Origin of the sequence: Stenotrophomonas sp. LC732 (assembly GCF_052446685.1) — a bacterium.
GTDB lineage: Bacteria > Pseudomonadota > Gammaproteobacteria > Xanthomonadales > Xanthomonadaceae > Stenotrophomonas > Stenotrophomonas muris.
Map to the genome: position 1 here is coordinate 1,725,542 of NZ_CP199214.1, position 57,151 is coordinate 1,782,692.

Below are 57,151 nucleotides of genomic sequence, written 5' to 3' on the forward strand. Positions count from 1 at the left end.
TGCTGATCAACGAGCGTATCCGTGAAGAACTGCGCGCCGGCGTGCCGGGCAAGACCGCGATCGTGACCGGTTACGAGCGTGCCTCGGGCACCATCCTCGACGCCAACCTGACCGGCCTGATCGTCGGCGTGGCGCTGTTCGCATTCGGTACCGGTCCGCTGAAGGGCTTCGCGCTGACCATGATCATCGGTATTTTCGCCTCCATGTTCACTGCGATCACCGTGTCGCGTGCGCTGGCGACGCTGATCTACGGCCGTCGCAAGAAGCTCCAGAACGTGGCCATCTGACGGGACGACACGCACAATGAAACTGTTTCCGCTGCACATCCTCCCGAACGACACCAAGATCGACTTCATGCGCTGGCGCCATGTCGCCATGGCAGTCACCATCGTGGTGTTCCTGGCCTCGGTCGCCATCATCGGCATCAAGGGCTTCAACTACGCACTGGACTTCACCGGCGGCACCCTGATCGAAACGCGTTTCGAGAAGGCCGTGGACGTCGAGCAGGTCCGCGCCAAGCTGGAGCAGAACGGCTTCGACGGTGCCCAGGTGCAGAGCGTCGGTGGCAATACCGACCTGCTGATCCGCCTGGCGCCGCACGGCGAGCATGCGCCGGGCACCGGTGATGCCGCTGCCGAGGACAAGGCCACCGCCGCGGCCGTGGTGAAGGTGCTGTCCAGCGCCGACAACCAGGCCACGGTGATGAGTACCGCATTCGTCGGCCCGCAGATCGGCAAGGACCTGGCGAAGAACGGCCTGTACGCCACCATCTTCATGCTGGCCGGCTTCCTGATCTACATCGCGGTGCGCTTCGAATGGAAGTTCGCGGTCACCGCCAGCATCGTGGCGATGTTCGACCTGATCGTGACGGTCGCCTACGTGTCCCTGCTGGGCCGTGAGTTCGACCTGACCGTGCTGGCCGGCCTGCTGTCGGTGATGGGCTTTGCGATCAACGACATCATCGTGGTGTTCGACCGCGTCCGCGAGAACTTCCGCAGCCTGCGCGTGGACTCGATGGAGGTGCTGAACCGTTCGATCAACCAGACGCTGTCGCGTACAGTGATCACCGCGGTGATGTTCTTCCTGTCGGCGCTTGCCCTGTACCTGTACGGTGGTGCGTCGATGGAAGGCCTGGCCGAGACGCACATGATCGGTGCGGTGATCGTGGTGCTGTCCTCGATCCTGGTCGCGGTGCCGATGCTGACGATCGGCTTCCTGCGCGTCAGCAAGCAGGACCTGCTGCCGAAGGCGAAGGACGTCGAGGCCCTGGCCCGTCGCCCGTAAGCATCTGCTGCATGCGGCACACAGAGAACCCCGCGCAAGCGGGGTTTTTTGTGTGCAGGGCTTGCAGCCCTGCACCCGCGGTAGTGCCGGCCGCTGGCCGGCAACAGCAACAGCAACAGAGTGCATTCCGTGGTTGGGCGGGACGGTGTCGGAGTGCGGGGACGCCGCAAGTACGTCCGTGTAGGCTCGGTCGCCGCATCCATGCGGCTGACACCCCGTACTCCGACACCGCCCCGTCTCTGACAGATTCCTGCGGCTGTTGGTAGGTGTCGACCTTGGTCGACACATCTGTCAGATATCGATAATCAGACTGGAATCAGATCTACCGTGTCGACCAAGGTCGACACCCACCAGAGAAGAATGCTGTCCCGACAGGTCGCGGAAATCTGTCGAAGGCGGGGTGGGTCCGGTTGCGGGGGCGTGAGCCGCATGGATGCGGCGACCGAGCTTACATGGACGTACTTGCAGCGCCCCCCGCAACCGGATCCACCCCGCCAACCCACAGGAACCCAGCTTTTGACGCTGCTGTTGAGGTTGCCGGCCAGCGGCCGGCACTACCGCGTGTGCAGGGTGCAACCCTGCAAAACAAACCTCACCCTACGCCAGCGTCGGTTGTGCAATCGTCCCCCGCGCACTACGATCCTGCGGTTCGCGCGCGCAGGCGCGCGCCCGTATTCCTGCTGAGCGCCCCGTGCGCCGCATCTGCCAACCCGAGGTATCCATGGTCATCAAACCGCGCGTCCGCGGCTTCATCTGCGTCACCACCCACCCGACCGGCTGCGAGGCCGCGGTCAAGCAGCAGATCGACTACATCCGCGCGCGCCCACCGATCCAGAACGGTCCCAAGCGGGTGCTGGTGATCGGTGCCTCGACCGGCTACGGCCTGGCCGCGCGCATCACCGCTGCCTTTGGCAGTGGCGCCGCCACCCTCGGCATCTTCTTCGAACGGCCGGGCAGCGAGACCAAGCCGGGCACGGCGGGCTGGTACAACTCGGCTGCGTTCCACAAGTACGCCGACGAAGCCGGCCTGTATGCCAAGAGCATCAACGGCGATGCCTTCTCCGATGAAGTGAAGGCGAAGACCATCGAAATGATCAAGGCCGATCTCGGCCAGGTCGACCAGGTTGTCTACAGCCTGGCGGCGCCGCGCCGCAAGCATCCGAAGACCGGCGAGATCATCAGCTCCTCGCTGAAGCCGATCGGCGAGCCGATCACCCTGCGTGGCCTGGATACCGACAAGGAAGTGCTGACCGAGACCCACCTGCAGCCGGCTACCCCGGAAGAGATCGCCGGTACCGTCGCGGTGATGGGCGGTGAAGACTGGCAGATGTGGATCGACGCGCTCGCCGATGCCGGCGTGCTGGCCAACGGCTGCACCACCACCGCCTTCACCTACGTGGGCGAAGAGATCACCCAGGCGATCTACTGGAATGGCTCGATCGGTGCGGCCAAGAAGGACCTGGACACCAAGGTGCTGGGCCTGCGCGAGAAGCTGGCCAAGATCGGTGGCGATGCACGCGTATCGGTGCTGAAGGCGGTGGTGACCCAGGCCAGCTCGGCCATTCCGACCATGCCGCTGTACCTGTCGCTGCTGTTCAAGGTGATGAAGGAAAAGGGCACCCACGAAGGCTGCATCGAACAGCTGGACGTGCTGTACGACATCCTCTACGGCGGCAAGGCCGACGGCGTGGCGATCGATCGCCTGCGCCACGACCTGGTCGATGGCGATGGGCGCACCGTTGCGCTGATCGATGAGGAAGGCCGCCTGCGCGCCGATTACAAGGAAATGGCCGCAGATGTGCAGGGCAGGGTGGTCGCGCTGTGGCCGCAGGTGACCAACGAGAACCTGTACGAGATCAGCGATCTGGCCGGCTACAAGGCCGACTTCCTGCGCCTGTTCGGCTTCGGCGTGGAGGGCGTGGACTACGAGGCCGACGTCAATCCGGACGTGAAGATCGAAAATCTGGTCGACATGACCTGATCAACGAAAAGGCCGGCGAACGCCGGCCTTCTCGTTTGTGTAGAGCCGAGCCATGCTCGGCTGCTCTTCGCTTGAGTCCCGCAGCTGAGCGTGGCTCGGCTCTACAGAGAGGCGTCACCCGAACTCGAAGCCCATCTCCGGCAGCGCCGGGCCGACGAAGTCGCCCTGCACGTAATCCACGCCGGCACTGAACAGCAGCGTCATCGAGTTGGCATCGCTGACGAACTCGGCAATGGTGCGGATACCGGCTTCCTGTGCACGCGCGGTGATCTGGCTGATGCGGTCGATGTTCTCGCGCGTGGCGGCCAGGTCGCTGGTGAAGCCCCGGTCCAGCTTGAGGAACTGCGGCTGGAAGTGGGCCAGCAGCTGGAATGAATCCAGCCCCGAACCGAACTGCTCCAGGCCGATGCGGCAGCCCAGCGGCGCCACTTCGGCTAGGAACTGCTGCGCACTGCGCAGGTGGGTGAAAACCTTCGCTTCCGGCGCATGCAGCCACAGCCGTTCGCCGGGCACGCCCTGTGCCTGCAGTTCGCGGCGCAGCGTGGCGATCATCTGCGGGTCGTCGAACGATTCCGGCGTCACCTTCACCAGCACCTGGGTGGCGTTGCCCTCGCGTGCCCGCTGGCCGAGCACCGCGATGGCCTGCGAGACCACCCAGCGGTTGATGTCGGCCAGCAGGCCGTGTTCCTCGGCGATGCCCAGGAACGCGGTCGGGCTCAGCAGCTCGCCATTGTTCTCCAGGCGCAGGTAGGCCTCGTACAGCTCCAGTGGCTCGCCCTGCAGGTTCAGCACCGGCTGGTAGTGAAGCTGGAAGCCGTCGCCGGCCAGCGCCTCGCGGATGCGCGCAACCCAGCGCTGTACGCGTTCTTCCTCGACACGGTCGGCGGCAGCCGGGTCGAAGATGCGGCAGGTGTTGCCCAGTTCGGCGGCGGCCTGGGTGCAGTCGCTGGCGCGCGCCAGCACCTGGCCGATGCTGGCGATCTTCTCGCCCACCTGCACGCCACCGATGCTGACCGTCACCGTGGCCGAGCGTGCGCCGATGCTGAAGACATGTGCGGCATAGGCTTCGCGGATGCGCTCGGCCAGCGCCACGGTCTGCGCGTAGGGCCCGGCCTGCAGCACGGCGAAATTGTGTTCGCCGAAGCGGGCCAGTTGCGCGTCCTCGCCGACCACCTCGGCCAGCAGGGCGGCGAGAGCGCCGATCAGGATGTCGGCCGACGCCAGGCCGATATCCGGCAGCAGGCGCGCGTAGTGGTCAGGCTCGATCAACAGCAGGCCGAACTGACCCTCGCTGCGCCCGGCCTGGGCCACCGCGCTTTCCAGCTGCAGCATGAAGGTCGGGCGATTGAGCAGGCCGGTGACCTGGTCGCGCTGGCGCAGGTCCTCGACCTCGCGTGCCAGCTCGGGGTCGAACTCCATGCGGCGGCGGAGCACCACCTGCAGGCAGGACTCGCCCTCGTAGGTGGCCGCGGCAAATTCCATCGTCGCCGGGAAGGAACTGCCGTCCTCGTGGCGCGCGTCGAGCTGGTACTGCGGCGGCGGCGCCTCGCCACGGCTGAGGCCTTTGAGCAGCTGTTTGAAGCCCTCCACGTGCTGGGCGGCGACCATGTCCAGCAGCGAAATGCCTTCGATGTCCTCGAAATGCTCGTAGCCGAACATCTCCAGATAGGCGTCGTTGGCGCGGATGTGCATGCCTTCATGCACATAGGCGATGGGGTCGCGCGAGGAGGCGATCAGCGCGTCGCAGCGGCGCTCGGTCTCGCGCATCTGCGCCTCGATCCGGCGCAGGCCGCGACGCGCCTGCAGGTCGACCCACTGGTCGCGGACCACGGCGAGCAGATGCTCGGGGCGCTGGCGCAGGGCGAGGGCGCGGATGCCATGGCTGCTGGCCTGCACCAGTTCGTCCTCGTCGATGCGCTCGGCCAGCAGCACCAGCGGGATGTCCTTGCCGCTGGCGGCGATGTGCTGGGCCGCCAGCTGCAGCGGGATGCCCTGCGAAGGCGAGGCCAGCACCAGGTCGATGGCCTGGCTGGCCAGCACCTGGGCCAGCTCGGCCGCATCCTGCGGGCGCCACGGGCGTACCGCGATGCCGCTGTTGCGCAGGGTGCTGACGATGGCTTCGGCATTCTCGCCGCTGTCATCGACGATCAGCAGGCGGATGGTGATGTCGTTCGCGTTCTGCATGCACTGCTCCCCAATCTGCGAATCTAGATACACGATGCGCGGCGAACCGTCCATGCGCGCACCCCTGGCGCGCGTCGAACGGCGAAGTGGTTCACACCACGCCGCCCGCTGCGTGGCCGCTGGCCCAGGCCCATTGGAAGTTGTAGCCGCCCAGCCAGCCGGTCACGTCCAGCACCTCGCCAACGAAGTGCAGGCCGGGCACGCGCTTGGATTCCATCGTCGAGGATGACACTTCGGCGGTGTCCACGCCGCCCAGGGTGACCTCGGCGGTGCGGTAGCCTTCGGTGCCGCTGGCCACCAGCGGGAATGCGCCCAGCAGCTGCGCGGCCTGGCGCAGCACCGGCTCGTCCAGCTGGCGCACGGGCCGGTCGGGCAGCCAGTGCTCGCACAGGCGTTGCGCCAGCCGCTTCGGCAGTACCTCGCCCAGCACCGTGCGCAGCTCGGCGGCCGGGCGGTCGCGCTTCATCTGGCGCAACCACTCGCCGGCATCCTGGCCCGGCAACAGGTCCAGCTCCAGCGCATCGCCGGGCTGCCAGAACGACGAAATCTGCAGGATGGCCGGGCCGCTTACGCCACGGTGGGTCAGCAGCATGAAGTTCTGGAAACTCTTTCCGTTGCAGCGCGCCTCGATCGGCAGTGCGACGCCGCTGAGGTCGGCCAGCCGCTCCTGGTGCTTGCCGCTGAGGGTCAGCGGCACCAGCCCGGCGCGGGTCGGCAGTACCTGGTGGCCGAACTGGCGGGCCACCTCATAGCCAAAGCCGCTGGCCCCCATGCTGGGAATCGACAGGCCACCGGTGGCAACCACCAGCGAGGCGCAATGGAACAGGCCCTGGGTGGTGTGCACGCGGAAACCATCGCTGCCGTGCTCGATGCGCTGCACGCTGCAGTCGGTACGGATCTGTACGCCGGCCGCCTGGCACTCGTCCACCAGCATCTTCACGATCTGCTTGGACGAGATATCGCAGAACAGCTGCCCCAGTTCCTTTTCGTGATAGGCGATGCCGTGCTTGTGCACCAGCTCGATGAAATGCCAGGGCGTGTAGCGGGCCAGCGCCGACTTGCAGAAGTGCGGGTTGGCCGACAGGAAGTTGGCCGGGGTGGTGCCGGTGTTGGTGAAGTTGCAGCGGCCACCGCCGGACATCAGGATCTTCTTGCCGACCTTGTTGGCATGGTCGATCACCTGCACCTGGCGGCCGCGCTGGCCGGCAGTGATCGCGGTCATCAGCCCGGCTGCGCCGGCACCGATGACCACCACATCGCAACGGATGGTGCTCATGCCTTGGCGCGCTTGCGCCAGTCCGGGATCACGTCGAGCTGGATCTGGTCGTTGAGCAGCTGCACTTCGCCGTCCTGGATCAGCACGCTCCAACGCATGGCGCGCTGGATCTGCTGGCCCCAGCGCTCGACGAATTCGCCGTCCAGATCAACCACCGAAAGATTGTCGAAGCGCGCCAGGCCCTTGCCCTGCTTGCTCCACCAGATCTCCGAGGCGTTGCCGCCGTAGTTGACCACCTGCACCTGGCGGCTGCGATTGCTGGCCTTGCGGATGCGCGATTCGTCCGGATGGCCCAGGTCGATCCACTGCAGGATGTCGCCGGTGTAGTCGTGTTCCCACAGATCGGGCTCGTCATCGGTACTCAGGCCGCGGCCGAACTCCAGGCGATCGCCGGCGTTCAGCGCGAAGGCGAGCAGGCGCACCATCAGGCGCTCGTCGGTCTCGGACGGATGCTGGGCCAGGGTCAGGTTGTGGGTCGCGTAGTAGCCGCGATCCATGTCGCTGATCTGCAGTTCGGCCTTGCGGATGGTGGCGGTAAGAGCCATGGGGGATCCGTGGACTAAAGAGGACAATGATAGAGGTTTGCTCCGGGGGTGTCCGTGGCCGGACTGTCTGCGCACCGTCAACGGTGGCACTCTTGCGCTCTTTCCCGTGGCCGGAGTGGACGCCATGAGCTTGATGAGCTTGCCCAGCCGGTTGCAGCTGCCGCCCGGCCCCTGGGCCACCCTGCTGGATGGCCTGTGTGCACGTTTTCCGCGCATCGCGCGCGCAATGGCAGGATCGCTTCGCGCGCGGCCGCGTGCTGGACGCACAGGGCAGGGCGCTCACTGCGGACATGCCCTGGCAGGTCGGGCTGGACATCCAGTACTTCCGCGAGGTGGCCGACGAACCGGTGATCCCCTTCACCGAAACCATCGTCCATCTGGATGCGCACCTGCTGGTGGCCGACAAGCCGCATTTCCTGCCGGTGACACCGGCGGGCGGGCATGTACGCGAGACGCTGCTGGCGCGGCTGGTCGCCCGCACCGGCAATGCCGATCTGGTGCCGCTGCACCGGCTGGATCGGCTGACGGCCGGGTTGGTGCTGTTCTCGACCCAGCGTGCGTCGCGCGATGCTTACCAGCGCCTGTTCCGTGAGCGGCGCATCGAAAAGACCTATGAGGCCTTGGCACCGGCGCTGCCGGGGCGGGAGTTTCCGCTGCAGCGGTACAGCCGCCTGGTGCCGGGCGAGCCGTTCTTCCGCATGGCCGAAGTGCCCGGCGAGGCCAATGCGCGCAGCCGGATCGAGCTGATCGAGGCCGAAGGGCCGATCTGGCGCTACCGGCTGCTGCCGGAAACCGGCCGCAAGCATCAGCTGCGCGTGCACATGGCCATGCTGGGGGCGCCGATCATGGGTGACGACCTGTACCCGCAGCTTCGGCAACGGGCACCGGACGTAGCCGAGGCGCCGCTGCAGCTGCTGGCGCGGGCCCTGGCTTTCGATGACCCGTTGAGTGGTGCACGACGGATGTTCAGCAGCGGCCGCAGCCTGAGCCTTCCGGCTTAGGGCGGCCAGGCGCTCAGCGGGCCGGGCGTCGCGCCAGCCAGCGGTCCAGCTCGGCGGCGAACAGCTGCCGGTCGCGGGGGCCCAGGGGCGGCGGTCCGCCGGTCTGGACCCCGGCGCCGCGCAGTTCCTCCATGAAATTGCGCATCGACAGTCGCTCGGCCATGTTGTTCGGTGTGTACAACTGGCCGCGCGGGTTCAGCGCGACGGCCTGCTTCTCCAGCACCAGCGCGGCCAGCGGGATGTCCTGGGTGACCACCAGGTCCCCCGCGGCGACCCGCTCGACGATGGCGCTGTCGGCCACGTCCAGCCCCTGCGGCACCTGGATCGAGCGCAGCCAGCGCGAGGGCGGGGTGCGGATCCACTGGTTGGCGACCAAGGTCAGTTCGATCCCGACCCGTTCAGCCGCACGGAACAGGATGTCGCGGATGACGGTGGGACAGGCGTCCGCATCCACCCAGATGCGGGGAGAGGCGTGTTCAGCGGGGGGTTCAGCTTCAGTCATTTACCCAGTGTAGGGTAGGAAAAACCTGAATGGGGACTCGGAGTTAGCCGCGAGAGGCTGCCAACCCTTGTCACGCCTAGCGGGTGACGTATTCCCATGAACGTCGGGGCTATCGCTTTTTGCAGAAAACACGCGTATCGTGCGACCCACTGTGTTTGCTAGGGTCACCGTGAATCGTGGCCTGGTGCAGTTGATCTCACGATCCGCTCATCGATCCGCTTTACCAACGCCTGCAACTCAGTCTCGGCCCCGATACCCGGTGGCTGCGATTTTTTTCAACATGTGTTTCAGGAGTTAGTAAAAATGTCTGAACGTCAGACCGGTACCGTCAAGTGGTTCAACGACGCCAAGGGCTTCGGCTTCATCACCCCGGAAAGCGGCCCGGACCTGTTCGTGCACTTCCGCGCGATCCAGGGCACCGGCTTCAAGACCCTGCAGGAAGGCCAGAAGGTTACCTTCATCGCCGTCCAGGGTCAGAAGGGTATGCAGGCTGACCAGGTGCAGGCGGTCTAATCCGTCTGCTACCGTTGGGTAGCCAGAACGCCGGAAGCGAAAGCTTCCGGCGTTTTTTATTGCCCGCCGTTTTTTTTGTAGAGTCGAGCCATGCTGGACTGCGCCCAAAGACAGTCGAGCATGGCTCGACTATACAAAGGACATGCAGCCGGCGCGGTACGATGCGCGTCTCCCCAAGGGATCACCCCCATGCGCATCGTCCACCACCTGGAAAACTCCCGTTCGCTGCGCGTGCTGTGGATGCTGGAGGAGCTGGGATTGGACTACGAACTGCGCCGCTATCCGCGCGATCCGAAGACGCTGCTGGCGCCGCCGGAACTGCGCAACGTGCATCCGCTCGGCAAGTCGCCGGTACTGCAGGATGGTGAGCTGGTACTGGCCGAGTCCGGCGCGATCCTCGACTACCTCGCTGACCGTTACGACACGCAACGCCAGCTGTCGCCGTCACCGATGCCGGCAGACGGGGCCGAACGCATCGCTTACCGCTACTGGCTGCACTACGCCGAAGGCTCGGCGATGCCACCGTTGCTGCTGACCCTGGTGATGGGCCGCATACGCAACGCGCCGATGCCGTTCTTCGCGCGCCCGATCGCACGCAGCATTGCCGACAAGGCCGAGCGCGGCTTCATCGGCCCGCAGCGGCGCCTGCACCTGGACTGGATGGAGCGCCGCCTGGCCGAAAGCCCGTGGTTTGCCGGCGAGCGTTTCAGTGCGGCCGACATCCAGATGAGCTTCCCGATCCAGGCCGCTGCCGCGCGCGGTGGTGGCCTGGACGACAAACCGGCACTGCGTGGCTTCCTCAAGCGTATCGGTGAACGCCCGGCCTACCAGCGTGCCGAGGCCCACGGCGGCCACCTGCAGGCGCTCGGCGGCAATTGAGGAGGGCGGCCGTCGCCCTCATCTCCAGCACCATGGATACCGACACTCCCCGTTTCGACAACCGCCTGCTGCACACCCTGCCGGGCGACCCCGAATCCGGCCCGCGCAGGCGCGAAGTGCTGGGCGCCGCCTGGTCGCCCGTGATGCCGACCCCGGTGACGGCGCCCACGCTGTTGGCCTGGGCGCCGGACGTCGCCGAAATGCTTGGCTTCGATACCGCTGAAGTCGAAAGCGAAGGTTTCGCGCAGGTATTCGGCGGCAATGCGCTGTACGCCGGCATGCAACCGTGGGCAGCCAACTACGGTGGCCATCAGTTTGGCCACTGGGCCGGCCAGCTCGGCGACGGGCGTGCGATTTCGCTGGGTGAGCTGGTTGCGCCGGATGGCCAGCACTGGGAGCTGCAGTTGAAGGGGGCCGGGCCAACGCCGTACTCGCGGGGGGCCGATGGACGGGCAGTGCTGCGCTCATCGATCCGCGAATTCCTGTGCAGCGAGGCGATGCATCACCTTGGCGTGCCGACTACGCGCGCGTTGTCACTGGTCGGCACCGGTGAGGACGTGGTGCGCGACATGTTCTATGACGGCCATCCGCGTGCCGAGCCAGGCGCCATCGTATGCCGGGTCTCGCCGTCGTTCCTGCGCTTCGGTTCGTTCGAACTGCCGGCCTCGCGCGGTGAAACCGCCCTGCTGCAGCAGCTGGTGGATGCCTGCATCGCCCGCGACTTCCCCGAACTGCAGGGGCAGGGCGAGGCGCTGTACGGCGACTGGTTCGCGCAGATCGCGGTGCGCACCGCCGAGATGATCGCGCACTGGATGCGTGTCGGCTTCGTGCACGGCGTGATGAACACCGACAACCTGTCCGTGCTCGGTGTGACGCTGGATTACGGCCCCTATGGCTGGGTCGAGGACTTCGATCCGGACTGGACGCCGAACACCACCGACGCCCAGGGGCGCCGCTACCGCTTCGGCACCCAGCCGCAGGTGGCGTACTGGAACCTGAGCCGATTGGCGCAGGCGCTGTCGCCGCTGTTCGCCGATGTCGCACCGCTGCAGGCAGGCCTGGCGGCTTACCAGTCCACGTTCGTGGCCTGCACGCGTCGCGATGCTGCAGCGAAGCTGGGGCTGGCTGCTGCCGACGATGATGACCTGCAGCTCTACCAGCGCTGGCAACAGCTGATGCAGGAGGGCGCAATGGACATGACCCTGGCCTGGCGCGCACTGACGCGCATCGACCCGGCGGCAGCAGATGCGACGGTTCTGGACGCGGTGTACTACGACGAGGCGCGGCGACAGGCAGTGCAGGCACCGCTGCAGCACTGGCTGCAGGACTACGCAGCGCGCCTGCGCCGCGATCCGCTGGCGGCCAGCGAACGCCAGGCGAAGATGGCAGCGGCCAACCCGCTGTACGTGCTGCGCAACTGGCTGGCCCAGGAAGCGATCGACCGCGCAGAGCAGGGGGATCTCGGCGGCGTCCATGCACTGCAGGACGTGCTGCGCGACCCGTACACCGAGCGTGCCGGCCTGGAACACTTCGCTGGCAAGCGCCCGGCGTGGGCCGACAATCGCGCCGGTTGCTCGATGCTGTCCTGCAGTTCCTGAGGGTGGGTTTCGGCAGGGCTGCGCCCTGCACCTGCGGAGGCCAGATCAACAGCCAGAGCAAAAGCGGATTCCGTGGTTTGGCGGGGCGGTGTCGGAGTGCGGGGACGCTGCAAGTACGTCCCTGTAAGCTTGGCAGCCGCATCCATGCGGCTGACACCCGCACTCCGACACCGCCCCACCTCCGACAGATTCCCGCGGCTGTGGGTAGGTGTCGACCTTGGTTGACACATCTGTCAGATATCGAATGAAATTCCGGGGTCAGATCCGTTTTCCTTCGTAAAACGGATCTGACCCCATGAGCAATTCCGACAGGTCGCAGGAAACTGTCGAAGGCGGGGTGGGTCCGGTGGCGGGGGCGTGAACGCCATGGATGGCGCGACCGAGCCTACGCGGACGTATCTACGGCGTCCCCCGCAACCGGGCCCGCCTCGCCATCCCCCGGGATGCAGGCTGTTGCCGTTGCTGTTGAGGTTGCCGGCCAGCGGCCGGCACTACCGCAGATGCCGGGCGCAGCCCGGCCGGACACCACCAGCAGGCAGGCGGCGCCCGGAACAGGTACCCTATGCCGCCATCAGATAGCCAATGTGACATGACCGACGCCATCGTCGCTCCGCAGTGGGCCTCCCGCCTGCGCGACATCGCCGACTTCCCCAAGCCCGGCATCCTGTTCAAGGACATCATGCCGCTGCTCGCCCATGGCGAGGATTTCCGCGGCGCGATCACCGCGATGGCCGACCGTTGGCGCGACCAGAAGCTGGACGCAGTGGTCGGCATCGAATCGCGTGGGTTCATCCTCGGTGCCGCGATGGCGCTGGAGCTGGGCGTCGGCTTCGTGCCGGTGCGCAAGCCGGGCAAGCTGCCGGGCCAGGTCCTGCGCGAGGAATACACGCTGGAATACCGCAGCGACTGCATCGAAGTGCATGCCGATGCGCTGCCGGCCGGCGCCCGCGTGGTGATCATCGACGACGTGCTGGCCACCGGCGGCACGCTGGTCGCTGCGCTGTCGCTGGTGCGCCGCCTGGGCGTTGAAGTGGTCGGCGCCGGTGTACTGGTCGAGCTGGACGGCCTCGGTGGCCGTGCGCGCTGGGAAACGGACCTGCCGCTGCACACCGAACTGGTGTTCTGATCGAAGGGTGGGTGCCAACCAGGGTTGGCACCTGCCAGAGCGAATGGCCGGGAGCCGGTAGTTGCCAACCTTGGTTGGCAGCACTTTTCGCGACGGGTGCCATGGACGGGCCAACCAAGGTTGGCCGCTACCAGGCCAGATCGTTACCAACCGTGGTTGGCAACGCTGCTTCAATCACATCATCCGCACGCGGAAACGACGGCCCTTGATCTTGCCGGCTTCCAGCTTGGCCACGGCCTTGTTGGCCTGCTCACGCGCGATCGCCACATAGGAGCGGGTCGGGAAGATCGCGATCTTGCCGATGAACTTGCTCGACAGGCCGGCATCACCGGTCAGCGCACCGAGGATGTCGCCCGGGCGCAGCTTGTCGGTCTTGCCACCGTCGATGCGCAGCGTGCGCATCGCGGCCTGCGGCAGTTCGGCCGGGCGCGAGGTTGCCAGCGGCGTCTTCTGCCAGTCCAGCGGCTGCCCCATCTGCGCTTCGATGGCGTCGGCGCGGGTCTTCTCGCGGCCGGCCACCAGGCTGATCGCCAGGCCGCTGGCACCGGCGCGCCCGGTACGGCCCACGCGGTGCTGGTAGCTCTCCACGTCGGTCGGCAGTTCGTAGTTGATCACCGCCGCCAGCTCTTCCACGTCCAGGCCGCGCGCGGCGACGTCGCTGGCGACCAGCACGTTGCAGCTGCGGTTGGCCAGCAGCAACAGCACTTCCTCGCGGTCGCGCTGCTCCATGTCGCCGTGCAGGGCCAGTGCGGAGAAGCCGAACTGCTGCAGCGAGTTGGCCACTTCGTCCACGTCCTTGCGGGTGTTGCAGAACACGACCGCCGATTCCGGCGTGTACTTCAGCAGCAGGCCGGCCAGCGCCTTCTGGCGGTGCGCCGGTTCCACCTCGCAGAACAGGTGGCGGATGGCGGGGGCCTGGTCGGCGCCTTCCACGGTCACTTCCACCGCGTCGCGCAGCAGGTCACGCGCCATGGCGCGGATGCTGTCGGGGAAGGTGGCGGAGAACAGCAGGCTCTGGCGGTCCCTATGGGTGCGGCCGGCGATCTCGCGGATCGGCTCCTCGAAGCCCATGTCGAGCATGCGGTCGGCCTCGTCCAGCACCAGCGTGCGCACCGCGCCCAGGTTCAGCGCGCGCTTGCGTGCCAGCTCCTGCACGCGGCCGGGCGTGCCGACCACCACATGCGGATCGTGGCCTTCAAGCGAGGCCAGCTGCGGGCCCAGCGGCACGCCGCCCACCAGCAGCAACAGCTTCAGGTTGGGGATGCCGGTGGCCAGCTTGCGGATCTGCTTGCCGACCTGGTCGGCCAGTTCGCGGGTCGGGCACAGCACCAGCGCCTGCACGCGGATCAGGCTGGGGTCGATGGCCTGCAGCAGGCCCAGGCCGAAGGCGGCGGTCTTGCCGCTGCCGGTGGGTGCCTGTGCGATCACATCACGGCCATCGAGGATGGCCGGCAGGCTCTGCGCCTGCACGGGGGTGAGGGTGGTGTAGCCGAGGGCATCCAGGCCGGGCTGCAGGGCCGGGCTCAGCGGCAGGGTCGAGAAGTCAGTCATGGCGCATTGTACCTGCCTGCGCGGCCGGTCCCGCCTGATCGGATGGGGTCGAATCCCTTTCCGCAGGAAAGGGCTCCGACCCCATCGGAGTCGTCATCCACGCAGGGCGTGAATACACCGGGGGGCATCCACGCATGGCGTGGATCTACGGGTGGATGCCGACCTGGGTCGGCACGCTCCTGCTCAGCCAAGCACCGCCAGTACACCCTGATGGATCGCCAGGCCACCGAACAGCAGCCAGGCGAACAGGATCAGCGCCAGCAGCAGCGGCTTCAGCCCGGCCTGGCGCAGCGCCGAGACGTGGGTGGTCAGGCCCAGCGCGGCCATCGCCATCGCCAGCAGCACGGTATCCAGCTGCACCAGCCCCGCCTGCAGGCCCGCCGGCAGCAGATGCAGCGAGTTGAACCCGGCCACCGCCACGAAACCAAAAGCGAACCACGGCACCACGATGCGCGCCTTGCTGCCGTCGGCGCTGGCCTTGCCGCCACGCGCCAGCCACAGCGACAGCGCGACCAGGAACGGCGCCAGCAGCATCACCCGCACCATCTTGGTGATCACCGCCGTGTCGGCCGCTGCTTCGTTGACCGCGCGGCCTGCCGCCACCACCTGTGCCACTTCATGCACCGTCGCACCGGTGAACAGGCCGTACTGCCGCGCGTCCATTGCCAGCCAGCCGTGCGACTGCACCAGTGCATACAGCGCCGGGTAAAGGAACATCGCCAGCGTGCCGAACACCACCACCGTAGAGACCGCGACGGTGACCTGCGCAGCGCGGCCGCGCACCACCGGCTCGGCGGCCATCACCGCCGCCGCGCCGCAGATCGCGCTGCCGGCGCCGATCAGCATCGCCGCTTCGCGCTCCATCTTGAACACGCGCATGCCCAGCCAGCAGGCCAGCCCGAAGGTGCTGGCGACCACCAGCACGTCCATCAGCACGCCGGCCACGCCGACGTGGCCGATGTCCTGGAAGGTCAGGCGCAGGCCGTACAGCACGATGCCGGCGCGCAGCAGCCAGTGCTTGGAGAAGCCGACACCGGCCGCGCTGCTCGGCGCCAGCCGCGGGTAAAGGGTGTTGCCGACCACGATGCCGGCGACGATGGCCACGGTCAGCGCGCTCAGGCCATGCGCCTGGAGCCAGGGAAGCTCGGCCAGGTACAGCGACGCCGCCGCGATCAGGCCCACCAGCAGCAGGCCGGGCAGGCGCGGCTGCCAGCGTTGGCGCAGGGCGGGCAGGGACCAGGAGGAGAGAGCAGTGGCGTTCATGGCGCGACAGGACTGGGGTGATGGGCCAAGCGTGCGCCTGTGTCACTGACCTGTAAAACGAATAATATGGGTGAAACCTACCTATAAAGCGGGTACATTCCATGCGCCTGACCTTGCGCCAGCTGCAGGTGTTCGTCGCCATCGCCGACCATGGCACCACCACTGCCGCCGGCCAGGCCGTCGCGCTCTCGCAGTCGGCCAGCAGCGCCGCCCTGCAGGAACTGGAGGCGCACTTCGGCACCCCGCTGTTCGACCGCATCGGCCGCCGCCTGGCGCTCAACGGGCACGGCCGCGCGCTGCTGGAGCCGGCGCGCACCTTGCTGGTCAACGCCGCCGATCTGGAGCGGCAGCTGGCCGCCGGCGGAGACCCGTCGCAGGGCGCACCGCTACGGCTGGTGCTGGCCGCCAGTACCACCATCGGCAACTATCTGCTGCCGCCACGCATCGCCGAACTGCTGCGGCAGGCGCCGCAGGCCGAGGTCGATCTGCGCATCGACAACAGTGCCGGCGTGGTCGCCGCGGTACAGCGCCTGGACGTCGACGCCGGCCTGATCGAAGGCCCGTGCCATGAGCGTGGCCTGCAGGTGACCGCCTGGCAGCAGGACCCACTGGTGATCGTGGCTGCCGCCGATGCCCGCGCACGCTGGTCGCTGGATGAACTGCGCCGAGCACGCTGGCTGCTGCGTGAGCCTGGCTCCGGCACCCGCGAAGCCGTGGAACAGGCCCTGCTGCCGCACCTGCGTGGCTTCGCGCAGACCCTGCAGCTGGGCAATACCGAAGCGATCAAGCAGGCCGCCATCGCCGGCCTCGGCCTGGCCTGCCTGTCGCGCCACGCGCTGGAAGAGCCGCTGGCCCTGGGCCGCCTGCGCGTGCTCGAGACTCCGCTGCCGGCCCTGCAGCGCACCCTGTGGCTGGTGCGCCACCCCGGCAAGCAATGGCTGCCGGGGTTGCAGGCGTTGCTGGGGGAGGTGGGGTAGCCATCAGATTTCCAGTCGATTCCATCCATCGACCCTTCTTGTAGCGCTCATCCACGCATGGCGTGGATCTACCGTGTCGACCAAGGTCGACACCCACCAGAGCAGAATGTAGTTCCGACAGATTGCAGGAATCTATCGAAGGCGGGATGGGTCCGGTTGCGGGGGTGTCCGCGGCATGGATGCCGCGGCCAAGCCCCCAGGGACGGGGTTACGGCGTCCCCCGCGACCGGACCCATCCCGCCATCCCACAGGAAACCAGCTTTTGACGTTGCCGTTGAGGTTGCCGGCCAGCGGCCGGCACTACCGCGGGTGCCGGGTGCAACCCGGCCGACGCCCCCAACCCGTACAATATCCGGATGCCTCTGATTACTCTGCAGAACGTCGACTTCAGCGTCGGCGGCCCGTTGTTGCTGGAAAAGGCCGAACTGTCGATCGAGCCGGGCGAACGCATCGCCCTGATCGGCCGCAACGGCGCCGGCAAATCCACCCTGCTCAAGCTGCTGTCCGGCGACCACAAGCCCGATGACGGCGAAGTCCGCGTGCAGCAGGGCGTGCGCGTCACCCGCCTGGAGCAGGAAGTGCCACACGGCGCCGCCGGCTCGGTGTTCGACGTCGTTGCCGATGGCCTCGGTGAACTGGGCCAGTGGCTGGCCGAGTTCCACCATCTCAGCCATGCCGAGGTCTTCGATGGTGAAGCCCTCGGCAATGTGCAGGCCAAGATCGATGCCGCCAACGGCTGGGGCCTGGACCAGCGTGTCAGCGAAACGCTGACCAAGCTCGACCTCGACGGCGATGCCGAATTCGGCCGCCTGTCCGGCGGCATGAAGCGCCGCGTGCTGCTGGCCCGTGCACTGGTCTCCAGCCCGGACGTGCTGCTGCTGGACGAACCGACCAACCACCTGGACATCGAAGCCATCGACTGGCTCGAAGCGTTCCTGAAGGGCTGGAGCGGCAGCGTGGTGTTCGTCACCCATGACCGCCGCTTCCTGCGTGCGCTGGCCACCCGCATCGTCGAGATCGACCGCGGCCAGGTGACCAGCTGGCCGGGCGACTGGGCCAACTACGAGCGCCGCCGCGAGGAACGCCTCAACGCGCAGGCGCAGGAAAATGCCCGCTTCGACAAGCTGCTGGCGCAGGAAGAAGTCTGGATCCGCCAAGGCATCAAGGCGCGCCGTACCCGCGACGAAGGCCGCGTGCGCCGCCTCAAGGCGATGCGCACCGAACGCTCGCAGCGCCGCGACCTCAGCGGTAACGTCAAGATGGAAGCCGCGCAGGGCGTCAGCTCCGGCAAGAAGGTCATCGACGTCAAGGACATTTCGTTCGCCTTCGGTGAGCGCACCATGGTCCGCGATTTCACCACCACCATCCTGCGTGGCGACCGCATCGGCCTGATCGGCCCCAACGGCAGCGGCAAGACCACGCTGCTGAAGCTGCTGCTGGGTGAACTGCAGCCGGCCAAGGGTGAGGTCAATGCGGGCACCAACCTGCAGATCGCCTATTTCGACCAGTACCGCGCGGTGCTGCGCGAAGACTGGAGCGCGATCGAGAACGTGGCCGAAGGCCGCGATTTCCTCGAGTTCAACGGCAAGCGCAAGCACGTGCATGCCTACCTGCAGGACTTCATGTTCACCCCCGAGCGCGCGCGTGCGCCGATCACCCGCCTGTCCGGTGGCGAGCGCAACCGCCTGCTGCTGGCCAAGCTGTTCGCGCAGCCGTCCAACCTGCTGGTGATGGACGAACCGACCAACGACCTCGACGTGGAAACCCTGGAGCTGCTGGAAGAGCTGCTGGGCGAGTACACCGGTACGCTGCTGCTGGTCAGCCACGACCGTGACTTCATCGACAACGTGGTGACCTCCACGCTGGTGATGGAAGGCGACGGCGTGATCGGCGAGTACGTCGGTGGCTACAGCGACTGGCAGCGCTATGCGGCCAGCGTGGCTGCGCCTGCCGCGGCCCCGGCTGCCAAGCCGGCGACTGCTGCACCGGCCGCTGCTGCGGCCGCGACTCCCGCAGCCCCCAAGCGCAAGCTGGCGTACAAGGAAGCGCGCGAGCTGGAGCAGCTGCCAAAGACCATCGAGAAGCTGGAAGGCGATGTCGAAGGGCTGACCTCGGCGATGAACGACCCATCGTTCTACACCCGCAGCAGTGCTGAAGTGACGGCGCACACCCAGCAGCTGGCCAAGGTGCAGGCCGAACTGGATGCCGCTTACGCGCGCTGGGAAGAGCTGGAAGGCTGAGCGTTGACCGGCGCCAGCGATCGCGCCGATTGATGTAGAGCCGAGCCCACGCTCGGCTCAGCAGATCCACGCCATGCGTGGATATCCGGAATCTGTGCGGACCAACGGTCCGCACCTACCAACCGACGGTCCGCACCGACCGGGGGGCCGGCCGTCATTTGACCCCGTGCAGATCCCGCAGCTGGCTCGGCCGGCTGCCGAAGTACGCCGCCAGATCGGCGATGTCCTGATCACTCAGGTCCTTCGCCTGCGGCGTCATCAGCGCATGCTGGCGGTCACCGGCGCGGTAGGCCTGCAGCGCGTGCGCCAGGTAGTCACCGTACTGCCCACCCAGCTTCGGATAGGTCGGATCGATCGGCGCATTGCCGTCGGCCCCATGGCAGTCGATGCAGCTCTGGTTGGTGGCCTTGCCCTTCACCTTGGCGCGGGCTTCACCGGCGGCCTCGCGGCCAGCGGGCAGGCCGGCGGAGGACGATGAACCGTGCTCGCCGCTGGCATGGCCCGGGTCGGCGGCCGATTTTTCGCTGTTTTCCACCTGCGACTGTGAGCAGGCGGCCAGCAGCAGGGCAACGGACAGGGCGATGGCGTGACGCATCGGATGCGCGGCTTTCGACATGGGCGGGCCTTACTTGACGGTGGACAGGTAAACAGAGAGATCGGCGATCTCCTGTTCGCTGAAACTCATCGACTGCGCCTGCATCGTCGGATGCCGGCGCTTGCCCTGGCGGTACTCGGTCAGGGCCTGGGCCAGATACTGCTGGGTCTGGCCGCCGATCTTCGGCACCCGGTAACTGGGGTAGGCGTTCTTGTAGCCGGTGATCCCGTGGCAGCCTTGGCAGGTGTAGGCCAGGACGCGGCCATTGTCGAAGTTGCCGGTGGGTGCGGCGGGCGCTGGCGCAACGGCGGGAGCCGGGGCCGGGGCGGGTGTGGCAGGAGCAGGAGCGGGCTGTGCGGCGGCCCCAAGGGGCAGGAGGACGGCCAGAGCGAGACAAGCGGCGAGCGGCTGCGGGCGCATGGTGTCGTTTCCGGGGATTCGGGTCTGGTCGTTCCGGCGTGGGGTACGGAACGACCCGAGTATAGCCTCAGGTTTCATCTAGCTGAAATGGGGTCGGGCCGACCGGCGGCGTGAAGGCACCATGACCTTTGGGATATGGTGTTGCCGTGAAGTGGTGCATTACTTTGCTACCACACCTGTCCACGCATCCTTCAGGGACCCGACGATGTCGCACCCAACCTTCCTGTCCGGCCGTCGCAGCGGAATCTGCGCTGCCGCACTGCTGATCTCCACCTCCCTGCTGCTGGGCGGTTGCGCCGCAGGGCCCAATTCCGAAGCCAAGGCTGCCGAAACCAAGGAGGAGAAGAAGGTCGACGCAGTCCCGGTCGAAGTGGCGGTGGCCAGCCATCGTGCCGTCGCGGCCAGCTACACCGGCACGGCCGCGCTGGAACCACGCGCCGAGTCGCAGGTGGTCGCCAAGACCTCCGGCGTGGCGCTGGCGGTGCTGGTCGAGGAAGGGCAGCGGGTCACCGCCGGCCAACCGCTGGTGCGGCTGGACCCGGATCGTGCACGGCTGGCCGTTGCACAGAGCGAAGCGCAGATGCGCAAGCTGGAAAACAATTACCAGCGCGCACAGAAGCTGGTCGGCCAGCAGATGGTCAGCGCCGCCGATGTCGACCAGCTGCGCTACGACCTGGAAAACGTCCGCGCGCAGTACCGGCTGGCCACGCTGGAGCTGTCCTACACCACGGTGGTGGCGCCGATCTCCGGCGTGATCGCATCGCGCTCGATCAAGACCGGCAACTTCGTGCAGATCAACACGCCGATCTTCCGCATCGTCGACAACTCGCGGCTGGAAGCCACCCTCAACGTGCCCGAGCGTGAACTGGCCACCCTGCGCGCCGGCCAGCCGGTGACGCTGGCGGCCGACGCGCTGCCGGGGCAGAGCTTCACCGGCACCGTTGATCGCATCGCGCCGGTGGTGGATTCGGGCAGCGGCACGTTTCGCGTGGTCAGCGCCTTCGACGGCGCCGCACACGCGCTGCAGCCCGGCATGTTCGGTCGCATCCGCATCGACTACGACCAGCGTGCCGATGCGCTGGTCGTACCGCGCCTGGCGTTGCTCGACGACGGTGAGCCGGCGGTGTTCCGCGTGCGCGAAGGCAAGGTCGCACGCGTTCCGGTCAAGCTGGGTTACGCCGAGGGCCCGTGGGTGGAGATCCGTGATGGCCTGGCGGCCGGTGATCAGGTGGTCACCGCCGGCAAGGTCGCCCTGCGCGACGGCACCTCGGTGCAGGTGATTGCCGATCCGAAGGCGAAGACGGTCGCTGCGGCCGCCAAGCCCGCAGACAAGGCCGGGAGCAAGCAATGACCGCCCCGGGCCACGACCACGGTGCCTCGCCGGCGAGCGACGGCGCCGCCGCCGGCATGCGCGGCGGCCTGGTGGAGTTTGCCACCCGCCGCCGCGTGACCATCGCCATGTGCACGGTCACGCTGCTGCTGTTCGGCCTGATCGCGCTGGGCAATCTCAAGGTCAACCTGCTGCCCGACCTGAGCTACCCGACGCTGACCGTGCGCACCGAATACACCGGTGCAGCGCCGACTGAAATCGAAACCCTGATCACCCAGCCGGTCGAAGAAGCGGTCGGCGTGGTCAAGAACCTGCGCAAGCTGAAGTCGGTCTCGCGCACCGGCCAGAGCGACGTGGTGCTGGAATTCGCCTGGGGCACCAACATGGACCAGGCCAGCCTGGAGGTGCGCGACAAGATGGAAGCGCTGAACCTGCCGCTGGAGGCCAAGGCCCCGGTGCTGCTGCGCTTCAATCCGTCCACCGAGCCGATCATGCGCCTGGTGCTGTCGAACAAGACGGCGCCGACCAGCGATGCCGATGCGGTCCGCGAGCTGACCGGCCTGCGCCGCTATGCCGATGAAGACCTCAAGAAGAAGCTGGAGCCGGTCACCGGCGTGGCGGCAGTGAAGGTGGGCGGCGGCCTGGAGGACGAGATCCAGGTCGACATCGACCAGCAGAAGCTTGCCCAGCTGAACCTGCCGATCGACACCGTCATCAAGCGCCTGAAGGACGAGAACATCAACATTTCCGGCGGCCGCCTGGAGGAGGGCTCGCAGCGCTTCCTGGTGCGTACCGTCAACCAGTTCGCCGACCTGGAGGAGATCCGCAACCTGCTGGTGACCACCCAGGCCGCCAATGGCAGCGCGGCGGACTCGGCGCTGCAGCAGATGTTCAACATCGCCGCGTCGACCGGTTCGGCGGCCGCCATCGCGGCGGCGTCGGCGGCACAGAGCGCATCGTCCGGCGGTGGCTCCAGCGTGGTTGCCAACGGCGTGCCGGTGCGCCTGAAGGACGTGGCCACCGTGCGCCAGGGCTACAAGGAGCGCGAAGCGATCATCCGCCTGGGCGGCAAGGAATCGGTCGAGCTGGCCATCTACAAGGAAGGCGACGCCAACACCGTGTCCACCGCTGAAGCGCTGCGCAAGCGCCTGGAGCAGATCAAGGGCACGTTCCCGTCCGATGTCGAGCTGACCACCATCGAGGACCAGTCGCGCTTCATCGAGCACGCCATCGCCGACGTCAAGAAGGATGCCGTGATCGGCGGCCTGCTGGCGATCCTGATCATCTTCCTGTTCCTGCGCGATGGCTGGAGTACGTTCGTGATCAGCCTGTCGTTGCCGGTCTCGATCATCGCCACGTTCTTCTTCATGGGCCAGCTCGGCCTGAGCTTGAACGTGATGTCGCTGGGTGGCCTGGCATTGGCCACCGGCCTGGTGGTGGATGACTCGATCGTGGTGCTGGAGAGCATCGCCAAGGCCCGTGAGCGTGGCCTGGGCATCCTGCAGGCGGCGATCGCCGGCACCCGTGAAGTGAGCATGGCCGTGGTCGCCTCGACCCTGACCACCATCGCGGTGTTCCTGCCGCTGGTGTTCGTCGATGGCATCGCCGGGCAGCTGTTCCGCGACCAGGCGCTGACCGTGGCGATCGCCATCGCGATCTCGCTGCTGGTGTCGATGACCCTGATCCCGATGCTGAGCTCGCTGAAGGGGCGGCCGCCGCTGGCGTTCCCGGAAGAGGCGCCGAACGTAGCATGGCAGCCGCAGAAGCGTTGGCAGAAGCCGGTTGCACTGGGCCGCCGTGGCGTGCTCGCCAGCGTGCGCTGGAGCTTCTATGCGCTGGCCTGGCTCGTGGTGCGCCTGTGGCGCGGCGTGGTGGCGGTGGTCGGCCCGGTGATGCGCAAGGCCAGCGACCTGGCGATGAAGCCCTATGCAGGCGCCGAGCGAGGCTACCTGCGCCTGCTGCCGAGTGCGCTGGCGCATCCCGGCAAGGTGCTGGGCGTGGCAGCCATCATTTTCGTGGCGACCATGGCGCTGGTGCCGATGCTTGGCGCCGACCTGATCCCGCAGCTGGCGCAGGACCGTTTCGAAATGACGGTGAAGCTGCCGGCCGGCACGCCGCTCAAGCAGACCGATGCGCTGGTGCGCGAGCTGCAGCTGGCGCATGGCAAGGGCGAAGGCGTGGCCTCGCTGTATGGCGTCAGTGGCAGCGGCACCCGGCTGGATGCCAGCCCGACCGAAAGTGGCGAGAACATCGGCAAGCTGACCGTGGTGATGGAAGGTGGCGGCAATGCGCACACTGAAGCGGCGATCGCCGAGCGCCTGCGCGGCACCATGAGCCAGCACCCGGGTGCCCAGGTCGACTTCGCGCGGCCGGCGTTGTTCAGCTTTTCCACGCCGCTGGAAATCGAACTGCGCGGGCAGGACATGGCGACCCTGGAAGTGGCCGGCCAGCGCCTGGCGGCGATGCTGCGCGGCAACGCCCACTACGCCGACGTGAAGTCGACGGTGGAAGAGGGCTTCCCGGAAATCCAGATCCGCTTCGACCAGGAGCGCGCCGGTGCGCTGGGCCTGACCACCCGCCAGATCGCCGACGTGGTGGTGAAGAAGGTGCGTGGCGACGTCGCCACCCGCTACAGCTTCCGTGACCGCAAGATCGACGTGCTGGTGCGCGCCCAGGAAGGTGACCGCGCCAGCGTGGAGAGCATCCGCCGGCTGATCGTCAATCCGGGCAGCACCCGCCCGGTGACCCTGGACGCGGTGGCCGACGTGGTCGCCACCACCGGCCCCAGCGAGATCCATCGTGCCGACCAGACCCGGGTCGCGGTGGTATCGGCCAACCTGCGCGACATCGACCTGGGCGCCGCCATGCGCGAAGTGCAGCAGATGGTGGCCGAGCAGCCGCTGGGCGCGGGTGTCGGCCTGCACATCGGTGGCCAGGGCGAGGAACTGGCGCAGGCGGCGAAGTCGCTGATCTTCGCCTTCGGCCTGGCGATCTTCCTGGTCTACCTGGTGATGGCCTCGCAGTTCGAATCCCTGCTGCACCCGTTCGTGATCCTGTTCACCATCCCGCTGGCGCTGGTCGGCGCGATCCTGGCGCTGATGCTGACCGGAAAGCCCATCTCGGTGGTGGTGTTCATCGGCCTGATCCTGCTGGTCGGCCTGGTCACCAAGAACGCGATCATCCTGATCGACAAGGTCAACCAGCTGCGCGAGGCCGGCGTGGCCAAGCATGAGGCGCTGGTGGAAGGTGCGCGCTCGCGCCTGCGGCCGATCATCATGACCACGCTGTGCACGCTGTTCGGCTTCCTGCCGCTGGCGGTGGCGATGGGCGAGGGCGCCGAAGTGCGTGCACCGATGGCGATCACCGTGATCGGTGGCCTGCTGGTGTCGACGCTGCTGACGCTGCTGGTGATCCCGGTGGTGTACGACCTGATGGATCGTCGCGGCGACGCCTACTACCGTGAGCGCGGCCGCAAGCACGCCGGTGAAGGCCTGCATGGCGACGAGGGCGGCACAGCGGGTGTGGAGGAACCGGCATGAGTGTTGCCGAGTTCTCCATCCGCCGTCCGGTCACCACCATCATGTGCTTCGTGTCGCTGGTGGTGATCGGCCTGATCGCTTCGTTCCGGCTGCCGCTGGAGGCGTTGCCGGACATCTCCGCGCCGTTCCTGTTCGTGCAGATTCCCTACACCGGCTCGACCCCGGAAGAAGTGGAACGGACCATCATCCGTCCAGTCGAGGAATCGCTGGCGACGATGACCGGCATCAAGCGCATGCGCTCGTCGGCCACCTCCGAGGCGGCGCTGATCTACATCGAGTTCAGCGACTGGGACCGCGACATCGCCATTGCCGCGTCGGACGCGCGCGAGCGTATCGACGCGATCCGCAGCGACCTGCCCGACGACCTGCAGCGCTACAACGTGTTCAAGTGGTCCAGCAGCGACCAGCCCGTGCTGAAGGTGCGGCTGGCCAGCACCACCGACCTGACCACCGCCTATGACATGCTCGATCGTGAGTTCAAGCGGCGCATCGAGCGTATTCCCGGTGTGGCCCGCGTCGATATCACCGGTGCGCCGCCGAACGAGGTGGAGATCGCCATCGATCCGAACCGGCTCAACGCGCATGGGTTGAGCATCAACGAGCTGAGCGAGCGCCTGCGCACGCTGAACTTCTCGATCTCGGCCGGGCAGATCGATGACAACGGCCAGCGCGTGCGCGTGCAGCCGGTAGGCGAGATCACCGACCTTCAGGAGATGCGCGACCTGGTGATCAACGCCAAGGGACTGCGCCTGGGTGATATCGCCGATGTCCGCCTGAAGCCGGCGCGGATGAACTACGGGCGCCGCCTGGACGGCAACCCGGCGGTGGGCCTGGACATCTTCAAGGAACGCAGCGCCAACCTGGTGGACGTTTCGCGTGCGGCGCTGGCCGAAGTCGAGGCGATCCGCGCGCAGCCGTCGATGCGCGACGTGCAGATCAAGGTGATCGACAACCAGGGCAAGGCAGTGACGTCCTCGCTGCTGGAGCTGGCCGAGGCCGGCGCGGTCGGCCTGATCCTGTCGGTCACCGTGCTGTTCTTCTTCCTGCGCCATTGGCCGTCGACGCTGATGGTGACGCTGGCCATTCCGATCTGCTTCACCATCACCCTCGGCTTCATGTACTTCGTCGGGGTGACACTCAACATCCTGACCATGATGGGCCTGCTGCTGGCCGTCGGCATGCTGGTCGACAATGCGGTGGTGGTGGTGGAGAGCATCTACCAGGAGCGCGAGCGCATGCCGGGGCAGCCACGGCTGGCCTCGATCATCGGCACCCGCAACGTGGCCATCGCGCTCAGCGCCGGCACGCTGTGCCACTGCATCGTGTTCGTGCCGAACCTGTTCGGCGAGACCAACAACATCAGCATCTTCATGGCGCAGATCGCGATCACCATCTCGGTCTCGCTGCTGGCCTCGTGGCTGGTGGCGGTCAGCCTGATCCCGATGCTGTCCGCGCGCATGGCCACGCCCAAGCTGGTGCACTCGCAGACCGGCCTGATCGCGCGCCTGCAGCGACGCTATGCGCAGCTGCTGGACTGGTCACTGCATCACCGCGGTTGGAGCCTGCTCGGCATCCTGCTGGTGGTGCTGGTCAGCCTGGTGCCGATGAAGCTGACCAAGGTCGACATGTTCGGTGGTGAGGGGGGCAAGGACATCTTCATCGGCTACATGTGGAAGGGCGCCTACACCTACCGCCAGATGTCCGAGGAAGTGGCGCGGGTGGAGAACTGGATCGACCAGAACCGCGAACGCCTGCACGTGAAGCAGGTGTATTCCTGGTACAGCGAGCAGGAAGGCAGCTCCACGGTGGTCACCCTGGACGAAGAGTACGCCAAGGACATCAAGTCGCTGCAGGAGGAACTGCGCAAGGGCCTGCCGAAGTCGGCCCGCACCGATTACTTCGTCGGCAACCAGGGCGGCGATGGCGGTGGCGGCAGCAACCAGGGCGTGCAGGTGCAGCTGGTGGGCGACTCCAGCTCGATGCTGCAGGAGATCGGCCAGGAAGTGGTGCCGTTGCTGGCGCAGCGTGCCGAGCTGCGTGACGTGCGCATCGACAACGGCGAGAAGGGCGGCGAGCTGAAGGTGCGCGTCGACCGCGAGCGTGCCGCAGCGTTCGGCTTCAATGCCGAGCAGGTGGCCAGCTTCGTCGGCCTGGCGCTGCGCGGCGCGCCGATGCGCGAGTTCCGCCGCGGTGACAACGAAGTGCCGGTGTGGGTGCGCTTTGCCGGCGCCGAGCAGAGCAGCCCGGAAGACCTGGCCGGTTTCAGCGTGCGCACCGGCGATGGCCGCAGCGTGCCGCTGCTGAGCCTGGTCACCGTGGACGTTGGTTCGTCGGCCACCCAGATCGGCCGCACCAACCGCCAGACCACGTTGACCATCAAGGCCAACCTGGCGAGAAGGTCACCGCGCCGGACGGGCGCAAGGCGATCGAAGCCGTGCTCAAGCCGATGAACTTCCCGGCCGGCTATGGCTTCACCTTCGACGGCGGCGACTACGGCAACGACGACGAGGCGATGCAGCAGATGGTGTTCAACCTGCTGATCGCACTGGTGATGATCTACGTGGTGATGGCGGCGGTGTTCGAGTCGCTGCTGTTCCCGGCGGCGATCATGAGCGGAGTGCTGTTCTCGATCTTCGGCGTGTTCTGGCTGTTCTGGATCACCGGCACCTCGTTCGGGATCATGTCCTTCATCGGCATCCTGGTGCTGATGGGCGTGGTGGTGAACAACGGCATCGTGATGATCGAGCACATCAACAACCTGCGGCGCAGCGGCATGGGCCGCACCCAGGCGCTGGTGGAAGGCTCACGCGAACGCCTGCGCCCGATCATGATGACCATGGGCACGGCGATCCTGGCGATGATCCCGATCTCGCTGACCGATACGCAGATGTTCGGCAATGGCCCGGAGTATTCGCCGATGGCGCGCGCGATTGCGGGCGGCCTGGCGTTCTCGACGGTGGTCAGCCTGCTGTTCCTGCCGACGATCTATGCGGTGCTCGATGACCTGCGCAATGCCGTGACGCGGTTGATCCGCCGTGCACGCGGGCTGGAGAGGATGGAGCCGGGCGCTGCCCGGCTGTAATGCGCGCCAACGTGTTGTGGTGTGGGGGAGGCCGGTCGTAGTGGGGCGGTCTCCCCCTTTTTTTCTGCTCGCCGCGTCGCCGCGTCGCCCGAGCATGGGCTCGGGCGCTACAGATTCTGTGGCCGGTTGAGAGGCTTACCCCGCCACCTTGCCCCACACCTTGAAGGTGGTCAGCCACAGGCCGAGCATGCTGCCGATGTTGGTCAGCATGAAGGTCAGCACCACGCGGGTAACGCGATTGCGGTACCAGCCCTTCAGGCTCTGCGCATCGTCGCGCAGCTTCAGGAAGTCTTCGTAGGCCGGCTTGCGCAGGCGCGCTTCCACCAGCGCCGAGAATGCGCCGGTCGGGATGCTCAGGCGGAACGGCTTGAACGGGGCCACCGCGATCGCGGTGAGGATGCTCAGCGGGTGACCGCCTGCCAGCAGGCAGCCCAGGCCCGCCAGGCCGCCGGTATACATTGCCCAGGTCGCCAGCAGCTCGGTGCCCACGCCCAGGCCGCCGCGGTAGAAGCCCACACCGATGCCGGTCGCCACGATCGCCAGGATGCCGAGCGTGAACCACGGGATGTTGCGCTTCTTCGGCACCGCCTCCAGCTCGGCGCGCAGCGGCGCCGGTGCCTCGGTATCGGTTTCCAGGTAGCGCGCCAGCCCGGCCAGGTGACCGGCGCCGACCACCGCCAGCACTTCACGCTGCTGCGGGGTGTGCTCCTCGCGCAGGCGCGTGGCCATGTAACGGTCGCGCTCACCGATGATGGTCTCGTACAGCGCCGGGCTCTCGCTGGCGAACTCACCAAAGCTCGATTCCAGCATGTCGCCCTGCTTGAGCTTTTCGATCTCGTTCTCGCCCACTTCCTCGGACGAGAACAGGCCGGCGCCCAGCCCGGCAACCAGCTTCAGCTTGCCGAAGAACCCAAGCCGCTGCGACGCCCGGCGGAAGGTCAGGCCGACCTCGCGGTCGATCAGGTGCACCGGCAGGTCGCGTTCGCGCGCCAGTTCCACCGCGCGTTTCAGTTCCGCGCCCGGCTCGATGTCGAGCTGTTCGGCCAGGCGGCGCTGGTAGGCGGACAGGGCCAGGTTGGCGGCGAACAGGGCGACGCGGCCCTTGCGGATCACCTCGACCAGGTCGAGCTTGGCCAGCGTGTCCGGGTCGCTCAGTGCCTGCAGGCGCTGCGGGTCCAGTTCAACGGCCACGGCGTCGAAGCGACCGCTGTCGATGGCTTTCTCCACCGCCTCGACGCTGGCGCGTGAGACATGGGCGGTGCCCAGCAGGGTGTAGCGCACGCCGTCGCGTTCGACGACGCGTACCGGCTGGCCGGCGAACAGGTCGTCGCCTGTCTCGGGAAGGGTTTCGGTCATGGGTTCATTCATTGGAAGGTGCAGTGTCGGCGCCATCGCCGAGCGCGCGCTGCATCTGCACGGTATCCAGCCAGCGGCCATGCTTGCGGCCGAGGCCACGGAACACGCCCACCAGCTCGAAGCCGAAGCGTTCGTGCAGCTTGATTGAAGCGGTATTGGTCGGTTCGCCGATCACCGCCACCATCTGCCGGTAGCCACGCGCCACGCAGGCGTCGATCAACGCCTGCAGCAGGCCGGTGCCGACGCCCTTGCCCTGGAACGCGGCATCGACGTAGACCGAGTTTTCCACGGTCCACTGGTAGGCAACGCGGGTGCGGTAAGTGTTGGCGTAGGCATAGCCGGCCACCTGGCCGTCAATCTCGGCGACCAGGTAGGGGAAGCCGCGGTCGATGATGTCGCGCATGCGGCGCAGCATCTCGGACGCGTCCGGGATGTCGTACTCGTAGGTGTTGACGAAGTCGGTCACTTCCACCGCGTAGATCGCGGTGATCGCGTCGATGTCGGCCGGGCCGGCATCACGGATGAGGACGGCCATGCGCGGGCTCCGGCTCAGTCGATGTAGCGCTTGAGCAGGTCGCCGTAGGCATCGATGCGGCGATCACGCAGGAACGGCCAGATGCGGCGCACGTGCTCGCTGCGCTGCAGGTCGACGTCACACAGCAGCACGGTGGCCTCGGTGCCGGCCTCGGCCAGGAACTCGCCCTGCGGGCCCAGCACGTGGCTGTTGCCCCAGAACTGGATGCCCGACGCGCCCAGCGGCGAGGCCTCGTGGCCGACGCGGTTGCAGCTCAGCACCGGCAGGCCGTTGGCCACCGCATGGCCGCGATGGCTCAGCACCCAGGCGTCGCGCTGGCGGGTCTTCTCGTCCTGCACGTCGTCCGGATCCCAGCCGATCGCAGTCGGATACAGCAGCAGCTCGGCGCCGGCCAGCGCCATCAGGCGCGCCGCTTCCGGGTACCACTGGTCCCAGCACACCAGCACGCCCAGGCGGCCCACCGAGGTATCGATCGGCTTGAAGCCGATGTCGCCCGGGGTGAAGTAGAACTTCTCGTAGAAGCCCGGGTCGTCCGGGATATGCATCTTGCGGTACTTGCCGAGCAGGGTACCGTCCTTCTCGAACACCACGGCGGTGTTGTGGTACAGCCCGGCAGCGCGGCGCTCGAACAGCGAGCCGACCAGCACCACGCCATGCTGCTTCGCCAGCGCGCCAAGGCGCTCGGTGCTCGGGCCCGGAATCGGCTCGGCCAGGTCGAACTCGTCCACCGATTCGTGCTGGCAGAAGTACGGGCCGTTATGCAGTTCCTGCAGCAGCACCAGCTTGGCACCCTGCGCAGCCGCCTCGGCCACGCGTGCTTCGATCACCGCCAGGTTGGCGGCGGCATCACCGTGGTTGCGCTCCTGGATCAGGGCGACGGTAAGGGGGCTGCGCGAGTTCATGCGGGGCGTTCCTGCGGGGGAAAACCAGCATGTTAGCGCGGATGGGCGGCGACGGCGTGTCGCGCGCTGAATGGCGCAGCGGGTAGTGCCGGCCGCTGGCCGGCAATCCCGTGGATCCATCAGGCATTGCAGGGTTGCCGGCCAGCGGCCGGCACGACCGTTACGCCTTCAACAGCCCGGCCGGCAGCTGCATGGTGATGCAGTGCAGGCTGCCGTTCTGCCAGATCAGCGAGCGGCAGGGCACCTGCACGATCTCTCGGCCCGGGTGCGCCTGTGCCAGCACGTCGCGGGCCAGGTCATCGGCCGGGTCGCCATAGGCCGGCATCAGCACCGCGCCATTGACGATCAGGTAGTTGGCGTACGAGGCAGCCAGGCGACGGCCTTCGTCGATCACCGGCCGGGCCCACGGCAGCGGGAACAGGCGGTACGGCTGGCCATCCTTGGTGCGTAGCGCGGCCAGCTCATTGCCCATCGCCTGCAGTTCGGCGTAATGCGAGTCGCTCTCGTCGTCGCAGGCCTGGTAGACGATGCTGTCAGCGGAGGCGAAGCGGGCGAGGGTATCGATGTGCGCGTCGGTGTCGTCGCCTTCCAGGTAGCCGTGGTCCAGCCACAGCACGCGGTCCTGCTGCAGCCAGTCGGCCAGGTCGGCGCTCAGGCTGGCGCGGTCGCGGTCTGGGTGGCGCTCGTGCAGGCACTTCCAGGTGGTCAGCAGGGTGCCTTCACCGTCGGTCTCGATGCCGCCGCCTTCCAGCGCGAACGGAATGCTGCGGACCGGCGCATCGTTGAATACGCCGGCCTGGTCGAGCACGCCCACCAGCTGGTCATCCAGGGTGGCGTCGAACTTGCCGCCCCAGCCGGTGAAGCGGAAATCCAGCAGCTGGAAGCCGCCGTCGGCACGGCGCAGGGTGATCGGGCCGGAGTCGCGCAGCCAGGTATCGTCGTAGGCCGCCGTGGTGAAGTGGACCTTGTCCATGTCGATGCGGTTGGAGCGCAGTCGCATCTCGGCGTAGGTCTCCACATCGTCGTCGGCCACGCAGATCAGCACCGGCTGGAAGCGGGTGATGGCCGCGACCAGGGCGATGTAGGTCTCTTCCACCTGGCCCAGGCGGTCAGCCCAGTCGGTATCGGCGGTGGGCCAGGCAATCAGGACGCCGCTCTGGGCTTCCCACTCGGCAGGAAAACGAAGGGTCTGGTTCATGGTCTCGCTACACAGGCCCGCCCACGGCGGGTAATGGGATCAACGGATCGGCGGTTTCGGGCCGATTTCGTTCGGGTCCGCCTGGTTGGCCACCACGTCGATCACCTTCTGCTTCTCGAAGTAGACGGTGAACTGCGGGTACACCCAGCGGTTGATGGTCGGCCATTGCCGTTTCTGCCCGCCACGCGGCTGCAGCTGCTCGCTGGGCGCGCCGAACTGCGCCTGCACTTGCTGCATGCTCTGGCCGCGCACGGGCAGGGCACCGGCCGGCTTCTCGCGGGCGCGGTCGACAAGCAGGGTATCGGCCAGTGCCGGTGTGGCGGCGGCCAGGGTGGCCATCACGGCCAGGGCGGACAGGTAACGCTTCATCTCGATCTACTCCCCAGTGGTCAAGAAAGGCGATTACAGCAAAAACGGCAGGAAAAAGCCGCATAAACAAAAAACCGCCCGAAGGCGGTTTCTTGCATCGGGTCGGCCCCGCGTAGGGCCAGCCGCAGCCGGAAGGCTGTGAGGCTTAGCGCTGACGCGCCTTGAAACGCGGGTTCGACTTGCAGATGACGAAGATCTTGCCACGACGACGCACGACCTTGCAGTCACGGTGACGGGCCTTCGCCGACTTCAGGGAGGACAGGACTTTCATGGCATACCTCGGCGTAAACAGTAGTTGTTCGGGTGGAGCGTGGCCGCGATATGCGAAAGACAATCGGCAGTTGACGCTCGTTCAAGCCCGCCATTCTACCGGGCTTTTCCTCGTGGTTTCAAGTGGTTGCACAAAAGATCCCGCTGGGGGCGTCTGGCAGGGGCTAGAATGGCCTCTTCACACGCTCTGGGACCCCCATGAATCCACTCGCTCCCGTCCTGACCATCGACGGCCCATCCGGGGCCGGCAAGGGTACCATCAGCCGCATCATCGCGCGCCGGATGGGCTGGCATTACCTGGATTCGGGCGCGCTGTACCGGGCGGTGGGCGTGGCCGCAAGCTGGGCCGACATCGATACCTCCGACGCCTCGGCGCTGGTGCGTTGCACCTTCGACACCCACGTTCAGTTTGTCGAGCAGGGCGATGCCATGCGGGTCATGGTCAACGGCACCGATGCCACCGACGAGCTGCGCCTGGAGACCACCGGTGCGCTGGCCTCGGCCATTGCCGCCATTCCCGAGGTCCGCGCTGCCCTGAAGGAGCGCCAGCGCGCATTCAGGGAGCTGCCGGGCCTGGTCGCCGACGGCCGCGACATGGGCACGGTGATCTTCCCGGACGCCTCCTACAAGGTCTTCCTGACCGCCAGCGCCGAGGAGCGCGCCGAGCGCCGGCATAAGCAGTTGAAAGACAAGGGGGTTTCTGTTAACTTTGATGACCTCCTGCGCGAGATCATGGCCCGCGACGCCCGTGATGCCCAGCGTACCGTGGCGCCCCTGAAGCCGGCAGACGATGCTGTCCTCATCGACACCACAGGCATCGGCATCGATGATGTCGTTGCCAGAGTGATGGATCTGCTTCCGGTTCCGGCTGCCTGATCCGTTCGCGCGGGAGCGCTGCCAGCAGCATCGGCGGTGGTCGCGCATAGCAGTGCTGTACCAGCTCCGCCGCGCAATGATGCGTGGCGGTTTTCCTACTACACACGACCTGCGTTTCCGGGGTCGACCAACAGGCGGGCGGTCGCCATTCCCCTGAAGGGGACGCCACCGACCCATGTGTCCAACAGAGTAAATCTAATGACCGAATCATTTGCCGAACTGTTTGAAGCCAGCCAGGCCAATCTGGCCAAGCTGAAGCCGGGCGCCATCGTCAGCGGTACCGTTGTTGAAGTCCGCGGCGACGTCGTGGTGATCAACGCTGGCCTGAAGTCCGAAGGCATCGTGCCGATCGAACAGTTCCGTAACGACGCTGGCGAAATCGACGTCGCCGAAGGCGACATCGTCAAGGTCGCCCTCGACTCGATCGAGAACGGCTTCGGCGAAACCGTCCTGTCGCGCGAGAAGGCCAAGCGCGCGATGGTGTGGGACGAGCTGGAAGAAGCGTTGGAAAAGAACGAAACCATCACCGGCCGCATCAGCGGCAAGGTCAAGGGTGGTTTCACCGTGGACATCAAGGATGTCCGCGCCTTCCTGCCGGGTTCCCTGGTCGATGTGCGCCCGGTGCGCGATCCGGCCTACCTGGAAGGCAAGGAACTCGAGTTCAAGCTCATCAAGCTGGACCGCAAGCGTAACAACGTCGTGGTCTCGCGCCGCGCTGTCGTCGAAAGCGAGCACTCGGAAGAGCGCGAGCAGCTGATGGACAAGCTGCAGGAAGGCGCGATCCTGAAGGGTGTCGTCAAGAACCTGACCGATTACGGCGCGTTCGTGGACCTGGGCGGCATCGACGGCCTGCTGCACATCACCGACATGGCGTGGAAGCGCGTGCGTCACCCGTCGGAAGTCGTGAACGTCGGCGACGAGCTGGACGTCCGCGTGCTGAAGTTCGACCGCGAGCGCAACCGCGTTTCGCTGGGCCTGAAGCAGCTGGGCGAGGATCCGTGGGACAACATCGGCCGTCGTTACCCGGCCAACAGCCGCGTCTTCGGCAAGGTCTCCAACGTCACCGATTACGGTGCGTTCGTTGAGATCGAGCCGGGCGTCGAAGGCCTGGTGCACGTCTCGGAGATGGATTGGACCAACAAGAACGTCAACCCGTCCAAGGTTGTCCAGGTTGGTGATGAAGTCGAAGTGATGGTGCTGGACGTCGATGAAGAGCGTCGCCGTATCTCGCTGGGCATGAAGCAGGTTGCCGCCAATCCGTGGGAAACCTTCGCTGCCACCCACAAGAAGGGTGACAAGGTGTCGGGCCAGATCAAGTCGATCACCGACTTCGGCATCTTCATCGGCCTGGACGGCGGCATCGACGGCCTGGTCCACCTGTCCGACATCAGCTGGAACACCACCGGCGAAGACGTCGTTCGCAACTTCAAGAAGGGCGATACCCTGGACGCCGTCGTCCTGGCTGTCGATCCGGAGCGCGAGCGCATCTCCCTGGGCGTGAAGCAGCTGGAGCAGGATCCGTTCGGCCAGTACATGGCTGCCAATCCGAAGGGCTCCAAGGTCGAAGGCGTAGTGAAGGAAGTCGACGCCAAGGGCGCGATCATCGAGCTGGCTGACGGCATCGAAGGTTACGTCTCGGCCCGCGACATCGCCAACGAGCGCGTTGACGACGCCACCCAGCACCTGAAGGTCGGCGACAAGGTCGAAGCCAAGTTCGTGGGCATGGACCGCAAGGGCCGTACCCTGCAGCTGTCGATCAAGGCCAAGGACGACGCGGAAATGCGCGAAGTGCTGGAGGAATACCAGTCCTCTTCGGCTTCCAGCGGCACCACCCAGCTGGGCGCGCTGCTGCGTGCACAGCTGAACGGCAACAAGTCCGAGTAATCGGCCTTACGCTGTTCGTTGTTTCCTGGACGGCCCGGGCATTGCCCGGGCCGTTTCAGGCTGAGATGCCCCTGATGTGAGCCGGTAATGACCAAATCCGAACTGATCGAAATCCTTGCGCGCCGCCAGGCGCACCTGAAGGCCGATGATGTCGATCTGGCGGTGAAGTCGTTGCTGGAAATGATGGGCGGATCGCTGTCCGCCGGGGATCGCATCGAAATCCGTGGATTTGGCAGCTTCTCGCTGCACTATCGTCCGCCGCGCCTGGGTCGCAACCCGAAGACCGGCGAATCGGTTGCCCTGCCGGGCAAGCATGTCCCCCATTTCAAGCCGGGCAAGGAACTGCGCGAGCGGGTCAGCAGCGTGCTGCCGCTGGACGCCGATCCGGCCTGAGCCTGCCGTCGCGCCACCGCGTGCGAATCCAGCCGCGAGTCGGATAAGCTACGGACTCCTGCCACTGGAGCTGTCGCATGAAGGTTTTTCGTCTGCTGGTCCTGCTGGCGGTACTCATTCTTGGGTTGATCATCGGTGCCATGAACATGGACGAGATGACCATCAACCTGCTGTTCACCCAGCTTAAGACCTCGGTCGGCGTGGCCATCATTGCCGCGTTGCTGATCGGCGTCATCGTTGGCGCTGGCCTGGTGCTGGTGAGCGTGGTCATTCCGCTCTACAGCCAGCTGCGCCGCGCCAACAAGTCCGCTGCCGCCACGCCGGCACCGGTTGCTTCCCCTCAATCTTTTGATGGACGCTGATCGAAGATGGATTTCGTCACCGAGTGGTTCTGGTTCTTCCTGTTCGTTCCGCTGGCCGCCCTGGCTGGGTGGGTGATCGGGCGGCGCGGTGGTCAACGCCACGGTGACAGCCAGGTCAGCCGCCTGTCGAGCACCTATTTCCGTGGCCTGAACTACCTGCTCAACGAGCAGCCGGACAAGGCCATCGAGCTGTTCCTGCACATCGCCGAGCTGGACAAGGAAACCTTCGAGACCCAGGTCGCGCTGGGCCACCTGTTCCGCCGCCGCGGCGAAGTCGACCGCGCCATCCGCCTGCACCAGGGCCTGGTCAACCGCCACGACCTCAGTGATGCACAGCGCGTGCAGGCCCTGCTGGCGCTGGGCGAGGACTACATGAAGTCCGGCCTGCTGGACCGTGCCGAGACCGTGTTCACCGAGCTGGCGCAGCTGGATCAGCGCGCACCGCAGGCGCTCAAGCACCTGATCGGCATCTACCAGGCCGAGCGCGACTGGGAAAAGGCGATCGACAACGCGACCCGTTTCGAGGACGTCACCGGCGAGCCGATGGGCAAGCTGATCGGACAGTTCGAATGCGAACTGGCCGAACGTTTCCGTGGCGCCGGCAAGCTGGAAGAGGCGAGGGCAGCGATCGCCCGCGCCTACCAGGCCGACGCGATGTCGGTGCGCGCCGGCATCATCGAGGGCCGGCTGGAAACCGACGCGGGCAATCCAGAGGCCGCCGTGCGCGCCTTCGAGCGCGCCGCGCGCAACGACCCCGAATACCTGCCGGAACTGCTGCCGGCACTGATGCAGAACTATCGCAGGGTCGGCGATCTGGCAGGTGCACGCGCGTTCCTGTCGGAGATGACCGAGCACTACCGCGGCATCGCCCCGGTATTGGCGCTGACCCGGTTGATGGAAGAGCAGGAAGGTGTGGCGCCGGCCCGTGCCTACCTCGGTCGCCAGCTCAAGGATCGCCCGTCGGTACGTGGCGAATCCGCGCTGATCGATCTGACCCTCGCCGAGGGAGCCGATTCCACCGCCACCCTGCATGACCTCAAGCACATCACCGACCAGCTGCTGGTGCGCAACCCGGCCTATCGCTGCACGCGCTGCGGCTTCGGTGCGCGTACCCACCACTGGCAGTGCCCGAGCTGCAAGGAGTGGGGGACGGTCAAGCCGCTGCTGAACTACGCGGTGCTCTGATCCATGCCCTGGCTTGTGATGGGCGCGCTGCTGGGGCTCGCCCTGCTCAGTGCGTTGCTGACCTGGGCTGCGCGGGGCTATGCACTGCGCCAGCAGTTGATGGACCAGCCGGGCGAGCGTCGCAGCCATAGCGTTGCCACCCCGCGCGGTGGCGGCATCGCCATCGTCATCAGCCTGCTGGTGACCGCCGGCGTGGCCATCTGGGCCTGGCCCGAAAGCACGCCGACGGTGCTGGTGGCCAGCCTTGGGCTGGTGCTGGTGGCCGGTATCGGCTGGTGGGACGACCACAAGCCCCTGCCGGCGATGCGTCGCCTGCTGGTGCATTTCATCGCCGCAGCGCTGTTGGCCGGCCTGGTCAAGGTGAATGGTGGCAGCTGGCTGTTGGCGGTGCTGGTGCTGCTGTTCACCGCGTCGCTGATCAACATCTGGAACTTCATGGACGGCATCAATGGCATCGCCGCCAGCCAGGCCGTCGTGGCGATGCTGGGGCTGGCGCCGGTGCTGCCGTGGCCCTATTCACTGGCCGCCGTGGCGCTGGGCCTGGCCTGCCTTGGATTCCTCCCGTTCAACTTCCCTCGCGCCCGGATCTTCATGGGCGATGTCGGAAGCGGTGCGCTGGGGTATGCGGTCGCAGTGGTGCTGGCGATCGCCAGCGTGCGTACCGATATCAACTGGATCCTGCTGCTGGTACCGGTTTCGCCGTTCCTCGTGGACGCGGGCTTCACACTGCTGGCGCGCATCATTTCCGGACAACGCTGGATGGAACCCCATACCCAGCATGTCTACCAGCGCGCGGTGCAGGCAGGAGCCAGTCACCCGCAGGTGACAGGGATGTACTTTGCTTTGGGTCTGTTCAGTATTACAGTGTTCAATGTCTGCTCCAATTTGCAGCCGAGGTGGGAGGCTGTCGTGGCGATCGCGTGGTTCATCGCGCTGAGCGTCCTCTGGCTCCTCCTGCGCAATGGAATGCGCCACCGACAAGGAATTACCTGAATTATGGCTTCACCCTGGCGGGACAGAATCCTCGGCTTGATGCCGCGTTCGGCCATCGTCTGCCACGACCTCTTCATGGTCTGGGCATGCTGGCAGCTGCTCCATGCAGGGCGTTACTCGATCCTGCCCAACGCCCCGGCGCTGCCCCTGTGGAACGTCGATACCACCCTGGTCCTGCTGCTGCAGGGCCTGGTGTTCTGGCGCGTGGGCCTGTACCGCGGCCTGTGGCGGTTTGCCAGCGTCAGCGACCTGCTGAACATCTTCAAGGCCAGCTTCATCGGCATGGTGGCCATCATCCTGGTGCTGATGTGGAAGCGCTTCGACGGCGTACCCATGTCGGTGCTGGTGATCTACCCGTTCGCGCTGTCGGCACTGCTCGGCGCGCCGCGCCTGCTGTACCGCGCCTGGAAGGACTACCAGGCACTGCAGTCCGATTCCAGCGCCCGCCGCGTGCTGATCCTCGGCGCCGGCCAGGCGGCCGAGACCCTCGTGCGCGACCTGCGCCGTTCCGGCAACTTCGAGCCGGTCGGCCTGCTCGACGATGCACCGCACCTGCGGGGTGCCAAGCTGCAGGGCCTGCCGATCCTGGGTACGCTGGATGACGCGCCAACGGTGGTCCGCGAGACCGCTGCCAAGCTGCTGGTCATTGCCATGCCGTCGCTGGACGCCGCAGGCATGCAGCGCGTCGTCGCGATCTGCGAAAGCACCGGCGTGCCGTTCCGTACCGTGCCCAAGCTCAGTGACATCCTGCAGGGCCAGTCGCTGCCGGGCCAGCTGAAGGAAGTGGCGATCGAGGACCTGCTGGGGCGCAAGCCGATCATGCCGGACTGGAACCTGATCCGCGGCTGGTTGGGTGGGCGCACCGTGATGGTTACCGGCGCCGGTGGTTCGATCGGCTCGGAGCTGTGCCGCCAGTGCGCGCGGCATGGTGCCGGTCGCATCATCCTGCTGGAGATCAGCGAGCTGCTGCTGCTGACCATCGAGGGCGAGCTGCGTCGCAGCTTCCCCGATGTCGAGATCGAGGCGGTGCTGGGCGACTGCGGTGACCCGGCGGTGATCCGCCACGCGCTGTCGCTGCACCCGGTCGATACCGCTTTCCATGCGGCCGCCTACAAGCATGTACCGGTGCTGGAACGCCAGCTGCGTGAAGCAGTGCGCAACAACATCCTGGCGACCGAGAACGTCGCGCGCGCCTGCCTGGAAGCCCGCGTGGAGCATTTCGTGTTCATCTCCACCGACAAGGCGGTCGACCCGGTCAATGCGCTGGGCGCAAGCAAGCGCTACGCCGAGATGATCTGCCAGAGCCTGGACCAGAAGTCCACGCATACCCGTTTCGTCACGGTGCGCTTCGGCAACGTGCTGGCGTCGGCCGGCAGCGTGGTGCCGCTGTTCCGCGAGCAGATCCTGCGCGGTGGCCCGGTCACGGTCACCGACCCGGAAGTCAGCCGCTACTTCATGACCATTCCCGAGGCCTGCCAGCTGATCCTGCAGGCGGCCGCATCGGCGTCGCATGGTGCGATCTATACCCTCGACATGGGCGAGCCGGTGCCGATCCGCGTGCTGGCCGAACAGATGATCCGCCTGACCGGCAAGCAGCCGTACAAGGACATCCAGATCATCTATACCGGCCTGCGTCCGGGCGAGAAGCTGCACGAGACGCTGTTCTATTCGGACGAAGATTACCGCTCCACCGCGCACCCGAAGATTCTTGAAGCCGGCGTGCGTACGTTCTCGCGCGACCTGGTGCTGGGCAACGTTCCGCGCCTGCGCGAGGCGATTGCCAGCTACGACACCGCCCGCATCCAGGAAATCCTGTTTGCGACGATGCCGGAATTCTCGCCAATCGAACAGGATGCTTACATTTCATCCGCTAAAGTCGTGCCTTTTCCGGCACGTGAGGCCAACAGGCACCAATGAGCAAGCGAATTCGCAAAGCAGTTTTCCCGGTGGCAGGATTGGGGACGCGTTTTTTGCCAGCAACCAAGACTGTGCCGAAGGAGATGCTGCCGATCATTGATCGGCCGCTGATCCAGTACGCGGTGGATGAGGCGATCGAAGCCGGCTGTGACACGCTGGTGTTCATCACCAACCGCTACAAGCACGCCGTTGCCGACTATTTCGACAAGGCGTACGAGCTGGAGCAGAAGCTTGAGCGCGCTGGCAAGCAGGAGCAGCTGGAACTGATCCGGCACGTGCTCCCCAATGGTGTGCGCGCGATCTTCGTGACCCAGGCCGAGGCGCTGGGCCTCGGGCACGCGGTGCTGTGTGCCAGGTCGGTGATCGGTGACGAGCCGTTTGCCGTACTGCTGCCCGACGACCTGATCTGGAACCGCGGTGCGGGCGCGCTGAAGCAGATGGCCGACCTCAACGAAGCCAGTGGCGCCAGCGTGATCGCGGTTGAAGACGTGCCGCACGATAAGACCGCCAGTTACGGCATCGTCGCCACCGACGCGTTCGATGGCCGCAAGGGCCGTATTTCGCAGATCGTCGAGAAGCCGAAGCCGGAGGACGCGCCGAGCGACCTGGCGGTGGTGGGCCGTTACGTGCTCAGCCCGAAGATCTTCGAGCTGCTGGAACAGACCCAGACCGGTGCCGGCGGCGAGATCCAGCTGACCGATGCGATTGCCGAGCTGCTGAAGACCGAAGAAGTCGATGCCTATCGTTTCGAGGGCACCCGCTTCGACTGCGGCACGCACCTGGGTCTGGTGGAGGCGACGATCCGCTTCGCGCTGGACAACCCGAAGCTGGCTGGCCCGGCGCGGGAGAAGCTGGCGGCGATGCTGGCGGAATAAGGGTTTTATCAAGCGCTCCGTGCGGCGCCTTGATTGATACGTGGGGGAGAGGGCGGATGGCCCTCTCCAAAACACGCCAAAGCCCTTCCATGGTGCTCGATGGCGCCATCCATGGCGCCAACGGTTTTGGAGAGGGCCATCCGCCCCCTCTCGACAGTTTTCGTGTGGCGCGGACGGGAAGGGCGGAATCAAAGGCAGAAGCACAAGCAAAAAAAGGCAGCCATAGGCTGCCTTTTCTGCTTGTTGGGGTCAGATCCCTTTGCGCAGCAAAGGGATCTGACCCCGGCCTTTGACCCTGCCTTTGCTCATCCCTCCGCCGCGGGGAGGCTGGAAGGGCCGGGTTGGCAGGGCTGCCCGGGACCGTTGGCGCCATGGATGGCGCCATCGAGCCCCCATGGAAGGGTTCACGGCGTGTCCCGGGCAGCCCTGCCAACCCGACCCACGCCATGAAGCCCAACGAGGCAACGCCTTGAACCTTACAGCGCCTCGAAAATACCCGCTGCGCCCATGCCGGTGCCGATGCACATCGTCACCATGCCGTACTTCTGCTGGCGACGACGCAGGCCGTGCAGCAGGGTTGCGGTACGGATCGCGCCGGTTGCGCCCAGCGGGTGGCCCAGGGCAATCGCGCCGCCCAGCGGGTTGACCTTGTCCGGGTCCAGGCCGCAGTCACGGATCACCGCCAGCGACTGCGCGGCGAAGGCTTCGTTGAGCTCGATCCAGTCCAGCTGGTCCTGGGTCAGGCCGGCCTGCTTCAGTGCCTTCGGGATCGCGGCGATCGGGCCGATGCCCATCACTTCCGGGCGCACGCCGGCCACCGAGAAGCTGACGAAACGGGCCAGCGGGGTCAGGCCGTAATCCTTGATCGCCTGCTCCGAGGCCAGCAGCACGGCGCCGGCGCCGTCGCTCATCTGCGACGAGTTGCCGGCGGTGACGGTGCCGCCGAACTGGCCGTTGCGGAACACCGGGCGCAGCTTGGCCAGGCCTTCGGCCGAGGAGTCCGGGCGGGGGCCTTCGTCGGTGTCGGCGATCTTGTTGCGGGTGATGATGCGCTGGCCGTCGGCCAGGTCCGGCAGGTGCGAGACGATCTCGTACGGGCTGATCTCGTCCTTGAACTCGCCGTTCTGGATCGCGGCCATGGCCTTCTGGTGCGAGGCCAGGGCAAAGGCGTCCTGGTCTTCGCGCGAGACCTTCCACTCTTCGGCGACCTTCTCGGCGGTGATGCCCATGCCGTAGGCGATGGCAACGTGGTCGTTGTCGAACACGCTCGGCGCCATGGCGATCTTGTTGCCCATCATCGGCACCATCGACATCGACTCGGTGCCGCCGGCCAGCATCAGGTCGGCGTTGCCCAGGCGGATCGCGTCGGCGGCCTGCGCCACGGCCTGCAGGCCGGAGGAGCAGAAGCGGTTCACGGTCTGTGCGGCGATGGTGTTCGGCAGGCCGGCCAGCAGCACGCCGATGCGGGCCACGTTCATGCCCTGCTCGGCTTCCGGCATGGCGCAACCGATGATGGCGTCATCGATGCGGTTGACGTCCACGCCCGGGGCCTGGGCGACGACGCTGCGCAGCACGTGCGCAAGCATGTCGTCGGGGCGGGTGTTGCGGAACATGCCCTTGGGCGCCTTGCCAACCGGGGTACGGGTGGCGGCGACGATGTAGGCATCCTGGATTTGCTTGGTCATTGCAGTGATCTCTTGAATTTTTTAGCCGGAGTGCCGACCAACGGTCGGCACCCACCGGAAGCAGGGATGGGCGATCAGTTACGCAGCGGCTTGCCGGTCTTCAGCATGTGCGCGATGCGGGCCTGGGTCTTTTCCTGCTGGGCCAGTTCGACGAAGTGCTTGCGCTCCAGGGTCAGCAGCCACTCTTCGTCGACCAGGGTGCCGCGGTCGACCTTGCCACCGCACAGCACGGTAGCGATGCGCTCGGCGATCTCGTAGTCGTACGGGCTGATGAAGCGGCCTTCCAGCATGTTGACCAGCATCATCTTGAAGGTGGCGATACCCACGTCACCGGCCACCTGGATGCGGCGTGCCGGCAGCGGCGGGCGGTAACCCGCTTCGGCCAGGGCGCGTGCTTCGGCCTTGGCGATGTGCAGGGCCTCGTAGCTGTTGAACACCACCTTGTCGGTGCTGCGCAGCAGGCCCAGTTCCTTGGCGTTGACCGCCGAGTTGGACACCTTGGCCATCGCCACGGTCTCGAAGGTCTTCTTCAGTTCGGCGAACACGTCGCCGCCCGGGCCCGCGGCCTGCGAGGCGCGCACGGCCAGTTCCTTCAGGCCACCACCGGCCGGCAGCAGGCCGACGCCGGCCTCGACCAGGCCGATGTAGCTTTCCAGGAAGGCCACGGTCTTGGCGCTGTGCATCTGGAACTCGCAGCCGCCACCCAGGGCCAGGCCGCGCACGGCAGCCACCACTGGCACCAGCGAGTACTTGATGCGCTGGCTGGTGCGCTGGAAGTTGGCAACCATTTCTTCGAACTGGTCGACCTTGCCGGCCTGCAGCAGGCCCAGCGCGCCGGCAAGGTCGGCACCGGCGGAGAAGGGTTCCTTCTGCTGCCAGATCACCAGGCCCTGGAAGTCCTTCTCGGCGCGGCTCACGCATTCCTGCAGGCCGTCCAGCACCTGGTCGGACACGGTGTTCATCTTGGTCTTGAAGCTGACCACGGCGATGCCATCACCGTCGTGCCACATGCGCAGGCCATCGTTCTCGAACACGGTCTCGCCCGGCGCGAACGTCTCGCCCAGCAGCGGATCGGGGAAGCGCTGGCGCTGGTACACCGGCAGCGACGAGCGCGGCAGCTTGGCGTTGCGCGACGGGCTGTAGCTGCCTTCGGCGGCATGCACGCCGTCGCGGCCATCGAACACCCAGTCCGGCAGCGGCGCATTGCTCATGCTCTTGCCGGCGACGATGTCATCGGCGATCCACTGTGCCACCTGCTTCCAGCCGGCGGCCTGCCAGGTTTCGAACGGGCCCAGCGACCAGCCGTAGCCCCAGCGGATGGCCAGGTCGACGTCGCGCGCGGTTTCGGCGATGTCGGCCAGGTGGTAGGCGCTGTAGTGGAACAGGTCGCGGAAGGTCGCCCACAGGAACTGCGCCTGCGGGTGCTGGCTTTCGCGCAGCTTGGCGAACTTCTCGGCCGGATTCTTGATCTTCAGGATCTCGACCACTTCCGGGGCGGCGGTGCGATCGGCCGGGCGGTAGTCCTGCTTCTCCAGGTCCAGCACGACGATGTCCTTGCCGACCTTGCGGAAGATGCCGGCACCGGTCTTCTGGCCCAGCGCGCCCTTGGCGATCAGCGCGTCCAGCCACTTCGGCGACTTGAAGAATGCATGCCACGGGTCGTTCGGCAGGGTATCGCCCATGGTCTTGATGACGTGGGCCATGGTATCCAGGCCGACCACGTCGGAGGTGCGGTAGGTGGCCGACTTCGGGCGGCCGACCAGCGGGCCGGTCAGGCCGTCCACTTCATCGAAGCCCAGGCCGAACTGCTGGGTGTGGTGGATGGTCGACAGGATCGAGAACACGCCGATGCGGTTGCCGATGAAGTTCGGGGTGTCCTTGGCGTACACCACGCCCTTGCCCAGGGTGGTGACCAGGAACTCTTCCAGGCCTTCCAGCACGGCGGCGTCGGTGGTGGTGGCCGGGATCAGCTCGGCCAGGTGCATGTAGCGCGGCGGGTTGAAGAAGTGCACGCCGCAGAAGCGGTGGCGCAGCTGCTCGGGCAGCACGTCGGCCAGCTTGTTGATGCCCAGGCCCGAGGTGTTGGAGGCCAGCACCGCGTGGTCGGCCACGAACGGCGCGATCTTCTTGTACAGGTCCTGCTTCCAGTCCATGCGCTCGGCGATGGCCTCGATGATCAGGTCGCAGTCCTTCAGCTGCTCCAGGCCGGACTCGTAGTTGGCCGGAGTGATGGCTTCGGCCAGCGACTTGCTGGCCAGCGGTGCCGGGCTCAGCTTGCCCAGGTTGGCGATTGCCTTCAGCACGATGCCGTCGGCCGGACCCTCCTTGGCGGGCAGGTCGAACAGCACGGTGTCGACGCCAGCGTTGGTGAGGTGGGCAGCGATCTGGGCACCCATGACGCCGGCACCCAGCACGGCGGCGCGGCGGACTAGCAGGGAATTGGACATGGTGTAGGGCCTTTGTTGGTCAGCAGTTACTGGGTGGAATCAAAGGGAAGCGGGCAGGGCGCTGGCGCGAGCGGCGGCGCGGAACCCGGCTTCGGCGAAATGGATCAGTTCGTGGGCGGCATGGGCACGATGCGCCGCTTCAGTGACACCGGCGGGACGCTTGATCAGCCCGAAGTCGGCCATGGCATAGGTGAGCGAGCCGGCCAGGAAATCCAGGCGCCAGTACAGCTCTTCCTTGCTCAGGTCGGGTACGCACTCGCCGATGGCCTTGCCGAACGCACGCAGCACGTGGCCGTAGTGGTCGGACAGGAACTTGCGCAGGTTGTCGTTCTTCTCGGCGTAGGCGCGGGCGATCACGCGCACGAAGGCACCGCCGTTCTGGCGGTCCTGGGCCAGCGCCAATGCCGGCTCGACGAAGGCGGCCAGCACCGGGCGCAGCTGCCCGGGGTGTTCGCTGCGGGCGCGTTCGAGCTGCGACAGGCGGGCGCCGGTCATCTCGTCCATGCGGCGGCGGAACACCTCGTTGACCAGGTTTTCCTTGGAGCCGAAGTGGTAGTTGACCGCTGCGATGTTGACGTCGGCCTGGCTGGTCACCTGGCGCAGCGAAGTGCCGGCGAAGCCGTGCTGTGCGAACAGCTCCTCGGCCGCGCCGAGAATGCGGTCCTTGGTCGAGAAGTGGGCGGGTTTGGCCATCGGCGGGCGGACCTTAATCAAACGATTGTTTGATACTAGGACCAGACGGTAGCGTATGGCATTTTGCAGTGCAGCAAAATCGGCCGGTCCGGTCAGATTTCACTCAGGTGGGTGAATGGGGTAGGGGTCGGATCCGCGCAGGGGCTCCGACCCCGACACTGGGCCGGAATGGGGTCAGAGCCCCTGTGGGGATCTGACCCCTGCCATGAGGGTTTGCCGGCCGGCGACCGGCACTACCATGCCGCCGCTTTATCTTTTACAATTCGCCTACGTTTATCAGGCTAAGCCCGCGTCCCGACGCGGGTTTTTTTCATGTTACCCTTCGGGCCATCAGCGGCCCGATTCCATTGGAGACATCCCATGGCGCTGGAGCGCACCCTTTCGATCATCAAGCCGGACGCCGTTGCCAAGAACGTCATCGGCGAAATCTACGCCCGCTTCGAGAAGGCCGGCCTGAAGGTCGTGGCCGCCAAGTACAAGCAGCTGTCGCGCCGTGAAGCCGAAGGCTTCTACGCCGTGCACCGCGAGCGTCCGTTCTTCAACGCGCTGGTCGAATTCATGATCTCCGGCCCGGTGATGATCCAGGCCCTGGAAGGCGAGAACGCCGTCCTGGCCCACCGCGACCTGCTGGGCGCCACCAACCCGAAGGAAGCCGCGCCGGGCACCATCCGCGCCGACTTCGCCGAATCCATCGATGCCAACGCCGCCCACGGCTCGGACTCGGTCGAGAATGCCGCGATTGAAATCGCCTACTTCTTCGCCGCCACCGAAGTCGTTTCGCGCTGAGAGTAATGCCGTGAACGAGGTCGTACAGTCCCCCGCCATCCAGCCGCTGCCGAAGTCGGCACCCACGGCTGGCAAGCAGAACCTGCTCGACCTCGATCGCGCGGGCCTGGAGAAGTTCTTCGTCGAGGTTCTCGGCGAAAAGAAGTTCCGTGCCCACCAGGTGATGAAGTGGATCCACCATCGCTACGTCACCGATTTCGATGAAATGACCGACCTCGGCAAGGTCCTGCGCGCCAAGCTGCAGGCCCATGCCGAGGTGCTGGTTCCGAACATCGTGTTCGACAAGCCCTCCGCCGACGGCACCCACAAGTGGCTGCTGGCGATGGGCGTGGATGGCAAGAACGCCATCGAGACCGTGTACATCCCGGACAAGACCCGCGGCACGCTGTGCGTGTCCTCGCAGGTCGGTTGCGGCCTGAACTGCACGTTCTGCTCCACCGCCACCCAGGGCTTCAACCGCAACCTGACCACCGCCGAGATCATCGGCCAGGTGTGGGTTGCCGCGCGCCACCTGGGCAACGTGCCGCACCAGATGCGCCGCCTCACCAACGTGGTGATGATGGGCATGGGCGAGCCACTGATGAATTTCGACAACGTCGTGCGCGCCATGAGCGTGATGCGCGACGACCTGGGCTACGGCCTGGCCAACAAGCGCGTGACCCTGTCGACCTCCGGCCTGGTGCCGCAGATCGACCGGCTGTCCGCCGAGAGCGACGTGTCGCTGGCAGTGTCGCTGCATGCGCCGAACGATGCGCTGCGCGAAACCCTGGTGCCGCTCAACAAGAAGTACCCGATCGCCGAGCTGATGGCCTCGTGCGCACGCTACCTGCGCGCCAACAAGCGCCGCGAATCGGTCACCTTCGAATACACCCTGATGAAGGGCATCAACGACAAGCCCGAGCATGCCCGCGAATTGGCCCGCCTGATGCGCCAGTTCGACAACGCGGTGCAGGCCAAGGATTCGGGCAAGGTCAACCTGATTCCCTTCAATCCGTTCCCGGGCACCCGCTACGAGCGTTCGGAAGAAGCGCACATCCGCGCCTTCCAGAAGATCCTGCTCGACAGCAACGTGCTGACCATGGTCCGTCGCACCCGTGGCGACGACATCGACGCCGCCTGTGGCCAGCTCAAGGGCCAGGTGATGGACCGCACCCGCCGCCAGGCGGAGTTCAACAAGACGCTGCAGGCGGGGAAGGGGAGCGATGCCGCGGCCTGACCGCCTCTGGCTGGCGCTTCTCGCAGGCGTGCTGGCCGTTGCGGTCGGCGGCTGCAAATCCCATCCCAAGGCCAAGCTCGGCCCGAGCCAGGCGCCGGTCTATTCGGTGGGTGACCCGGAAAGCGTGCGGCGCGAAGTGCGCTGGCGCGACCTGTTGACGCTGGCGACCCGCGACATGCAGGTCGGCAATCTCGATGCCGCCGAGCGCAAGGTGCGCGAAGCGCTGAAGCTGGCGCCCGAGGCGCCCGATGCGCTGGTGCTGCAGGCCGGCATCGATGACCGTCGTGGCCGCACCCGCCAGGCCGGCGAGAACTTCCGCAAGGCCGCCGAACTGGCGCCGCAGCGCGGCGACGTGCTCAACAACTACGGTGCCTGGCTGTGCCAGCAGGGCCAGCCGGCCGAATCGCTGGTCTGGTTCGACCGCGCGTTGCAGGCGCCGGGTTATGCCACCCCGGGCGAAGCCCAGGCCAATGCCGGCAGCTGCGCACTGGATGCGGGCCAGCTTGAACGTGCCGAACGCGACCTGCGTGCGGCGCTCGTGGCGGCCCCGGCCAACCCGGTCGCGCTGGAGTCGATGGCCCAGCTGAGCTACCGCCAGGGCCGCTACATGGAGGCCCGGGCCTTCGCCGAACGTAGGATTGCGGCTGCACCCGCAACGCGTTCCGTGTTACAACTTGCGTCTCAAATCGAAGTGAAGCTGGGCGATCGGGCGGCATCTGATCGTTATCTGCAGCGGATTCGACAGGAATTTCCGCAGGACGCGGGCTCCTAACTCCAGGGTTGATGCATTGTGATTGATGACCAGACTGTGAGCGCTCTCGAGACTGCGGCCGGCTGCGGCACCCGCCTGCGCCAGGCCCGCGAAGCGGCCGGACTGACCCTCGAAGATGTCGGCTCGCGCCTGCGCATGCCGGTCCAGGTGGTCAAGTCGCTGGAAGAGGAACAATGGCAGAAGCTGGGGGCGCCGGTGTTCGTGCGTGGCCAGCTGCGCAGCTATGCGCGCCTGCTCGACGTGGATGTCGGCCAGCTGCTGGAACAGGCCCAGGTCGGCCCGGTGGTTCCGCCCACCCTGGTCAGCCATACCCATACCCCGCGTGCGCGCCGCATCGCCGAGAACCTCGGCCGGCGCGTGCTGTATGTCGGCATCACCGCCGTGCTGGCGGTGCCGGTGTGGTTCGCCACCCGTGGCCACTTCGACGGCAGCGCGACCCCGTCGCCGAGCACCGCCTCGCTGGATGTGATCCCGGCCGCCGTGCCGGTCACCCCGTCCACGGCCGGTGCCGAGGCTGTTGCGCCGGCCGAAGCGGCCACTGCCCCGGCCAGCAAGCCCGCGGCCACCCCGTACGTGGCCTCGCTGGCCCCGGTGCCGCGCCCGGCGCCGGCTCCGGCGGCTGCCGGCAACGCGCTGGAAATGCAGTTCAGCGGCGACAGCTGGGTCGACATCGGCGGCCCGGACGGCAGCACCGTCGAGAAGGCGCTGATCAGGTCCGGCGAGACCCGCAGCTTCACGCCGGGCCAGGTGACCCGGGTGACCCTGGGCAACGCCTCGGCGGTCCAGGTTCAGCAGAACGGCGCTATCGTCGATCTGACCCCCTACCAGCGAGCCAACGTGGCACGCTTTCAGGTATCCTCTGAAGGCTCCGTTGTCCCGGTTTCGCACTGAGGCGCGGTTTCACCACCTTCGATAATCCCAATGGTCCCTCCCGACGGGCGGGGCGAGAGTACGCATGGCGATCGACGATCTGCTCGACGAGCACGAACAAAGTGAACGCGTCCGCAGCTGGCTGCGGAAGAATGGCGCCAGCATCCTCGGTGGCGTAGTCATCGCCATCGGTGCCATTGCCGGCTGGCAGTGGTACCAGAAGGATCAGGGCGGCAAGCTGGCCTCGGCCAATGTCGAGTACCAGAAGGCCCTGCAGGGCCTGCAGCAGAACAAGCTTGACGACGCCGCCAAGGCGGTCAAGGCGCTCGAAGCCGGCCCGTCCAGCATCTACGGCGACCTCGCGGCGCTGCAGCTGGCCAAGGCCCAGGTCGACGCCGGCAAGAATGAAGAGGCACTGGCGACCCTGCGCAATGTGAAGGTCGAAGGTGACCTGCAGCGCGTGGTCGACCAGCGTGTGGCCCGCCTGCTGGTGGCCACCGGCAAGAGCGACGAGGCCATCAAGCTGCTGGGCAGCGCGACCGACAGCAGCAGCCTGGAAATCCATGGCGATGCGCTGATGGCGCAGGGCAAGCGTGATGAGGCCCGTGCACAGTACGAGAAGGCGCTGAAGACGCTGGACGTGGCAGCGCCGCAGCGGCGCCTGCTGGAAACCAAGGTTATGGACGCCGGCGGCACCGTCGCCGCCCCTGCGGAGTCGGTTTGATGAGTCAGAAGGTCATGATCACCCGCGTCGCCACCGTGCTCCTGATGGGCATGGCCCTGACCGGCTGCAGCACCATGAAGGGCTGGTTCGCCGGCAAGGACGCGGCCGCGAAGAAGGCACAGGAACCGGCTGAGCTGGTCAAGTTCGAGCCGACCGTGAAGGTCAGCAAGGCCTGGTCGGTCAACCTCGGCAAGGGCGAGCGCCGCATCGGCGTGCGCCAGGGCCCGGCGGTCGCCAACGGCCACGTGTTTGCTGCCGCGATCACCGGTGGCGTGCACGCCATCGACCTGCAGACCGGCAAGAAGGTCTGGACCTGGGAGCCGAAGAAGGAAAAGAAGAAGGCCAAGCTGCGCCTGTCCGGCGGCCCGGGTGTCGGTGAGAACCTGGTCGTGATCGGCACGCTGGATGGCCAGGTCATCGCGCTGGACATCAACGATGGCAGCGAGAAGTGGCGCGCCCGTGTTCCGGGTGAAGTCATCGCCGCGCCGGCCGTTGCCCAGGGCATGGTCTACGTGCGCAGCAACGACGGCCGCGTTACCGGCTTCGATGCCGGCAACGGCACGCAGAAGTGGTTCAACCCGAGCGAGCTGCCGGCGCTGACCGTGCGTGGCAACGCGCCGGTGGTGACCGGCCCGGGCGTGCTGTTCATCGGCAAGGACGAGGGCGCGGTTGCGGCCCTGGCCCAGCAGGATGGCCGCACGCTGTGGGAACAGAACCTCGGCAACGGCGAAGGCCGCACCGAGCTGGAGCGCATGGCCGACGTCGACGGCGCTCCGGTGCTGGAGGGCAACACCCTCTACGTGAGCAGCTTCAAGAACCAGACCATGGCCATCGAAGGCCCGACCGGTCGCCCGCTGTGGGCGCGCGACCATGGCGGTGCCGGTGGCGTGGCGGTGTCGTCGGGCAATGTGTTCGTCACCGACAACAAGGGCGGCGTGTTCGGCCTGGACAAGGCCAGCGGCGCGGCCATGTGGTCGCAGACCGCGCTGGCCCGTCGTTCGCTGACCGGCCCGGCGCTGCACGGCGACTACGTGGTGGTCGGCGACTACAAGGGATACGTGCACTGGTTGCAGGCGTCCGATGGTGCGATGGCGGCACGGGCAAAAAGTGGCGGCGACGCCCTGCTGGCCCAGCCGGTCGTCGCAGACGGGGTGCTGCTGGTGCAGAACGTTGATGGCAAGCTGACCGCCTTCCGGTTGGCAAATTAAAAATTGGAGTAATCGCGATGCTGCCTTTGGTCGCCCTGGTTGGACGGCCGAATGTCGGCAAGTCGACTATTTTCAATGCGCTTACCCGCACCCGTGACGCGCTGGTCCATGACCAGCCCGGCGTCACCCGCGACCGCAACTACGGTGTCTGCCGGCTGGACGAGGACAATCATTTCCTCGTCGTCGACACCGGCGGTATCGCGGAAGAGGAAGAGGGTCTGGCAGGGGCTACCACCCGCCAGGCCCGCGCCGCTGCGGCGGAAGCCGACCTGATCCTGTTCGTGGTCGACGCCCGTGAGGGTACCTCGGCGATGGACGACGAGATCCTGGCCTGGCTGCGCAAGCTGTCGCGCCCGACGCTGCTGCTGATCAACAAGATCGACGGCACCGACGAGGACACCGTGCGTTCGGAGTTCGCCCGTTACGGCTTCGGCGAGATGCTGACCGTGTCGGCCGCGCATCGCCAGGGCCTGGACGACCTGCTGGACGAAGTGATCCAGCGCCTGCCGGAAGAAGGCAGCGGCGAAGAGCTGGACAACGATCCGAACCGCATCCGCATCGCCTTCGTCGGCCGCCCGAACGTGGGCAAGTCGACCCTGGTCAACCGCATCCTCGGCGAGGAGCGCATGATCGCCTCCGACGTGCCGGGCACCACCCGCGACTCGATCGCGGTGGACCTGGAGCGTGATGGCCGCGAGTACCGCCTGATCGATACCGCCGGCCTGCGCCGTCGGTCGCGCGTGGACGAGGTCGTCGAGAAGTTCTCGGTGGTCAAGACCATGCAGTCGATCGAGCAGTGCCAGGTGGCCGTGCTGATGCTCGACGCCACCGAAGGCGTGACCGACCAGGACGCCACCGTGCTCGGTGCCGTGCTCGATGCCGGCCGCGCGCTGGTGATCGCCATCAACAAGTGGGATGGCCTGACCGAGTACCAGCGCGAGCAGGCCGAAACCATGCTGTCGCTGAAGCTGGGCTTCGTGCCGTGGGCCGAGTCCGTGCGCATATCGGCCAAGCATGGTTCGGGCCTGCGTGAGCTGTTCCGCGCGGTGCACCGCGCGCACGAATCGGCGAACAAGACCTTCACCACCAGCGAAGTGAACAAGGCGCTGGAAGTGGCCTACGAGACCAACCCGCCGCCGACCATCCGCGGCCACGTCTCCAAGCTGCGCTACGTGCACCCGGCCGGTTCCAACCCGCCGACCTTCATCGTGCACGGCACCCGCCTGAAGGAGCTGCAGGAGTCGTACAAGCGCTACCTGGAGAACTTCTTCCGCAAGCGCTTCAAACTGATAGGCACGCCGGTGAGCTTCATCTTCCGCGAGGGTACCAACCCGTACGAGGGCAAGAAGAACGTCCTCACCGAGCGGCAGGTCAAGGCCAAGCGGCGCTTGATGAAGCACGTCAAGGGCAAGTGATTCACGAGAAGGCGGCCGCAGGGCCGCCTTTTTCGTTGTGGGGAATGGGGTCAGATCCCTTTTCCTCCGGAAAAGGGATCTGACCCCGGGTGCAGGGCGGGCGCTACCGCAGGCTTGCGGTGGACCCGTAGAGCCGAGCCTACGCTCGGCTCTACAGATGCTGGTCAAGGCGGCCTGCCGCCACGTGCGCGATAATGCGGCCATGAGCATCCAAGAGCTTTCCCCCGCGCAGGCACGCGAGCGCCTGGCCCATGGCGCGGTGCTGATCGATGTGCGCGAGGCGCATGAACGGGCCGGCGGCATGGCCGAGGGCGCGCGCGGCGTGGCCAAGGGCGAGCTGCAGGCCGACCCGGCCGCACACCTGCCGCGGCACGACCAGGAGATCCTGCTGATCTGCCAGAGCGGCAAGCGCTCGGCCGACGCCGCGCAGTTCCTGCTGGAGGCCGGCTACACCCGCGTCGCTTCCGTGACCGGCGGCACCGTGGCCTGGCGCGAGCAGTCGCTGCCGCTGGTGCAGCCGCTGGCCAGCGCCGCCGACCGCGACTTCTACGATCGCTATTCGCGCCACCTGCTGCTGCCACAGGTGGGCGAGGCCGGCCAGCGCCGGCTGCAGCAGTCGCGCGTGCTGGTGCTGGGCGCGGGTGGGCTGGGCGCGCCGGCTGGTTTCTACCTGGCCGCCGCCGGGGTAGGGCACCTGCGTTTTGCCGACCACGACCGCGTGGAGCGCAGCAACCTGCACCGGCAGATCGTGCATACCGAAGCCAGCGTCGGCCAGTTCAAGGTCGATTCGGCGCGCGAGCGGCTGCTGGCGTTGAACCCGTCGATCGACGTCGAGGCGGTGCCTGAGCGGGTCACTTCCGAGAACGTGGATGCGCTGCTGGAGGGCGTGGACGTGGTGCTGGATGGGTCGGACAACTTCCCGCTGCGCTACCTGCTCAACGACGCCTGCATCAAGCACGCCAAGCCGCTGGTCTACGCCGCCATCGAGCGCTTCGACGGCCAGGTAAGCGTGTTTGACGCTGGCCGCCAGCGTGGCGTGGCGCCGTGCTACCGCTGCCTGTTCCCCGAGCCGCCGCCGCCGGAGTTCGCGCCGAACTGTTCCGAGGCGGGTGTGCTGGGCGTGCTGCCCGGCCTGGCCGGCGTGCTGCAGGCGACCGAGGTGCTGAAGCTGCTGCTGGGCATCGGTGAGCCGCTGGTTGGCCGCCTGCTGCGCTTCGACGCGCTGGGCATGCGCTTCCGTGAGACCGGCATCCGGCCGGACCCGCATTGCCCGGTGTGCGCGCCGGGCGTGCCGTTCCCGGGATATATCGATTACGCCGCGTTCTGCCGGGGTGGGTGAACCCGGCCGGGCGTCATCTACGCATGGCGTGGATCCACGGCGGGGAACCTGGCCGGGGATTCATCCACGCATTGCGTGGATCTACTGTAGAGCCGAGCCCATGCTCGGCTGCTTCTGGCCTCGGCACGAAGAGCAGCCGAGCGTGGGCTCGGCTCTACAGGTTGTGGTTGTGCCAACCAAGGTTGGCACCCACCGACGCGGATGCATGGTTTCGGGATGATGCTGGGGGTCACTCCCGGTATCGTTTCATCTCCAAGACAATCCGGCGCAACATGCGTGCTATTGCCGTCATCGGCATTGCTCTATTGTTGAACCCGATTCTGGATCTTGGGGAACACACCGCATGGCGGTAGAAGCAGCGACCAGCGAGCTGGTCAAGGTCGTCGCCCTGTTGGGCGCGGCGGTGGTGATGGTGCCTTTGTTCCGTCGGGCCGGCCTGGGCTCGGTACTGGGCTACTTCGCCGCTGGCCTGGCGATCGGACCGTTCGGGCTGGGCTGGTTCTCCGACCCGCAGGCGATCCTGCATACCGCCGAACTCGGCGTGGTGATGTTCCTGTTCGTGATCGGCCTGGAGATGCGGCCCTCGCACCTGTGGAGCCTGCGCAAGGAGATCTTCGGGCTGGGCACGCTGCAGATCGTCACCTGTGCGCTGGTGCTGACCAGCATCGCCAAACTGTTCGGCCTGCCGTGGCAGGTGGCCTTCATCGGTGCCACCGGCTTCGTGCTCACCTCCACCGCGGTGGTGATGCAGTTGCTGGCCGAGCGCGGCGACATCGCGCTGCCGTCGGGGCAGAAGATCGTCTCCATCCTGCTGTTCGAGGACCTGCTGATCGTGCCGTTGCTGGCGCTGGTGGCCTGGATGGGCCCGAGCGCGGGCAGTGCCGACGGCGAAGGTTCGCGCTGGCTGTCGGTGGCGATCGGTGTGGGTGCCATCGTCGGCCTGGTGCTGGTCGGCCGCTTCCTGCTCAATCCGTTGTTCCGCGTGCTGGCCGAATCGAAGGCGCGCGAGGTGATGACCGCCGCCGCGCTGCTGGTGGTGCTGGGCGCGGCGCTGCTGATGCAGCTGTCCGGCCTGTCGATGGCGATGGGCGCGTTCCTCGCGGGCGTGCTTCTGAGCGAGTCGACCTTCCGCCACCAGATCGAAGCGGACATCGAACCGTTCCGCGGCATCCTGCTTGGCCTGTTCTTCCTCAGCGTCGGCATGGCGCTGGACCTGGGCGTGGTGGCTGGCAACTGGCAGCTGATCCTCGGGCTGGTGCTGGCGTTGATGGTGGCCAAGGCGCTGTGCATCTACGTGGTCGCGCGCATCATGGGCAGTGACCACGCGCAGGCGCTGGATCGCGGCGTTCTGATGGCGCAGGGTGGCGAGTTCGCCTTCGTGCTGTTCTCCGCTGCCGCCTCAGCCGGCGTGATCAACCTGGAGATCAATGCCAACTTCACCGCCGTGGTGGTGTTGTCGATGGCGCTGACCCCGCTGGTGGTGCTGGTCTACAAGCGCATCGCGCCGAAGCCGACGGTGAACATGGACGGCGTGGACGAGGCCGAGGGCCTGTCCGGCAGTGTGCTGCTGATCGGCTTCGGCCGCTTCGGCCAGGTCGCCAGCCAGTCGCTGCTGGCGCGCGACGTGGACGTGACCATCATCGACAACGACGTGGAGATGATCCAGAGCGCCGCGCGTTTCGGTTTCAAGATCTACTACGGCGACGGTACGCGACTGGACGTGCTGCATGCCTCGGGCGCGGCCACCGCGCGTGCGATTGCGGTGTGCGTGGACAAGGCCGAGGCCGCTGACCGCATCGTCGAACTGGTGTCGCACGAGTTCCCGCAGGCCAAGCTGATGGTGCGCTCATTCGACCGCGAGCATTCGCTGCGGCTGATCCATGCTGGTGTCGATTTCCAGATCCGCGAGACGTTTGAATCGGCGGTGCTGTTCGGCCAGGCCGCGCTGGTGGAGCTGGGTGCGGATGAGGACGATGCGGTGGAGATTGCCGAGCAGATCCGGCGCCGCGATGCCGAGCGTTTCGAGCTGGAGATTGCCGGTGGTGGCTTGAATGCCGGCGCCAAGATGGTGTTCGGCAATTCAGGCCAGGGCGTGCCGACGCCGACGCCGTTCACCGCGCCGAAGCGGGCAAGCAAGACGTTGAACCCGCAGGACGTGCCGGAAGAGGAAGAATGAGGTTTGCGGGTCGGATCCCTTTCCAGCGGAAAGGGCTCTGACCCGCTACGTCGTGCTGGGGTCAGAGCCCTTTGCCTGTGGCAAAGGGATCCGACCCCGCCAGGACCCCATCCTGCGGTGGGCGAGGGGGCCTGAATCAGGGACAATAGCGTCCCCGCCGCCCCACGCCTGCTCCCGATGACTGATTCCGCCGCCCCGCATCCTGCCCGCATCCTTGATGGTCGCCGCATCGCCGAGGACCTGCTCGACAGCCTGAAGGTGCGCGTCGACGCCCGCGTGGCCGCCGGTGGCAGCCGCCCGGGCCTGGCCGTGGTGCTGGTCGGTGGCGACCCGGCCTCGACCGTGTACGTGCGCAACAAGCGCCGCGCCGCCGAGAAGGTCGGCATCGAAGCGCATGACTACGATCTGCCGGCCGGTACCACCGAGGCCGAGCTGCTCGACCTGATCGACCAGCTCAACGCCGATCCGAAGATCAACGGCATCCTGATCCAGCTGCCCCTGCCGGGCATCCCCGATGCGCGCCGGCTGATCCAGCGCATCGACCCGCGCAAGGACGTGGACGGCTTCCACCCGGAAAACGTCGGCCACCTGGCCCTGCGCGAGTTCGGCCTGCGCCCGTGCACCCCGCGTGGCATCACCACGCTCCTGGGCCACACCGACCAGCCGGTACGCGGCCGCAACGCCACCATCGTGGGCGTGAGCAACCATGTCGGCCGCCCGATGGGCCTGGAGCTGCTGATTGCCGGCTGCACCGTGACCAGCTGCCACAAGTTCACCCCCAAGGACGTGCTGGAACAGGCCGTGCGCAACGCCGACATC

The 57,151-nt window shown here is 66.7% G+C and carries 46 protein-coding genes and 2 pseudogenes (2 of these 48 cut by a window edge); 31 read left to right on the forward strand and 17 right to left on the reverse strand.

Going from position 1 to position 57,151, the window contains the following annotated elements:
- From secD to fabV, 3 genes are all read left to right on the forward strand, one after another.
- Positions 1-287, forward strand: the end of a protein-coding gene (gene secD, locus ACT6SE_RS08405) for a protein translocase subunit SecD (RefSeq protein WP_046430175.1). Its footprint begins 1,570 nt before the window's first position; 287 of the gene's 1,857 nt are visible here — the last part of the coding sequence; the start codon falls outside the window, past its left edge; it ends in the stop codon at positions 285-287.
- 16 nt (positions 288-303) lie between these two features.
- Positions 304-1,284: a protein translocase subunit SecF gene (gene secF / locus ACT6SE_RS08410; protein ID WP_014646828.1), complete on the forward strand. Its 981-nt coding sequence runs from the start codon at positions 304-306 to the stop codon at positions 1,282-1,284.
- A gap of 721 nt (positions 1,285-2,005) precedes the next feature.
- Positions 2,006-3,265: an enoyl-ACP reductase FabV gene (fabV, locus tag ACT6SE_RS08415; RefSeq protein WP_041863324.1), complete on the forward strand. Its 1,260-nt coding sequence runs from the start codon at positions 2,006-2,008 to the stop codon at positions 3,263-3,265.
- Positions 3,266-3,379: 114 nt separating this feature from the next.
- Here fabV and ACT6SE_RS08420 read toward each other — a convergent pair whose 3' ends face one another.
- The 3 genes from ACT6SE_RS08420 to ACT6SE_RS08430 all read right to left on the reverse strand — a co-directional run bounded on the left by ACT6SE_RS08420 (position 3,380) and on the right by ACT6SE_RS08430 (position 7,270).
- Positions 3,380-5,449, reverse strand: coding sequence for an EAL domain-containing response regulator (locus ACT6SE_RS08420; protein WP_046430216.1), 2,070 nt, complete (start codon positions 5,447-5,449; stop codon positions 3,380-3,382).
- Positions 5,450-5,540: 91 nt separating this feature from the next.
- Positions 5,541-6,725, reverse strand: a complete 1,185-nt coding sequence (locus ACT6SE_RS08425; RefSeq protein ID WP_046430176.1) for an NAD(P)/FAD-dependent oxidoreductase — start codon at positions 6,723-6,725, stop codon at positions 5,541-5,543.
- On the reverse strand, positions 6,722-7,270 hold the full coding sequence (locus ACT6SE_RS08430) for a YaeQ family protein (RefSeq protein ID WP_032960464.1): 549 nt from the start codon (positions 7,268-7,270) through the stop codon (positions 6,722-6,724). Before ACT6SE_RS08430 ends, ACT6SE_RS08425 begins: the two co-directional genes overlap by 4 nt.
- 133 nt (positions 7,271-7,403) lie before the next feature.
- Here ACT6SE_RS08430 and ACT6SE_RS08435 point away from each other — a divergent pair.
- A pseudogene (locus ACT6SE_RS08435) lies at positions 7,404-8,271 on the forward strand (pseudouridine synthase).
- Between the two features lie 13 nt (positions 8,272-8,284).
- Here ACT6SE_RS08435 and ACT6SE_RS08440 read toward each other — a convergent pair.
- Entirely contained in the window at positions 8,285-8,773 is a 489-nt protein-coding gene (locus tag ACT6SE_RS08440; protein ID WP_046430177.1) for a YaiI/YqxD family protein, read from the reverse strand.
- A 303-nt stretch (positions 8,774-9,076) separates the two neighbouring features.
- Here ACT6SE_RS08440 and ACT6SE_RS08445 point away from each other — a divergent pair, with 303 nt between their 5' ends.
- The 4 genes from ACT6SE_RS08445 to ACT6SE_RS08460 all read left to right on the forward strand — a co-directional run bounded on the left by ACT6SE_RS08445 (position 9,077) and on the right by ACT6SE_RS08460 (position 12,889).
- A complete protein-coding gene (locus ACT6SE_RS08445; RefSeq protein ID WP_005416210.1) occupies positions 9,077-9,286 on the forward strand; it encodes a cold-shock protein in 210 nt (69 codons plus the stop codon).
- A 189-nt stretch (positions 9,287-9,475) separates the two neighbouring features.
- The gene (locus tag ACT6SE_RS08450) at positions 9,476-10,165 is read left to right on the forward strand and encodes a glutathione S-transferase family protein (protein WP_014646835.1); all 690 of its coding nucleotides are present in this window, start codon (positions 9,476-9,478) and stop codon (positions 10,163-10,165) included.
- A 32-nt stretch (positions 10,166-10,197) separates the two neighbouring features.
- The gene (locus ACT6SE_RS08455) at positions 10,198-11,763 is read left to right on the forward strand and encodes a protein adenylyltransferase SelO (RefSeq protein ID WP_046430180.1); all 1,566 of its coding nucleotides are present in this window, start codon (positions 10,198-10,200) and stop codon (positions 11,761-11,763) included.
- Between the two features lie 589 nt (positions 11,764-12,352).
- Positions 12,353-12,889: an adenine phosphoribosyltransferase gene (locus ACT6SE_RS08460; RefSeq protein ID WP_014646837.1), complete on the forward strand. Its 537-nt coding sequence runs from the start codon at positions 12,353-12,355 to the stop codon at positions 12,887-12,889.
- 174 nt (positions 12,890-13,063) lie between these two features.
- Here the strand turns inward: ACT6SE_RS08460 and dbpA are convergent, their stop codons facing one another.
- Complete coding sequence (gene dbpA / locus ACT6SE_RS08465) at positions 13,064-14,440, reverse strand: ATP-dependent RNA helicase DbpA (RefSeq protein ID WP_014646838.1); 1,377 nt, start codon at positions 14,438-14,440, stop codon at positions 13,064-13,066.
- Between the two features lie 183 nt (positions 14,441-14,623).
- Positions 14,624-15,703 (reverse strand): YeiH family protein, encoded by a 1,080-nt coding sequence (locus tag ACT6SE_RS08470; protein ID WP_046430181.1) that lies wholly within the window; start codon positions 15,701-15,703, stop codon positions 14,624-14,626.
- 101 nt (positions 15,704-15,804) lie between these two features.
- On the opposite strand from ACT6SE_RS08470, the gene ACT6SE_RS08475 reads away from it, so the two are divergent.
- Both ACT6SE_RS08475 and ACT6SE_RS08480 read left to right on the forward strand, forming a co-directional pair.
- Entirely contained in the window at positions 15,805-16,680 is an 876-nt protein-coding gene (locus ACT6SE_RS08475; RefSeq protein WP_014646840.1) for a LysR substrate-binding domain-containing protein, read from the forward strand.
- A gap of 356 nt (positions 16,681-17,036) precedes the next feature.
- Positions 17,037-18,920 carry an ATP-binding cassette domain-containing protein gene (locus ACT6SE_RS08480; RefSeq protein WP_014646841.1) on the forward strand — a complete coding sequence of 628 codons (1,884 nt, stop codon included), beginning with the start codon at positions 17,037-17,039 and terminating at the stop codon, positions 18,918-18,920.
- A 154-nt stretch (positions 18,921-19,074) separates the two neighbouring features.
- Here the strand turns inward: ACT6SE_RS08480 and ACT6SE_RS08485 are convergent, their stop codons facing one another.
- Both ACT6SE_RS08485 and ACT6SE_RS08490 read right to left on the reverse strand, forming a co-directional pair.
- On the reverse strand, positions 19,075-19,536 hold the full coding sequence (locus ACT6SE_RS08485) for a c-type cytochrome (protein ID WP_005416218.1): 462 nt from the start codon (positions 19,534-19,536) through the stop codon (positions 19,075-19,077).
- 9 nt (positions 19,537-19,545) lie between these two features.
- On the reverse strand, positions 19,546-19,935 hold the full coding sequence (locus ACT6SE_RS08490) for a c-type cytochrome (protein ID WP_014646842.1): 390 nt from the start codon (positions 19,933-19,935) through the stop codon (positions 19,546-19,548).
- 205 nt (positions 19,936-20,140) lie between these two features.
- Between ACT6SE_RS08490 and ACT6SE_RS08495 the strand changes: the two genes are divergently transcribed.
- The 3 genes and pseudogenes from ACT6SE_RS08495 to ACT6SE_RS08505 all read left to right on the forward strand — a co-directional run bounded on the left by ACT6SE_RS08495 (position 20,141) and on the right by ACT6SE_RS08505 (position 27,886).
- The gene (locus tag ACT6SE_RS08495; protein WP_046430183.1) at positions 20,141-21,286 is read left to right on the forward strand and encodes an efflux RND transporter periplasmic adaptor subunit; all 1,146 of its coding nucleotides are present in this window, start codon (positions 20,141-20,143) and stop codon (positions 21,284-21,286) included.
- Entirely contained in the window at positions 21,283-24,804 is a 3,522-nt protein-coding gene (locus ACT6SE_RS08500; RefSeq protein ID WP_046430185.1) for an efflux RND transporter permease subunit, read from the forward strand. The genes ACT6SE_RS08495 and ACT6SE_RS08500 overlap by 4 nt, the downstream gene beginning before the upstream one ends.
- Positions 24,801-27,886: pseudogene (locus ACT6SE_RS08505) on the forward strand (efflux RND transporter permease subunit). The gene ACT6SE_RS08500 and the pseudogene ACT6SE_RS08505 overlap by 4 nt, the downstream one beginning before the upstream one ends.
- A 135-nt stretch (positions 27,887-28,021) precedes the next feature.
- Here the strand turns inward: ACT6SE_RS08505 and ACT6SE_RS08510 are convergent.
- The 6 genes from ACT6SE_RS08510 to ykgO all read right to left on the reverse strand — a co-directional run bounded on the left by ACT6SE_RS08510 (position 28,022) and on the right by ykgO (position 32,517).
- Entirely contained in the window at positions 28,022-29,242 is a 1,221-nt protein-coding gene (locus ACT6SE_RS08510; protein WP_014646845.1) for a TraB/GumN family protein, read from the reverse strand.
- A gap of 4 nt (positions 29,243-29,246) precedes the next feature.
- Positions 29,247-29,777 (reverse strand): GNAT family N-acetyltransferase, encoded by a 531-nt coding sequence (locus ACT6SE_RS08515; protein ID WP_014646846.1) that lies wholly within the window; start codon positions 29,775-29,777, stop codon positions 29,247-29,249.
- A 14-nt stretch (positions 29,778-29,791) separates the two neighbouring features.
- Positions 29,792-30,679 (reverse strand): carbon-nitrogen hydrolase, encoded by an 888-nt coding sequence (locus ACT6SE_RS08520; protein ID WP_032960744.1) that lies wholly within the window; start codon positions 30,677-30,679, stop codon positions 29,792-29,794.
- A gap of 160 nt (positions 30,680-30,839) precedes the next feature.
- Positions 30,840-31,877: an agmatine deiminase family protein gene (locus tag ACT6SE_RS08525; RefSeq protein ID WP_032960746.1), complete on the reverse strand. Its 1,038-nt coding sequence runs from the start codon at positions 31,875-31,877 to the stop codon at positions 30,840-30,842.
- 39 nt (positions 31,878-31,916) lie between these two features.
- The gene (locus ACT6SE_RS08530) at positions 31,917-32,216 is read right to left on the reverse strand and encodes a hypothetical protein (protein ID WP_227837998.1); all 300 of its coding nucleotides are present in this window, start codon (positions 32,214-32,216) and stop codon (positions 31,917-31,919) included.
- Between the two features lie 175 nt (positions 32,217-32,391).
- Positions 32,392-32,517, reverse strand: a complete 126-nt coding sequence (gene ykgO, locus ACT6SE_RS08535; protein WP_005409283.1) for a type B 50S ribosomal protein L36 — start codon at positions 32,515-32,517, stop codon at positions 32,392-32,394.
- Positions 32,518-32,714: 197 nt separating this feature from the next.
- Between ykgO and cmk the strand changes: the two genes are divergently transcribed.
- The 8 genes from cmk to galU all read left to right on the forward strand — a co-directional run bounded on the left by cmk (position 32,715) and on the right by galU (position 41,001).
- Positions 32,715-33,392 carry a (d)CMP kinase gene (gene cmk, locus ACT6SE_RS08540; protein ID WP_014036894.1) on the forward strand — a complete coding sequence of 226 codons (678 nt, stop codon included), beginning with the start codon at positions 32,715-32,717 and terminating at the stop codon, positions 33,390-33,392.
- Between the two features lie 198 nt (positions 33,393-33,590).
- Positions 33,591-35,276 carry a 30S ribosomal protein S1 gene (gene rpsA, locus ACT6SE_RS08545; RefSeq protein WP_005416230.1) on the forward strand — a complete coding sequence of 562 codons (1,686 nt, stop codon included), beginning with the start codon at positions 33,591-33,593 and terminating at the stop codon, positions 35,274-35,276.
- 87 nt (positions 35,277-35,363) lie between these two features.
- A complete protein-coding gene (locus ACT6SE_RS08550; RefSeq protein ID WP_005409286.1) occupies positions 35,364-35,669 on the forward strand; it encodes an integration host factor subunit beta in 306 nt (101 codons plus the stop codon).
- 77 nt (positions 35,670-35,746) lie between these two features.
- Positions 35,747-36,031, forward strand: a complete 285-nt coding sequence (locus ACT6SE_RS08555; protein ID WP_014646849.1) for a LapA family protein — start codon at positions 35,747-35,749, stop codon at positions 36,029-36,031.
- A 6-nt stretch (positions 36,032-36,037) separates the two neighbouring features.
- The gene (lapB, locus tag ACT6SE_RS08560; RefSeq protein ID WP_014646850.1) at positions 36,038-37,216 is read left to right on the forward strand and encodes a lipopolysaccharide assembly protein LapB; all 1,179 of its coding nucleotides are present in this window, start codon (positions 36,038-36,040) and stop codon (positions 37,214-37,216) included.
- A 3-nt stretch (positions 37,217-37,219) separates the two neighbouring features.
- Positions 37,220-38,209: an MraY family glycosyltransferase gene (locus ACT6SE_RS08565; RefSeq protein ID WP_046430191.1), complete on the forward strand. Its 990-nt coding sequence runs from the start codon at positions 37,220-37,222 to the stop codon at positions 38,207-38,209.
- Between the two features lie 3 nt (positions 38,210-38,212).
- The gene (locus ACT6SE_RS08570) at positions 38,213-40,126 is read left to right on the forward strand and encodes a polysaccharide biosynthesis protein (RefSeq protein WP_014646852.1); all 1,914 of its coding nucleotides are present in this window, start codon (positions 38,213-38,215) and stop codon (positions 40,124-40,126) included.
- On the forward strand, positions 40,123-41,001 hold the full coding sequence (gene galU / locus ACT6SE_RS08575) for a UTP--glucose-1-phosphate uridylyltransferase GalU (protein ID WP_032960751.1): 879 nt from the start codon (positions 40,123-40,125) through the stop codon (positions 40,999-41,001). The genes ACT6SE_RS08570 and galU overlap by 4 nt, the downstream gene beginning before the upstream one ends.
- Positions 41,002-41,477: 476 nt before the next feature.
- Here the strand turns inward: galU and ACT6SE_RS08580 are convergent, their stop codons facing one another.
- From ACT6SE_RS08580 to ACT6SE_RS08590, 3 genes are all read right to left on the reverse strand, one after another.
- Positions 41,478-42,686 (reverse strand): acetyl-CoA C-acyltransferase, encoded by a 1,209-nt coding sequence (locus ACT6SE_RS08580; protein WP_046430192.1) that lies wholly within the window; start codon positions 42,684-42,686, stop codon positions 41,478-41,480.
- 74 nt (positions 42,687-42,760) lie between these two features.
- Positions 42,761-45,133 carry a 3-hydroxyacyl-CoA dehydrogenase/enoyl-CoA hydratase family protein gene (locus ACT6SE_RS08585; RefSeq protein ID WP_046430194.1) on the reverse strand — a complete coding sequence of 791 codons (2,373 nt, stop codon included), beginning with the start codon at positions 45,131-45,133 and terminating at the stop codon, positions 42,761-42,763.
- A 39-nt stretch (positions 45,134-45,172) separates the two neighbouring features.
- A complete protein-coding gene (locus ACT6SE_RS08590) occupies positions 45,173-45,826 on the reverse strand; it encodes a TetR/AcrR family transcriptional regulator (protein ID WP_014646856.1) in 654 nt (217 codons plus the stop codon).
- A 360-nt stretch (positions 45,827-46,186) separates the two neighbouring features.
- Between ACT6SE_RS08590 and ndk the strand changes: the two genes are divergently transcribed.
- The 10 genes from ndk to folD all read left to right on the forward strand — a co-directional run.
- Entirely contained in the window at positions 46,187-46,612 is a 426-nt protein-coding gene (gene ndk / locus ACT6SE_RS08595; protein WP_005409295.1) for a nucleoside-diphosphate kinase, read from the forward strand.
- 10 nt (positions 46,613-46,622) lie between these two features.
- The gene (rlmN, locus tag ACT6SE_RS08600) at positions 46,623-47,828 is read left to right on the forward strand and encodes a 23S rRNA (adenine(2503)-C(2))-methyltransferase RlmN (RefSeq protein WP_005409296.1); all 1,206 of its coding nucleotides are present in this window, start codon (positions 46,623-46,625) and stop codon (positions 47,826-47,828) included.
- Entirely contained in the window at positions 47,815-48,600 is a 786-nt protein-coding gene (gene pilW / locus ACT6SE_RS08605) for a type IV pilus biogenesis/stability protein PilW (RefSeq protein WP_041863329.1), read from the forward strand. Before rlmN ends, pilW begins: the two co-directional genes overlap by 14 nt.
- Before the next feature lie 18 nt (positions 48,601-48,618).
- Positions 48,619-49,491, forward strand: coding sequence for a RodZ domain-containing protein (locus ACT6SE_RS08610; RefSeq protein WP_032960759.1), 873 nt, complete (start codon positions 48,619-48,621; stop codon positions 49,489-49,491).
- 64 nt (positions 49,492-49,555) lie between these two features.
- Entirely contained in the window at positions 49,556-50,194 is a 639-nt protein-coding gene (locus ACT6SE_RS08615) for a YfgM family protein (RefSeq protein WP_014646859.1), read from the forward strand.
- A complete protein-coding gene (gene bamB, locus ACT6SE_RS08620; RefSeq protein WP_046430197.1) occupies positions 50,194-51,402 on the forward strand; it encodes an outer membrane protein assembly factor BamB in 1,209 nt (402 codons plus the stop codon). Before ACT6SE_RS08615 ends, bamB begins: the two co-directional genes overlap by 1 nt.
- A gap of 17 nt (positions 51,403-51,419) precedes the next feature.
- The gene (gene der, locus ACT6SE_RS08625) at positions 51,420-52,817 is read left to right on the forward strand and encodes a ribosome biogenesis GTPase Der (RefSeq protein ID WP_014646861.1); all 1,398 of its coding nucleotides are present in this window, start codon (positions 51,420-51,422) and stop codon (positions 52,815-52,817) included.
- Positions 52,818-53,019: 202 nt separating this feature from the next.
- Positions 53,020-54,156, forward strand: coding sequence for a molybdopterin-synthase adenylyltransferase MoeB (gene moeB, locus ACT6SE_RS08630; RefSeq protein ID WP_046430218.1), 1,137 nt, complete (start codon positions 53,020-53,022; stop codon positions 54,154-54,156).
- Between the two features lie 343 nt (positions 54,157-54,499).
- Positions 54,500-56,332 carry a monovalent cation:proton antiporter-2 (CPA2) family protein gene (locus ACT6SE_RS08635; protein WP_046430199.1) on the forward strand — a complete coding sequence of 611 codons (1,833 nt, stop codon included), beginning with the start codon at positions 54,500-54,502 and terminating at the stop codon, positions 56,330-56,332.
- Between the two features lie 177 nt (positions 56,333-56,509).
- Positions 56,510-57,151 carry the 5' portion of a bifunctional methylenetetrahydrofolate dehydrogenase/methenyltetrahydrofolate cyclohydrolase FolD gene (gene folD / locus ACT6SE_RS08640; protein ID WP_005416247.1) on the forward strand. Its footprint extends 237 nt past the window's final position, so the window shows 642 of its 879 coding nt (coding positions 1-642); it begins with the start codon at positions 56,510-56,512; its stop codon lies off the right edge, out of view.

Excerpts from the sequence above, each read along its gene's own strand:
- ACT6SE_RS08420 (WP_046430216.1), bottom strand. The coding sequence starts at position 5,449 with ATGCAGAACGCGAACGACATCACCATCCGCCTGCTGATCGTCGATGAC.
- ACT6SE_RS08555 (WP_014646849.1), top strand. The coding sequence starts at position 35,747 with ATGAAGGTTTTTCGTCTGCTGGTCCTGCTGGCGGTACTCATTCTTGGG.
- dbpA (WP_014646838.1), bottom strand. The coding sequence starts at position 14,440 with ATGACTGACTTCTCGACCCTGCCGCTGAGCCCGGCCCTGCAGCCCGGC.
- ACT6SE_RS08430 (WP_032960464.1), bottom strand. The coding sequence starts at position 7,270 with ATGGCTCTTACCGCCACCATCCGCAAGGCCGAACTGCAGATCAGCGAC.
- ACT6SE_RS08445 (WP_005416210.1), top strand. The coding sequence starts at position 9,077 with ATGTCTGAACGTCAGACCGGTACCGTCAAGTGGTTCAACGACGCCAAG.
- ACT6SE_RS08485 (WP_005416218.1), bottom strand. The coding sequence starts at position 19,536 with ATGTCGAAAGCCGCGCATCCGATGCGTCACGCCATCGCCCTGTCCGTT.
- ACT6SE_RS08440 (WP_046430177.1), bottom strand. The coding sequence starts at position 8,773 with ATGACTGAAGCTGAACCCCCCGCTGAACACGCCTCTCCCCGCATCTGG.
- secF (WP_014646828.1), top strand. The coding sequence starts at position 304 with ATGAAACTGTTTCCGCTGCACATCCTCCCGAACGACACCAAGATCGAC.
- galU (WP_032960751.1), top strand. The coding sequence starts at position 40,123 with ATGAGCAAGCGAATTCGCAAAGCAGTTTTCCCGGTGGCAGGATTGGGG.
- ndk (WP_005409295.1), top strand. The coding sequence starts at position 46,187 with ATGGCGCTGGAGCGCACCCTTTCGATCATCAAGCCGGACGCCGTTGCC.
- der (WP_014646861.1), top strand. The coding sequence starts at position 51,420 with ATGCTGCCTTTGGTCGCCCTGGTTGGACGGCCGAATGTCGGCAAGTCG.
- cmk (WP_014036894.1), top strand. The coding sequence starts at position 32,715 with ATGAATCCACTCGCTCCCGTCCTGACCATCGACGGCCCATCCGGGGCC.
- ACT6SE_RS08520 (WP_032960744.1), bottom strand. The coding sequence starts at position 30,679 with ATGAACTCGCGCAGCCCCCTTACCGTCGCCCTGATCCAGGAGCGCAAC.
- ACT6SE_RS08455 (WP_046430180.1), top strand. The coding sequence starts at position 10,198 with ATGGATACCGACACTCCCCGTTTCGACAACCGCCTGCTGCACACCCTG.
- ACT6SE_RS08480 (WP_014646841.1), top strand. The coding sequence starts at position 17,037 with ATGCCTCTGATTACTCTGCAGAACGTCGACTTCAGCGTCGGCGGCCCG.
- ACT6SE_RS08525 (WP_032960746.1), bottom strand. The coding sequence starts at position 31,877 with ATGAACCAGACCCTTCGTTTTCCTGCCGAGTGGGAAGCCCAGAGCGGC.
- bamB (WP_046430197.1), top strand. The coding sequence starts at position 50,194 with ATGAGTCAGAAGGTCATGATCACCCGCGTCGCCACCGTGCTCCTGATG.
- ACT6SE_RS08550 (WP_005409286.1), top strand. The coding sequence starts at position 35,364 with ATGACCAAATCCGAACTGATCGAAATCCTTGCGCGCCGCCAGGCGCAC.
- ACT6SE_RS08590 (WP_014646856.1), bottom strand. The coding sequence starts at position 45,826 with ATGGCCAAACCCGCCCACTTCTCGACCAAGGACCGCATTCTCGGCGCG.
- rpsA (WP_005416230.1), top strand. The coding sequence starts at position 33,591 with ATGACCGAATCATTTGCCGAACTGTTTGAAGCCAGCCAGGCCAATCTG.
- ACT6SE_RS08460 (WP_014646837.1), top strand. The coding sequence starts at position 12,353 with ATGACCGACGCCATCGTCGCTCCGCAGTGGGCCTCCCGCCTGCGCGAC.
- ACT6SE_RS08490 (WP_014646842.1), bottom strand. The coding sequence starts at position 19,935 with ATGCGCCCGCAGCCGCTCGCCGCTTGTCTCGCTCTGGCCGTCCTCCTG.
- ACT6SE_RS08475 (WP_014646840.1), top strand. The coding sequence starts at position 15,805 with ATGCGCCTGACCTTGCGCCAGCTGCAGGTGTTCGTCGCCATCGCCGAC.
- ykgO (WP_005409283.1), bottom strand. The coding sequence starts at position 32,517 with ATGAAAGTCCTGTCCTCCCTGAAGTCGGCGAAGGCCCGTCACCGTGAC.
- fabV (WP_041863324.1), top strand. The coding sequence starts at position 2,006 with ATGGTCATCAAACCGCGCGTCCGCGGCTTCATCTGCGTCACCACCCAC.
- ACT6SE_RS08580 (WP_046430192.1), bottom strand. The coding sequence starts at position 42,686 with ATGACCAAGCAAATCCAGGATGCCTACATCGTCGCCGCCACCCGTACC.
- ACT6SE_RS08585 (WP_046430194.1), bottom strand. The coding sequence starts at position 45,133 with ATGTCCAATTCCCTGCTAGTCCGCCGCGCCGCCGTGCTGGGTGCCGGC.
- ACT6SE_RS08570 (WP_014646852.1), top strand. The coding sequence starts at position 38,213 with ATGGCTTCACCCTGGCGGGACAGAATCCTCGGCTTGATGCCGCGTTCG.
- moeB (WP_046430218.1), top strand. The coding sequence starts at position 53,020 with ATGAGCATCCAAGAGCTTTCCCCCGCGCAGGCACGCGAGCGCCTGGCC.
- ACT6SE_RS08510 (WP_014646845.1), bottom strand. The coding sequence starts at position 29,242 with ATGACCGAAACCCTTCCCGAGACAGGCGACGACCTGTTCGCCGGCCAG.
- ACT6SE_RS08565 (WP_046430191.1), top strand. The coding sequence starts at position 37,220 with ATGCCCTGGCTTGTGATGGGCGCGCTGCTGGGGCTCGCCCTGCTCAGT.
- ACT6SE_RS08615 (WP_014646859.1), top strand. The coding sequence starts at position 49,556 with ATGGCGATCGACGATCTGCTCGACGAGCACGAACAAAGTGAACGCGTC.
- ACT6SE_RS08515 (WP_014646846.1), bottom strand. The coding sequence starts at position 29,777 with ATGGCCGTCCTCATCCGTGATGCCGGCCCGGCCGACATCGACGCGATC.
- ACT6SE_RS08530 (WP_227837998.1), bottom strand. The coding sequence starts at position 32,216 with ATGGCCACCCTGGCCGCCGCCACACCGGCACTGGCCGATACCCTGCTT.
- pilW (WP_041863329.1), top strand. The coding sequence starts at position 47,815 with ATGCCGCGGCCTGACCGCCTCTGGCTGGCGCTTCTCGCAGGCGTGCTG.
- ACT6SE_RS08635 (WP_046430199.1), top strand. The coding sequence starts at position 54,500 with ATGGCGGTAGAAGCAGCGACCAGCGAGCTGGTCAAGGTCGTCGCCCTG.
- ACT6SE_RS08470 (WP_046430181.1), bottom strand. The coding sequence starts at position 15,703 with ATGAACGCCACTGCTCTCTCCTCCTGGTCCCTGCCCGCCCTGCGCCAA.
- ACT6SE_RS08500 (WP_046430185.1), top strand. The coding sequence starts at position 21,283 with ATGACCGCCCCGGGCCACGACCACGGTGCCTCGCCGGCGAGCGACGGC.
- ACT6SE_RS08450 (WP_014646835.1), top strand. The coding sequence starts at position 9,476 with ATGCGCATCGTCCACCACCTGGAAAACTCCCGTTCGCTGCGCGTGCTG.
- ACT6SE_RS08425 (WP_046430176.1), bottom strand. The coding sequence starts at position 6,725 with ATGAGCACCATCCGTTGCGATGTGGTGGTCATCGGTGCCGGCGCAGCC.
- ACT6SE_RS08495 (WP_046430183.1), top strand. The coding sequence starts at position 20,141 with ATGTCGCACCCAACCTTCCTGTCCGGCCGTCGCAGCGGAATCTGCGCT.
- lapB (WP_014646850.1), top strand. The coding sequence starts at position 36,038 with ATGGATTTCGTCACCGAGTGGTTCTGGTTCTTCCTGTTCGTTCCGCTG.